Here is a 56482-nt window from a genome sequence, read left to right as displayed (position 1 = left end):
GAACGCCTCGTCGGCGAACAGCAGGATGCAGTTCTGGAGGTGGGAGTTGAACCGCCCCACGAGCTGCGACGGGTTGGCGATGTGCAGGCCGCTCGCCCCCGCGAGCTTGGCGAGCGCCCGGCCGAGCGTGCTCTTGCCCGTGCCCTTCGCTCCCCTGAAGGCGACGGCGACCTCCGCGACCCTCTCGGGGTGCTGGAACATGAAGGCCATCCAGTTCAGCACGTACTCGAACGAGGCGGCGTCGCCGTCGGTGAGCACGTCGCGGATGAGCTCGCGCAGCAGCGACCAGTCGCCTGGCCTCGGCTCGACGGACCAGCCCTTCCACATGTTGAGCCAGCCCTCGTCCGAGTAGCGCGGGTCCTGCGTGGACCAGTCGATGAACTCCTGGCGCCCCTCGCCGTTGGTGGCGTGGTGGCAGGCCATCATCAGCGGCAGCCACTGCGAGTCGTGGTCCTGGAAGTCGCAGGGGTCCAGGTGCTCAAGCGAGGCGGCCAGCATCTCGGGCGTGAGCTCGCCCAGCCCGGCCGCCTCGCCGTGGGCCCGCACGGGGCGGCGCGCCAGACGCAGCAGCGCGTCGGGCACCTGCGGCGCCTCCTCGGGGAACGGCGCGAGGTCGTCCCACTCGTATCGCCGGCCGTTCGGGTGCACGGAGCCGGGCGCGACGACCTGGCGGCCGTGGCTCTTGAACTCCACGCCGGGGTAGGTCTCCAGGCTGTCGAGCAGCTGCACGTCGGCCGGCTTGCGGAACCAGTAGTGGTGCCCGCCCGAGCCGGTGACGACGTGCGGGCACGCCGACAGGTCGAGCATCGCGTCGCGCGCCAGCTCGGCCAGCGGGTCGCGTCCGGCGGCGTTGTCGGGGTCGTCCTTCCCGCCAAAGTTGCGCGGGTCCACGTCGAGCACCATCCACGTCGGCGGCAGGCGCACGCCCACGTTGCGGCCGTCGCGGCGCGCCTGCTCCACCACCTCGCGGCTGTCGTACTCCCTCGACTGCCAGGCGCCGTCGCGCGGGGTCTTACCGCGGTCGCGGCCCCTCGTGTCTTTGGCGTCCCACCTATGGAGCGGGATCAGCGTGAGGCCCGCGCGGATCAGACCATCGACGTCGAATGACGGCGTCGGCGAGCTGCGCCCCACGGCATCATTGATCCCGTGAGCTCTGGCAGGCTCCGTCTCCCGATCAGTTGTAACCTTGCGCCCACGGTCTAGCACGCCGTGGCCGTTTTCTTGTGCGGCCATCGGTCAGCCCTCCGCCTTAGCGGTGCGAGCCGCCAGCATCGCGGCGCCCACCTTCCGCATTCCCTCGCCCATCGGCTGGCTCTTCGCGTACTCGCGCAGGTCGCCCATGCGGTAGCGGATCAGCTTCGGCCCGACGCGGGTGTACTTCGGGCCTCCGCCGTTGCAGCGGTACCACGACAGGGTGTTGTACTTCAGGCGCAGGAACGCGGCCGCCTCCTGGGCGGTCGCCAGCGCGTCGTCGGGGAGCGCGTGCAGCTCCACCATCTCCTGGGGGGAGAGCTTCTTCGGTTCGCAGGGGGTAGTCACAGGCGTGCTCCATCTCCAGGGCTCCCGCGACGGCGGAATGCCGCCGGGGGACTGGGCCTGCTGTGCGTCGCAGAGATGGGCTGCTCAGTTCGTCACGCTGGGCTGACCTCGGCTGTTCTTGCCACCGAAAGCACTTCTGATCGCCATAGCCATTGTCGGCGATCCCCGGGCTGGTCTGGTCGGCAGCCGATTAACCACACTGTACCCAGATGGCTCGCGCGTTAACACCAACATTGCGTCCGGGTTCCCCGGTGAGCCCGTGTCGTCCGGCTCGGTCCGGGCTGCTCGGTATCAGGCCGTGCTGCCCCGTGCACATTATCGGCTGTCTGGGGCGGCCGTATTGCCGTCCGTGCGGCGCCGCGCCTTGAAAACTGAACGGAACTCCCCCATATTTGTCCGATCAACTACCACAGGGGATTGAGGAAATGGGACTTCCTAGGACTTTCGTCGGCTTTAGCAGCACCGATATTCGCTACTACCGCCTGATGCTCGCATGGAAGGAGAACGAGCACATAGACTTCAACTTTACCAACTGTCAGCTTTCCCAAGAGATTAACTCCGAGAACGAGGCTTACATCAAGAGCAAGTGCCGCGAGCGTATCCAGATGGCGAGCACCTTCGCCGTTCTGATCGGACAGGACACGCGCAGTAAGCACAAGTACGTTCGGTGGGAGATGGAGGTTGCTCTTGAGAAGGAGTGCCGCATCATCGGCATCAACCTTGACGGCTCTCGGCAGATGGTTACGGCAACCTGCCCACCAATCATTCGTGATATTGGCGCCGTCTTTGTCCCTTTCTCTCCCAAAATCGTTGCCTATGCCCTTGAGAACTTCAAGATGCACGACAAGGGCAACAGATACTATCCGGACGATGTCTACACGAAGCTTGGTTACAAGTAAGGGGAGGTTACGTGCAAGAGCAGGACTTTCCCGCCCTTTACCGATCGGCAGACGACCTGTCCCTAACATCTCAGCGCCATTTCTTCCGGGCGCTGAGGGTGCACCTGATAACGCTGGTAGTTGCAGCGGTCTTGTCGCTCGTCAGCATTCCGCACTGGTCCGTCGCGGCACTCCAGCTCCTCGCACTGCTTGGTGCCCTCGGCTGCTCGATCTACTTGTTTGCGATGCGCCCGGATCGATTCTGGTACGCGGGACGGGCAGTGGCCGAGTCGATCAAGACCATTACGTGGCGGTATGTCTGCCGGGCTGAGCCTTTCCAACGCGACGATGCGACCGCCCGCAGCGATTTCCGCCAGACTCTCAAGCAGATCGTCGAGCAGAACAAGGAAGTCTGCCAGTCGTTGACCGAGTATCTCGACGAGGCGCAATTCACCTCGGTGATGGAACAGATGCGCGCTCGATCACTGGACGAACGCCGGGCGACCTACGCGAACTGTCGAATCAAGGACCAGCTCACCTGGTACGCGAAGAAGGCGGCCTTCAATCGACGCATGTCCCGCTACTTCTTCTGGGCGCTGATCGCAGTGAACGCCATCGCCGTTGTCTGTGCGGTGTTGCGCATGGTCTACGTGGCGCAACCATTCTGGCCCACGGACGTGTTCGTGGCGATGGCGGCCAGCATCTTGAGTTGGATGCAGGCCAAAAGGTTCTCTGAGCTTGCAGCCTCCTATGCGCTCGCGGCGCACGAGATCGGCCTAATCAGGGAGCAGTCCCTGCTCCCTGAGACGGATGAGAAGTTCTCGCTGTTCGTCGGCGATGCCGAGAATGCTTTCTCGCGGGAACATACCCAGTGGGTGGCACGAAAGGACGTTTAGCTCTTGGGGCGTGCTACAAGCACGCCCCAACCCAAGCGTCAGCAAAGTTGTCCCGCCCCTCAAGGATCACGCTTTTGCCGCCCGACACGAAGCGTCGGAACCCTGTGTACCCGCCGAAGTCGTTCTTTGCGTTGACCCGACCACAGGCGACCACGCCGAAATCCTCGGAGTAGTTGGCGCGCACGTCCCGGAACTGCGCGGTGTCCGGGTCCTTCAGCTCGCCCCTCACCGCGCGCTCGGCAGCCACAATCGTCTCGGCGCCGAACCACTTCTCCTGCTTTGCCTTCTTCTCCGCGGCCGTCATGGGGTGCTCCGGCTCAGAGTCCGCCAGCGCAGGCGCCTCGACTTGGTTAGGCGACGGCCCGGCCACGGCCTTAGGCGCATCAGCAACTGCGGGCTTGCTGCCAGGCACAACTTTCGTTCCGATCCAGGCTAGGCCAACCAAGACGACCAAAAGAACCCATATCCGCTTCATATGCACTCGCTTGCTCATTGATGAATAGTCCATTTTGGACTATTCCAATCCGAACTTTAGCGTGTGATGACCATCAAGTCATCGCACGATGCCTCAATCGACCCACAATTCCGACTACCAGCTTTTGCTAGCCGTCCTAAAGGCGGCTCGTAAGCGCGCGGGAGTGTCACAGGTTGATCTGGCGAGCCGATTGGGCAACACACAGACCTTCGTCTCGAAATGCGAGCGCGGCGAGCGGCGTATCGATGCCGTGGAGCTGGTCGAGTTCGCCGAGGCACTCGGAATTGCGCCTCAGAACCTACTCGCGCAGTACCTGGATCTGCGCGGCAACTCATCTTCAGCGAAGGCGCGCAAAGGCAAGAAGTCACACGGGAACTGAGCATTCGTGCTCAAACCGTGTTCGTGCGCATCCTTGAAAAGCACTTAGGCCGCCCGAAGGCGGCCTAAGTGCTTGATGTACATGGTGCCGGAAACAGGAGTCGAACCTGCGACCTACGCATTACGAATGCGCCGCTCTACCTCACGCAACAACGTCAACCAGGGTAGTTCCGGTAGCGCACAGAAACGACAAGTACCACACCGTCCTGCACCAAAGCTTGCAGAGCACTGGCAACAGCTTTTCGAACGAGTGACCGGACGTATCCCAGCATCACGGCCGAACCTAAAGAGTCGGCCGTAAGTGCGGCCTAAGCCGGGCAGATAAATCGCGGAATGCCGGGCTTGAGATCATCAAGCACACCACATCGACTGATCGAAGACAAAGCGCCGCTTACAGCAAGCTCGCGACAGACACAACTTCCAATTGCCCCCCGAAATATGCGCCAAGCGAACAAACCTTCGTCCAAAGAGCGCATCAACGCAGCCAGTCCATGCAACGAAGCTCTACCACGGCCGCTGAATCGCGAAAGTTGTAGATATGTGGTTCGAGTAGGCAACATCGGTCCTGTCAACCAATGCAGCGAAGAACCCGGAGACACTTTTCAAGATTGCGACGTTAAGCTTTGTCGCACCGTCCTGCCCCTGATTCCATTCGAATACAGGCATGGGAAATCCGTGCGAGAAGCTGTGGCGCACCTTTAAGACCTGATCAACCCGCTCTCGCACGTTAAGTGAAGAGGACAGAACCTCAGATCCGAATTTGATGTTCGCCCAGTTTGGCCAAGGATCGAATTGCGAACACTGAAGAAAAAATCCCCTTACGTTATCCGCGTTAGGCGTATTTAACTTCTTCGCAGCCTCCTTCGCTCGATCTTCCGCGATCGAACGCAGCTGAGCGTATCCCGCATCTTGGTCGCGGCCGACACTATGATACTTCTTCATGACCACGGCTTTTATATAAGCGTCCCAAGCTGCGACATGAGCCGCAAGCGCAGCATGTAAAAGGATGGCCTTGTCCTCCGCCATCGAGGCTTTTACGAGAGATCCAGCGTGCTTTACGATTAGATCAGCACGCCGACGATGTGCGTCGTACTCCACCTTAGAAGCCGAGGGCATTTAGAGCTCCTCAACAAGCGCTTCCAGCGCAGCGTTGTACTTGGCAAGAGGGCTAGGGTTTACCTGAATCCGCTGACCATTGATGACCTTTGGACCAGCCTTCAGCTGATGCATTGGCAGACCACTCAGAGAAGACACAATTGCCGCTGCATGATAGTCAGGGAAGTCGACAAAACGCCCCTTCGCAGAAACGCCAGGATAGGCGAATATTGAACGGTGCTTCAACCTCACTGATTCAACTGTCTTGATGATTGCGGTGTTTGCCGCCTTAGAAGCCTTACTTGGCTTCCCATCAAAAACGATCCCCTTGTTCGATATGAACGTATGGAGCTTTGGCAAGGAGACCCCCTCCTCCTTCGCTCTTTTGAAGAAGCTTAGTCTCGAGAAGTTTGCCAGGTAATCATCCCCCTGCCCATACAGCAGAGCGATAATATTCTCCATTCCACGCCGGGAACTTTCATCCGCAGTGAACGGAACAATAAGGTAGTCGGATGCGGCAATGGCAAGCTGGGTATAGACAGCAAAACTAGGATTGCAATCAATGAAGAAAACTGCGTCACCTAAACTGTTCTCGGCGATCTCATTCTTCAGATCATCGATCCACCCGATAACTTTACGCCACGCATCAAATGGGACGGACAATTGAGATGTTTGCCTTACTGCCTCCCCGAGCACCTCAACCAAGTTATCTCCGCACACCAGCCCTAGGTTCTTCGGAATTTTAGCGTTGTGCTCGTGCGCCTTCACGACGTACTTATGAGCATCCCCGGTCGGTTGAAATGGCGAGTTCAATCTCTGCTCAAGGTAACCGCCTACGCTCCGCCTGTATGCCGGATTAGCGAGGTGTCCCCGCAGCGCCGCACCACCTTTATCCTGCCCTCCGAGAATCATCTCGGAGACATTTGCCTGCGGACACAGGTCAATCACATAGACGTCAGCGCTCGGATTTCTATGCGCGTACTCGCAAGCAGCCAAAAAGCAGAGAAAACTCTTCCCGACCCCACCTTTGTTGTTCCAGAAAGCATACGCAGACATTTCATTCCTTGATATTTTTGAACATAGCCATCAAATACAGGCCAGCGCATCTAGCGCCCCTTCCCCTCAGCGGTCCGTCCAGCAGAAACCGGTGTAATCCTCAGAACCGCAGCATCAAAGTTGAGCCGAGCCCAAGACAGGGCGTGTTCGTGAAGATACCTTCACATCGAATGCTGGGCAACCAATTCAAGGAGCCTTGCAGTACTGATGCAGTTACTCATGGCACCACAGATGGTCAGGCGTCCTTTTGGATCAATGGCTTAGCCAACCCCAACTGGCAACCAGGGTGCCGATAAGTGCCTTGTAAGCCAAGTAGCCGTCACTTTGAGCCGATTCGGGCCCGTGAAGCCCCATGGAAAGCCAGGTTGGACTCACACCTACTTTCAAGGCGGACAGCGGCTTGCGGTGTACGCGCCTCGAGACCGAATCTACGTGTAGTACCTCTCATTGACGTTACGGTTGCAGGCGAGACACTTTCGATATGCACCAAAACGCCCAGGACGCTCCCGCCCCAGTAAGCCACCGCATTCGCAAACCAAAGCGCTGCGCCCTTGATCCCAGCGCCAAAGCCTTAGAGTAGCGACAAGTGCAAGGGTGACCGATACCGCGATAGCCAACGCAGGGAGCCATCGCGCCATCGCATACACCCCTGCAAGCACCGGACTCTCCCGGAGCATTCCCAACGGCAGCATCAGCAGCAACCCCAGCGCCAAGACCCCAAGTGCGGGCGCATACATCCTTACCATCATCCACGTCCAACGATCCATGTAGCCGTCCCGCTGATTGTTTTATGCATCCTTGAGCATATCGGTCGCAGGGGATGAGACTTGAAAGGAACACATTCTTTACCGCCCGTACAAGATCGAACACCACCGTACGCTTCACACATGGCCACCACGTCTTGCGGTTGCAGGCACGAGCTCGTACACCGCCGCCCACACGTTGCACGTTAGGCTTAGGGCACATGGACTTTGATAGCGCTTCGTATGCGCTTTACATCCGCATGCGGGACCTCCAAAGCGCGCTTCCACGACCAAGTCCCCGTGCAACCTCTTGGCCAATTTCGCGGTGGATCAATGACAACTGCGGTTCACAACAATCGACATGATCATCCGGGTAGCCATCGAATCGACCATGTGTCATGTGGATCGTTACAAACACTGCATACATGGGCGAGCAATCTATGCATCACAGTGATTGCCGGGAGGTTGCGCTCATAAGCGGCCTGCAGGATGCTCGCCAGGGCTCACCAGAAGCTCGCTGAGCGCGCCGCAGGACCGGCCAGCGACACCCCTACGCAAACACCGGTGGGATTCAACACAGAGGCTTACAGGTCATCCTCAATGACTCCGAGGCGCGCTCTCCACACAACCCCGGCTATAATTTTCTGCGCGTCCCCGAAGGGGCGCGCATCTGGACCCGAGGTGCGAGGGCCGAAGGCCGAGTACCGATGGGACCAGTCACGGGACATCAACGTTGGCATCCCAATAAATATCTACCTTCTCAAAGAGAAGGTAGTTGCTCTTGATTTATAGCTCTTATGGGGCTGCTGACAAGCAAGCTCGTTCGCGCGCGTAAGATCCTATTGGCGCTCGCTATGCAGCTAGTTTTCGCCGTTGCTCCTCGCGATGCTTGCGCTGGCTGTTCCGGTTCTGCTCACGCCTCCTGTCCGCACGGGGATCGCCTGAGACGCCTGCCGCGTTCAGCGCGCGTGTCACCTTCCGCTTTACGCTCGAGCACTGCACAGCGAATGGGCAGTTGTGACACGGCATATCCCGCACGTCGTGACGATTGCCGATGCACGCCGGAACGTATCCTTCAGGCGCTTCGTTGACCTCAGCAGGCACGGCGACCATCGCCAGCGCATCCCGGACCATGTCTTCTTCAAACATCGCCTTGGCACGCGCCTCTGTCAGCGGTCCACCAGCCCCAAGATACCGCGCCAATCGGGCGGGGCGGTCCTTTGCATGCAGCACATCGGCACTCAATGCCCGCATTGCCGCAGCATGCACGGGATCTTCTCCAGACGGCTCCATAAAGAAGCGCCGATCCCAAGCGGGCGAGAACAACCGTTCACCAGTCTCAGCCCAGGTGGGGTGTCCCCGCATCCATGCGCCGAACAACTTCCCGGAAATCAGCTGGTTTGGCAATGGTGGGCGCTTCGCCTTCCGGCCCACGATCCATCGTTCCATGACGATCTCGCAGAACAGATCGTACGGCATTCCCAGTTCGTCAGCCTTCTGACGGGCCCGCCACAAGCTGGTAATAACCGACCTGTCGTTCAACGCGAGACTTGGCGTACAGGGCTGCTTGCGCGGCGCTTCGGAATGGTCAAAGTGACGCGCCCAAGCAGCACGGTACGCAGCGATATATGCCTCCGTGAACGCCTGCGTGGCCTGCACCGGGGACATGTAGCGGTTCCCGATCCAACGGGTGCGCAGCAACAATGCCTCTTTGGCAAGCAAGCCTTTATCGATGTACGTGCGCTGGAAGACCAGCTCTCCCACCTGTCGCTTCACGGGATCAGCCGACTTCAGCGCGCGTTGATACGAGGCATCCCTGCTCTGCGCCTCCATCATGTTCTTCGCAGACGCCTTCTTTCGGGCTGGGTTAGGCCGTTTTATCTTTGCCTTCCCGCCCGTCGCGCCTGACTTCTTGTTCCTAGCCATTCTCCTTCCCTCCTCGATAAAGACAGTGTTATACCGACCGGGCCGATGAAATCGCCGGTCTTCTTATGTTCACTAGCGCACGGCGCGCCCGGACGTTTCCGCTGCGGGCGCGCAATGGATGACGCGAGTCAGATGAGGGAACGGCCGCCAAGCGGTTGGATGGCGCTATCGCCAAATGTGACAGCCTGAACTTCACCTGGTCCCAGGCCATCCCTAGCCATCACGCTCCTTAGTGCCGTTAGGCGCAGAGGGGCCCCTCCGCACCCAACATGGTCGCCATGGGCCGCTACCGGCTCGGACCTCAGCGACTGACGGCGTCGAGCTCCATCACGTGCAGCTGCACTTCAGCAGAGACAAGCATTGCGGGAGTGATGCGCTTCTTGCCGCAGTGGCGCAGGAAGGTCACAGCACGCTGAACGTAGTCGCGGTAGTTGATACCGGTCATGTCAACCAACTGGCGAGCCTTCCAAATTGCGCGAAACATCGAGGCATCGCATACACGCAGGTCGTAGCGACGGTCAGTGGCACCCGTGTTGAGCTGCAGCCTGCTGGCAAACTCGGCAGTGGCCTCGAATGCAGTCATCTCGCTGTAGGTGGAGGCGCGATGGATTTCGCACACCTTATCCACGACAAGCTGCTCACCGCCCATGATCTTTTCAGAAATTGCGCTCTGCGCGGCGTGCAGCGCGTCCCTGCCCTCACGCTGCGCAGCGAAGAGGCAGATGGAGCGATCAATATTGTTGTGCTTGTGCATGATAGTTCTCCTAGTTGCTAGCGACTGCGGAATTGCCGTCACTGGAAACAAGGTTGCCAAGCAAGTAAGTGGCGGACCCATTGAATTCAACCAGTCCACCATCCTAGGATGTGGCATGAGCCAACTGCCGCATCCTGAGTTCAGGGCACTATTGATACTTGCCAATGGGCTGACTAGCGACCTTGAAGTCCGCCTCAAGGAATACGACCTATCCCTCACTGGATTCCTGGCGCTAGAGGCTATCGAGCGGGCACAAGGTGCCAACGCATATCCGATGACACGCGCGAGCCTCGCTCGAATGATTGGCACCACGCCAGCATCGATGTCTGTACTTGTTGGGCGTCTGATACGCAAAAGGATGGTGTCAGAAACGTCTATTGATGCCCGGGCCAAGAGACTTGCGATTACATCATTCGGGCACTCTAAGCTCGCTGGAGGGAAGGTAGCCTGGGAGGACACCTTTGAAAATCTTAGCGAGGCACTATCGCCTAGCGGCAAAAGCCAGCTTCTGAAGGCCATTGATAAGCTGAACTTGACGCGTGAACACGAGCGCAAAGAGGGGCATCGAGCGGCGTACATGCGCACCCTCTCAAAGCAGTCAACCAAGAATGCAGTTGCAAATAACCATCAACAGTCCAGAGTTGCTGAGTCCCGAAGGAGGGCTGAGCTCGAATGATCACAGCTGTATGGAGTGATCGATTCCGGTACCCCACTACGGCAGCTAGGTAACGCGTCCTTCGCGAACCATCTAGGACTTCGTGCTTTGGATACGGATTATCCACGCACACAATTAGAACCCGTCGTTCGCCAATGCGCACCAATCGCTGCACAACGCTAGCCTGACAGGGTCGCTACACCCCTGCATCGACAGCCCTCGGGCAGCCCCAGATCGGCCGACAGAGCGATCCTAGAGCGTCTATTCTGCGCAGCTAGCCCGGTGGCTGAGACAGTAGCCAGGTGACACCTCAGCTAGCATAAAGAAGGCCCACTGACGTTGCCATCAGCGGGCCTGGTTGCGGCAAATCGAGTTGCTCAGCGAGGGCGAATGCCCAAGCCAAGCAGCACAGCTCCAGCGATTGTAAGTGCTTGACCTACTGCGAGCGCATGCATGTTGGCAATGTTGCCGTAACCGCTTGCTGAGGGGTTGATCAGGAAGTAGAGCCCAATTGCGAGTGCAACTAGTCCCAATGCCACACACGCCACTGTCGAGCCACGCTCTTCCCGGGCGTTCGCGCTCGCACGATTCGATTCAACAATTGCCTTGGGCAGGTCCGCATAGCACTTAGGACACTTCGCGGATGATCTACCCGAGGGGATGGCAGCACGGCAAGCCGGGCATTGATAAAGGTTAGTTGCTGGATCACTGGTTTGCATGTTCTCTCCTCCATGATTGGATGCACTGGGGTTTCCGACATCAGCCACCCGTTGGACTACCCACCTGAGCGCCCTTGACCAGATCACGCAATGCAGCGCGTTGCTCATCGTCCAGGCTGTATTCGGTATCGCAGACCCGGACCTCGATCCTGTTGGCACCGGTGAAGGCCCCTGCTTCTGCCAAGGTCATCTTCTTGCCGAACGAAAGGATTGCGTACTCGTATCGATTGAAGGCGGGCATGTCGCTGGGAAGCGAAACAGCCCTTCCGTCCACGAGCATGTCAAAGCCTGTACCGGCGCAGCGGACGTCATAGGACATGTTGAAGGTGAGGATGGCCGAGACGGTGAAAGAGTCCGACTTCGTTACAGCGCGGTCTCCGTCTACTACGCTGTGCAGGCTCAGAGAAATGCCCCTGCTGGTCTTCGACAGCTCCGATAGCTCCACTTTGGCCTCGTAGGAGGTTCGATCCTTGAAACGGTCGTATGAGCGCTGCTCCTGGGCTACGACTTCTCCCGGGGCAACAGCAGTCAGCATCAACGACATGACGGCAGCAAGCGTAATCCTGTTCTTCATCCCAACGTCCCCGACTGAGCGCTGACGGGCCCGGCCACCCCTTGCGACCGGTCACACCGCGTGCAACGCTATATACCGCAATGGTAATGACTTCTACTGAATAGGTATATGGCCCATGCTCCTGCAAGTTCACACACCGTTACCTCCGCGTGCCCTCGCCCCAAGTCATCACTGCTACGTTTTCCAAGCGGCTCTCCGAAGCTCGAGCGCTGCGAGGGCTGTCCCAGCGCGCGCTGGGGGCGCTGGTGGATAAGGATCAGGACAAGAACCGAGGTGCCGTGCTGATCAACAGGTACGAGCGAGAGCGAAATCAAGCGGATATGACCAAGGCCGCAGAGCTTGCCAGCGCACTTGATATACCCGTCGCATACCTCTTCGCTGAGGACGATGACCTGGCTGCCGCAATCTTGGCCTTCGTGAAGCTCCCGCCCCCAGAGCGGCACAGGGTGCGAGAGGAGCTTGAGCGCTTGGCCGGGCAGCAGCCCGACTGAGAGCTTCACGCCGCCAGCTTGGCAACTGCCGCCGCCAAAGTGTCCGGGGCCAAGTGGGCGTAACGTAGAGTCATAGTTATATCCGCATGCCCCAGTAGCTCTCGCACAGTGTTCAAGTCCACCCCTGCCCGCACCAGCCTCGATGCGAAGTGATGCCGCAGGTCATGGAACCGGAACTGCTCGATGCGGGCGTCAGTGATCAGCCTGCCCCACCCCTTCTTGATGTCGCTCACCTCGAATACCTTGCCCGCGCGTCGCTCGACCGCTTGACCCGCCCAACGCTGCAGGACTTCCATGGCTTCGACGTTAAGAGGGATGTGACGCTGCCTGCCGGACTTGGCGTTCTCCGCCTGGATGGTGAGCATCTTTGCTTCCCAGTTGATGTCGGCCCATGTCATCGACAGCAGCTCACCCCGTCTCATACCGGTGTTCATGGCTGTAAGAACCACCGGGGTCAGGTGATCAACGTACCCGTCCATCGGCAAATCAGGCAGAACCGCCTGCCGATACCGGCGACGAGCAGCATTGGCGTTCGCCCTGCCCTCTACACCAGCAAGATCGCGCGCTGCGAGCGCGGCTCGGAGCATCGCCTCCTCATCAGGGGACAGGAACCGTACGACCTTGCGGCTCGCTGCTGATCGCTGACGCATACCCATGAGGGGGTTAGTCTCGATCAGCTTCCACTCAACCGCCCGCGACAAGGCAGACCGTAGGCAAGCAAAGTCGCGCGCTGCGGTAGCCTTGGTGACGGCATCAGGGCCAGTGACACGCCCGCGCCACCATCGCTCCATTGTGGGCACGTCGATCTCAGTGATTTGACGGCGTAAAAGCCACGGGAACACCGATCGGATGCGGTCCGGGTACTGACGACCACCCTTGAGCTCAGCTATCGCCCAAGGTTCAAAGTGGTCATTGAGCAGTGTTTCAAGCGTGCAACTGGTGGGCTTGGACTTTGCGAGTGTCGGCAATCCGGACTGAACGTACTCAGCGACCGCTTGCCGGGCTTGGTCCCGGGCCTGATCAAGTGACAGATGTTCGACCGAACCCAAGGTACGACGCTTACCGTGCGCCCAGGTCACGATCCAAGCCTTGTGCCCTGTTGGCTGCACACGCAGGATCAGGCCGCGAACCTGAGCGTCCCTAAGCTCATAGGGGCGATCACGGGCTTCTGCTGTAAGAACGATGCGCTTGGTGAGGGCAGATGACATCGGGCGGAGCGTCCGTAAGTGGCGATAAGGCCAACTTAGGACAGGATGCGAGGCGGTGTTTGGATGCGGATCGTCCGCAGCCTCGCGTCTGCCGAGATACCCACGCAAGGACCTATCGAACTGGCAACTTGACCGCCATCACACTTTCTGACATAAGGCCGATAACTTGGCCGATTCCAACCAGCTCCCGCAGAGCCAAGCGCCTCAGCTTCAGTCGTTGCGATCTACTCCCATTCCGAAATAGGAGAGTCGATTTATGACCATACGAAAGATCCATCCCCCTAAGCCCCCCAAGCCACCGGATCGGCCCCAGAACATCCAGACATTTCGACCATTTGGAAAGACCAAATGGGTACGTGCGCACTGGCGATGGGATTACTCGACCCATCAATGGGAATGGGTACTTGGTCATTGGAGCAAGTAGCCATATCCTCTGGCGCCCGCAGGAAATTCACGCAGAAGACCCTTCATAGAGCACAAGAGTCACAACAAATGGCAAAAGGATATCGCCGACTCAACCTTTTTATGGCAAAGCCACTGGCGAAAGGCACAAAACTGGCCAATCTTCTCACTGCAGCGCCTGTAGATGAATATCCGATAGCGGGCGCCCTAGGCTTGGACGGCACTCTCTTCGTGAAGAAGAGCGATGAGAAGAGACCGACTTGGGGCTCATTTCTTGATGAAATTGGTGGCATAGATGTTCCAGGACTCGCAAATAGATCCAGCTCAGCTGTTTTGCTTCTACGAGTGGATGACGATGTATTCGCATTCACTTTCGGATACGGGCGATACCTCATTGAGCAGTCGTTGTTCGTCCAGGACTTCGGGCTACGCACCGCGCTCAATACGCTAGACGAGAAGTCACTGCGGAGTGTCGATCTTCACACCCTTGAAGATCAGCCCGTCCAAAAGAAGTCCCAGGCTGCTCGAGACTCAGAGGTCAGCGTTTTTGGAATCGATATCTTAAGAGACGTTCTCCGCGCAGTGACAGGTGTGCCCAGAAGGGGCATAGACCTTGTGCAGATCGCTGGAGGAGACGCCGGCTTCTCCTTTGGCATCGAGATGGAACCCTCTGAGCTGCCGGCACTGAACCGCCGCATCAAGAATTACTATGACAGCGACACCTATAAGACGTCGTTTTCCTGGGTCGATAACGTACGCAGGCTCAAAGACGAAACAGAAATTAAGAGACTTGACGAACTATTGATCGCGGCCATGCACGCGCGCAGCGACAGGCTGATGATCACCCTGCCAGAGATAGGAGCATGGGACTCAATCCTGGGATTTAGCTTCACTCGAAACAAGAAGGGCCTACAACCCGTCATTGATCCCGCCGACTATCTCAACAATGTTGATGACCTTCCGAAACTAAGCATAGAGGCAGTCAAGCGGGACCGTCTCTTTGTCCACGACGTCGACGGCAACGTCACTGAACACTCAGTGTATCGATGCGTCTACTTTGAAATCACGGAAGGTGACAAGACAAAGATCATCTTCGACGGTAAGTGGTATGAAATCGATGCGACATTCATCGGTCGAATCACCGAGATGTTGACTCACATCCCCCTTTGTCAGCTTCCATTCCCGGCAGTAGAGACTTGGGAAGACAATGGCAAGCCTAAGATTGAAGCAGAGGGCGATTACAACATCCGATCAGCTGCGGCAAATGGCTACTATTTGCTGGACAAAAAACTCGTTAAGACGGACCGCACGACAACTGCCATTGAGCTGTGCGACCTCCTATCTCCAACCAAGCACCTTATCCACGTTAAACATCGGAAGGGAGGCTCTGCGGGACTTAGCCACCTCTTTGCACAGGGAGGCGTAGCTGCAGAGATCATGCTTGGCGACAAGGGATTTCGCAAGAAGGCTCGGACAGTGCTGCGAAACGTGAATCCGGCGGCAAGAGATCTGATTCCCTTGAATTCCCTCAAATCCGCAGACTATGAGATCGTCTTCTTGGTTCTTGGCGAAGCGAGCGCAACACTCAAGCAGAACCTACCGTTTTTCAGCAAGGTGAACCTTACAAAGACATTTGAGAGCCTCAACCAACGTGGCTTCCGAGTTTCAATTGCGGGCGCTCCAACGATCCCGCGAGCAGTGCCATGACGATCTTCGCCAGAAAGAAGTCAATTTCTGCCAGCAGCTCCCATTTGTTCCCGGGACCAGCCTCTGCCATCGGGCCTCGCAAAGAGCATCTTCGTTGCTCTTGTAAGTCGCCATGAAGCCGGAGCATCCCAAGTGAACGGAGAAGCTGGAGCGGAAGCGAACCATTCGTAGAGGGCAGCACGGATGCCCACCAATGAGCAGCTCGCAGCGAATCCCTTTCCCATCAACGACCTCCAACGCACCCAAACAAAAAGCCCCGGCCAAGGCCGGGGCTTTTCATTACAACTGGTGCCGGAAATAGGAATCGAACCTACGACCTACGCATTACGAATGCGCCGCTCTACCAACTGAGCTATTCCGGCTGAGCTGGCAATTCTAAGGCCGGGCGTCCGGGCGGTCAATTGCCCGGACGCCCCTGGGCTCAGAAGCGGTAGCCCAGGCCCAGCATCACGCCGTTCTGGTCCTGGCCGTCCCGGCGCTCGCCGACGTAGTCGATCATGATCGACAGGCGCTCGCTGGCGCGGCTGATGACGCCGACGTTCCAGCTCAGGACCTGCTCGCCCACCGACTGGCTGGTCGAACCGAAGACCAGGTCCGGCGCGGCCGCGAAGCCGGTGCTGAACTGGGCCTGGGTGTCGCCCAGCTCCTTCTGCCACAGCACGCGGGCGTGCGGGGTGATGCGCTCGCCCTTGCGGCCCTCGAAGGTCTTGAACAGCTGCAGGCCGGCACCCACGCGGATGCTCTCCAGGCTGTCGCTGCGGCCGGCCAGGGCGCCGGCGCCCTGCCCTTCGTTGAAGCGGACGTTGGACAGGCGAGCGTAGTCGACTACAGGCAGAAGCGGCTGGACCACCAGGCCGCGGGCCGTGGTGAACGAGAAACCGTGCTCCAGGCGGGCCGACAGCGCGTCGCTGTCGTACTTGGCGCGCAGGGGCGCTTCCAGGCCTTCGATACCCACGATGCTGCGGTGCGTGTCGTGACGCAGGTCGGTGTAGCGCAGCGAGGCCGACAGGTAGCCGCGCGAATACGCGGCATCCAGGTAGCCGCCCACGTCCAGCGCGCGCACGTCACCGCTGAAGCCGGTGCCGTCGCGACCCTTGGTGGACATCTCCGCTGCGGCGACGCTGACGCCCAGGGTGACCTTGTCATCGGCCAGGCGCGTGTCGGCGCCGAGCACGATGCCGCCGGTGGTGTGGGTCAGGCCGGCCACGCCGCCATTGGCATCGATGCGCCCCTGGCTGCCGAACCCGCGGCCCCACATGCCAACGCTGCGACGGTCGCCAGCGGTGCCGGCGCTGCCGGTGTCGCCGGCCGGCTGCACCAGGTGCATTGCCAGCTGGTTGAACAGGCTGCCATTGCCCATGCCCGGCTGCGCGGAGGCGGCCTGTGCGGCCTGCGCGGCCAGGCCGTCGGCGTCGCCGCCGCTGCTGCGCATGTCGAACTGGTGCTGCTGCACGACGTTGCCGATGCTGCCCACCAGGGCGGTGTCGGCCAGGCGCAGGGTGGCGTGGCTGTCGCCGCGCAGGCCGCCGGCCTGCTGTGCGATCACGTCGCGGTCGGAGAACTGCAGCGAGGCCAGCAGCGGCTTGAGGCCGGCGGCGTTGCCGGTGGCGGCACTGGCGAGCGCGCGGCCCAGGCCGTCGCCGGAGGTGGCGTTGGCGAACAGGCCGAGCTGGTCGAAGCCCGGGTTGGCGGTCAGCGACAGGCCGTTGGCGCTCTGCACGACGTTGAAGCTCAGCAGCGAGTTGTGGCGCGGGCGGAACACCTCGCCCTCGGCGATGCTGGCGGTGTAGCCGGTGTCGCCCAGGCGCACCACATCCTGGAAGCCGTCCTGGTAGATGGGGCCGGTGACCAGGTCGCGACGGTAGCTGCCGTCGTAGTAGCCGCGCGCGACGTTCAGTTCCAGGTGCGCACCGGGCGAGATCACCAGGGCGCCGTCGATCTGCTCGTCGTCGAAGAAGGTGCCGACGCGCAGGCGGCCGTTGGCGGCGCCGCCGTTCTCGGTGACGTCGAACAGGACCTTGCCGCCCGGCATGATGTTGACGTAGCCGTGGGTGACCAGATCGCCGCCGCGCGGCATCAGGGTGCCGTACACGCGCAGACGGTTGAAGCCGTCTTCGCGCCACGACGGGCCGCTGCCCTCGGCCAGTGCGTTGAGGTCCATTGCCGGCGAGGCGATGTCGCCATGACCGACCAGCATGCTGGTCTGCATGACGCGCACTTCAGCCGCGCGCAGAGCGCCGCCTTCCAGGGCGATGGTGCCGTTGTCGACCAGCATGAAGTCCGCGCCGGTGGTGGCGGCGGTGCGCCACACGGCACCGTTGGTGACGCGGATGACGCCCATCGAATCGTCGAGGGTGGATGCGGCGAGATCATTCAGGCGCAGCTTGGACAGCAGCAGGGCCTGGATGCCGGGGTCGCTGAGATAGTCCTGCACCGAGTCCGGACCGATGCCGTTGGGCCCGCGGCTGGACGCGTTGTAGATGGACTGCGCCAGATTGATGTAGGTGGACTGCCAGTCGGTGTTCCAGCGCGCGAAATCGTCATCGACGAACGTCTGCAGCTGGCGGCCGGTGCGCAGGTAGCCGGCGTTGATGTCGCCGGAGACGTTGGCGGTCACGTTGAGCGTGTCGCCCGGGGCGCGGTATTCGGCCGAGGTCATGATGTTGTTGTTGAACATGTCCTCGCCGGCGAAGGTCACGCGCTTGGCGCCGGACCCGTCCGGATCGAAGCTCACCGAGTTGCCGCGGGTGCGCGCCGGATCGGAGAACACCAGCAGGCCGTTGGGCTGCACCACTTCGTACATCGCCTTGCGCAGCAGGCCGGCATCCATGCCACCACCGTAGTTGCCGGTGTAGATCTCGGTCATGCGCGCCGACGGCGTGTAGATCACCTTGCCGCCACTGCTGGCGGCGTGGATCTGCACCGAATCAACGGTCGGCAGGTCGCCGGCCATGTAACGTTCGACGCCACCGGACTGCATGATGGAGCACGAGGAAATGCAGTGGCCGGACACGATGGTGTTCAGGCCGGCCGTGCGGATCACGCCCTGCAGCCACTCACCGGCAATCAGCGCGCCGCCGTTGGAGGTGCGCAGCACCACTTCACGGATCGGACGCCCTTCGGCCTGCGCCTTGGCCAGCAGCGCCGGCAGCGAGACCACGTCGGCGTAGGTCACGCCGCCGCTGAGGAAGATCCGATCGCCCTGTACGTGGTAGCTCATCGCGGCGGCTTCACCCGCCGCGCCCATCGCCGCCACGCCCAGCAGGCCGGCCAACGCCACACTCAACACCGATTGCTTCATGCTTTCTCTCCAGAAAAGGTCCTACCCCGCATCGCGCGGGACCTGTGCAGAACGTGGCGTAACGACGATCTCCCCCAGTCGGGCATCGACATAAAAATGAACGCATTCATTTTCAAAGGGTGGCACTTTCGGCCTTTCACATCCTGTCAACGTCGCGTAATACTCGGGATGCCCGTGATCGTTGCCGTTCGAGGTTCCGTTCTGTCCGCTCCGTCCCCCCTGCTGCGCTACGACCCGGAACCGCTGCCGCGGCCCGAGCCGTTCGCCGCGTTCGTGCGGGACGAGCGCGCGCCGCTGTGCGCCTTCCTGCGCGCGCGGGGGGCCAGTGCGGACGACGCCGAGGACATCGCCCAGGACTGCATGGAACGGCTGATCCGCTACCAGTCGCATGGCAGCGAAGAACTGCGCCTGCTGCTGTACCGGATTGCGCGCAACCGGCTGGCCGACCGCGGGCGGTCACCACACGCGCGCACGCACCTGCCACTGGCCGACGGCGATGGCGCGGCCGAACCGCTCTGCACCGCTCCGGGACCGCTGCGCCAGGCCGAGTCCGGGCAGATGCTGTCCCTGTTGCGGCAGGCGCTGTTCAAGCTGCCCGAGCGCTGCCGCGAGGTGTACCTGCTCAACCGGATCAGCGGCATGAGCTATGCGCAGATCGCCCGCCACCGGGGCATTACCGCCAAGACGGTGGAAAAACACATTGCCCGCGCCCTGCAGGGACTGCGCCAGGAACTGGGCCCCGACACCTTCGGCCAGGACGGAGACACCTGATGCGGGCTGCCACGCACCGCCGCGACGAACCGGCATTCAACCAGGCCGCCCATTGGGTGGCACGACTGGAGGCGCCGGATTGCAGCCGTGCCGAACGCGATGCGTTCGAACACTGGCTGGCCGAAGACCCGGGGCATGTGCGCGCCTGGGTGCAGGCCGAAACGCTGCATCAACAGATGGGCCAGCTGGCCAATGATCCGTGGGTGCGTGCCGGCACGGCGCGGAGTGCGCGCCCGCGCCGTGCGCGATGGCTGCCTGCCGTGGCGATTGCCGCCAGCCTGTGCCTGGCCGTTGGCCTAGTCTGGGCATGGGTGACGGATGGGCAGCCCACGCCGCAGCACTATGCCAACGCAACGCATCTGCCGCAGCAGCGCACGCTGGCCGATGGCAGCCGGGTCACGCTGGATGCCGGCGCGGCGATGACCACCCGGTTCGGGCTGCGGCAGCGCCACATCGCGCTGGACCGCGGTCGCATCCAGCTGCAGGTGGCTCCATCGCGCAGGCCGCTGCGGGTGCAGGCGGGCAACAGCACCATTGAGGACATCGGCACCACCTTCCAGGTGGAACGCTGGCAGGACAACCGCATCGACGTGGCGCTGCTGGACGGCGCGGTGGAGGTGCGCAGCGACGGCACGCAGGGCGGACACCTGATGCTGTCGCAGCCGGGCCAGCAGCTGCAGGTGCAGGCATCGGGGCAGATCACGCCCGGCCCCACGCTGCCCCAGGGCACGGCCGATGCCTGGCTGGATGGCCGGCTGGTCTTCGACGCGACGCCGCTGCAGACCGTGGTGGAACGCATGAACCGCTACCACGCCACGCCGATGGTGATCGCCGATCCGGCGATCGCGGCGCTGGCGGTCAGCGGTACGTTCCGTGCGGAGGATCGTGCGGGCCTGCTCGCCGCGCTGGAACAGGGCTGGTCGATCACCGGACAACAGCGCGCCGACGGCGCGCTGGAACTGCGCCGCCGGCACTGACGTCGATGGCCGTACGGGGGGGGCAACGACGGTGGCGGTGGCTGCGATGGCGCGTGTTCGTCGTGGCGATGTCGTGCGCGCTGTCGTGGACACTGATCCCACCGGTGGGCGCGCGCGAACGCGCCGATGTCGGCTACCACATTCCGCGCGGCCCGCTCGCGCCGGCCCTGCAGCAGTGGGCGCGGCAGAGCCAGCGGGTGCTGCTGTTCGATGCCGCCGAGCTGGCCGGCCTGACCACCCCCGGGCTGGACGCCACGCTGGAGGACGATGCGGCGTTGGCCCGCCTGGTCACCGGGTTGCCGGTCCACGTGCTGCAGACGACCCAGGGCGTGTTCGTGGTGCGCCGCGTTGCCGTCGCACCGGCACCGGTGCCCGCGCGACGGCGCCCTGCCCCAGCCCCGTCACCGGTGCTGGGTGCGCAGGTCGAGATGGCGCCGGTGCATGTCACCGGCAGCCGCTTGCCGCGCAGTTCGGTGCAGGCCTCGCTGCCGGTGGTGGTGATCGAGCGCGATGAGATGCTGCGCAGCGGCTACGGCTCGCTGTTCGATCTGCTGCGGCACCTGCCCGGCATGAACGGCCATCCGCCGCTGGCAACCTCGCGCGGGGGCGATTCGCTGTACCTGCCGGTGGGCGCGGCGGCGACCACCAGCCTGCATGGGATGGGGCCGCGTGCGACGCTGTTCCTGGTCAACGGCCGACGTCTGCCGCGCTACCCGATGGTGTCACTGGAACAGGGCGCGCTGACCGACCTGGGCGGCATCCCGCTGAGCTTCGTCGAGCGCATCGAACTGGTGCGCGGCGGAGCGTCGGCCATCTACGGCGCCGACGCGATGTCCGGGGTGGTCAACATCATCCTGCGCGAGCAGGCCGACGGTCCCGAAGCGATGCTGCAGTCGGGCGTGAGCAGCCGTGGCGATGGCGACCAGCAGCGCGTGCAGCTGGCCACCGGCGCCACCCGCGCCAACGGCGACCGCTGGTTTGCCGGCATTGATCTGCAGCGGGTACAGCCGTTGGCCGGCGACAGCCGCGCGTGGCATGTGGAACAGGAGCGCTACCCGATCGGCCTGTTGACCGACAGCGGCCTGTACCTGCCGGCAACGCGCTGTGCGGCGCCGTTGCAGCGCGATGCGGACGGCTGCTGGTTCGACAGTTCGCGTGGCCGCTCGCTGCAGCCGGCGGCCACCACCGTGGCCGCGTACGGACGCTACCGGCATGCGTTCGGCGACGGCCACTACGCGTTTGCCGAAGTGCGCGGCAGCGAGGACCGGCAGTGCTTCGAACTCGGGCCGACCGCGGCCGCGCTGCGCATCGGCGAAGGACTGCTGTTCAACTATGTGTTCCAGGAAGGCGGCAGCGTGCGCCCACGTGTGGAGGCCACTACAGCCGACGTCACCGTGGGCGTGGGCCGCGACCAGGCGGGCCGCAACTGGGACGCCGGGATCAGTCGCCAGCACAGCGCCGTGTCGCTCCACACGGCCGGCACGGTGCGCACCCAGCGCCTGTACGAGGCGGCCCAGCAGGGCTTCCTGCCCGGCTTCAACGCGCTGACCGCGCCGCTGGCCGAGCATCTGTTCCCGGCCATCCGCAACCGCGGCCGCACCGACCAGTGGCAGGCGTGGGCGGGACTGCAGCGCGATCTGGCGCAATGGCCCGGCGGCCCGGTGCAACTGGCCACCGGCCTGGACCTGCGCCACGAGGCCTGGAGCGCGCACCCGGACGCGTTGATCGGCGACGGCGAGCTGGCACTGGGACTGCCGGTGGAGCACCGGCGACTGTCGCGCCTGTCCAACGCCGCCTACGCCGAACTGGGCTTGCCATTCACCGATACCCTGCGCCTGGACGTGGCGGCCCGGCTGGACCGCGATGGCGATGACACCGCGTTCTCGCCGCGTGCCGGGCTGCGCTGGACGCCGTCCGAGCAATGGTCGCTGCTGTGGTCCAGTGGCCGTGGCTACCGCGCGCCCAGCCTGTTCGAGCGCCGGCGCCCGCCCGGCTACTTCGGCCAGGTGGTGCTGCCCACCTCCAACGCCCTGCCCCGGTGTGCGATCACCGCCGCGCAGGGCTGCGTGGTGGACGTGGGCGTGGTGGAGAACAGCGCCCTCGATCCGGAAACCACACGCAGCCATTCGCTGGGGGTGGTGTGGTCGCCACGCGAGGACCTGTCGCTGTCGCTGACCGGCAATGTGGTCGACCTGCGCAACGAGATCCTGGACCTGCACCCGGCCGATGCGTTCTGGAACCGCGCCACCTGGGTGCTGGATGACGCCGGCCGGCTGCAGGCGCTGCGACTGTCGTTCGACAACATCGGCCGCACGGTGTCGCGCAACTGGGTGTTGCGCGGCGACTACCGGTTCGGCCGGTCGGCCGAGGGGCCGTGGCGGGTATCGCTGGATGCGCTGCGCCAGCAGACGCTGCGCCGCCACCGCGCGCACGGCGAGACGGTCGACCTGCGCGGACATGCCACGCCCACGCTGTCGGCGGTGCTTACCACGCAGTGGCAGAGCGACCGCTGGGACCTCGCGCTGCGCGCCAATTACGTGGGCCGCACCCGCGCGTGGCTGCCGGGTGACGCCTGCCCGGCCACGCAGCGCGAGCAGGGCCGTTGCCACAACCCCGACCAGCTGCGCTGGAACCTGCACGTGGGCCGCCAGCTGGGGCCGCGCGTGCTGCTGGCGCTGGATGTGCACAACCTGTGGGACGCGCCGCCGGTCAACTACCTGAGCGGCAACGGCGGGCTGGCGCCGGGGCTGGATGATCCGCTGGGCCGCTACTTCATGATGACGCTGCAGGTGCGCTGAGCGCTGTAACGGACTTTCCCTACCCGCTGCTGAGGCATTCCCTGATTGAATGCGCGAGCCTGTCGTAAAAGGCTCATGCCTTACGTCCGGGGTACCGACCGATCAACCAGGGGATATCCGCTATGGCAGCACGCTATGACCTGAAACGCTCAGGGGATCAGTTCCACTTCACGCTGAAGGCCGGCAACGGCGAAACGCTGCTGTCCAGCGAGCGCTACACCAGCAGACAGAACGCACTGAACGGGATCGAATCGGTGCGCGAGAATGCGCCGCTGGACACGCGTTACACGCGCAGGAACGCCAACAACGGGGCGCCGATGTTCAACCTGAAGGCGGCCAACAGCCAGATCATCGGCACCAGCGAAACGTATTCGTCGGTGACCGCGCGCGAGGCCGGCATCCAGTCGGTGAAGATGAGCGCGCCCGGTGCGACGGTGAACGATCTCACCTGAGCGGGACGGCCCGTCGCCGACGGGCCACCTCATGCGGTGCCGCTAGGCCGAACGCGGCACCGAGCGCGCGATGCAGTACTGCGCGGCGTAGTACGTGGCCAGGATGCACAGCGCCGCGAGCGGCAGGCCACCGCCGAAGCGATCCCAGGCCAGGACCGAATCGCTGACCACGAACAGCGCGGCGCCCCACGCCGCCCAGCGTGCGCTGCGCCCCTCCTCACCGGTGGGGCGTGGCCACGCTCCGGCCCGCGCGAGCGCCAGCGTCGCCATCAGCGCCAGCACGGCCACATACACCCCCACCGGCACACGCAGATCAGCAGGCAGCAGCGGCCACAGGCCGTTCAGGTTGACGCCGGCGAACAGCGCCAGCAGACCCGCGGCGGCCCACAGGCTGCGTCCGCTGCGCCACCCGGCGCGGAAGGCGACGATGTAGCACACGTGCGCCAGCAGGAACGCGAGCAACCCCGGGACGAACGCATCCACCGGCAGCATCAACGCGATGTCGCCGATGCAGGACAGCAGCATGCCGGCCAGCACCGCCCGGCGATAGCCACTGCCGGCCAGCGGTGTCGCACGCCAGACGATGGACGCGATCAGCAGCGTGGTCAGCGGCTTGGCCAGCCAGTGCAGCCAGCGTGCATCGCCCTCCAGTCCGGCCCCGATGATCGCCGCGACCGCCGCGATCAGGATCAGCACATCGCGCAGGCGCGGGCTCATCGCGGCTTCCACAGCTCGGCAAGGCGGTCGGGCCTGCCGCCAATGCGCTCCAGCGACGGATACTTCAGGCCATCGTGGTAGTCCAGCACAACGCTGTCGATGCGGTCCACGCGCTTGACCAGCAACGAGAGCGGCGCCTTGCCGGTGCGTGCGGCGGTGATCGCATCCTTGAGCGCCTGGCCGTTGAACACGCGGCCATCCAGGCCCAGCACGGTCATGCCCGGGGCCAGGCCCGCGTTGAACGCGGGGCTGTCCCACAGCACGTCGCTGATGTAGCCGGCGTCGCTGATCGACACGCCGATCGAGTACAGCAGGTTGTTGGTCCTGGCCCGGGATTCCTGCGCCTTGAATGCGTCGTTGGGCGTGTCGGTGTAGACCAGCCTCCAGCCGGCCGCCTCCAGCCCGCCGGTGAGCGGGCCGTGGCCATCCAGACGCTCGCGCAGGAAGGTGGCCCAGTCGAAGGGCGCCACGCCGTTCAAGGTGGTCACCACGTCATCGAAGGTGTACGGATGGACGTTCCAGTCGCCGTCGTTCATGCCGAAGAACGCCTTGGCGAAATCATCCAGTCCGCGTCGGTTGCCGGTAAGCGCGCGCAGCTTGCCCTCCACGTCCAGCCACATCATCTGGCCGCCGGAGTAGTAATCCTCGCTCAACTGGTAGTTGCGGAAGGCCAGTGCGCGGCGCTGGGCGATGGTGGGATCGTTGGTGGTGTCCTGCAGGGTGCGCCAGCCCAGCCCGGGGCGGCCGCGATCGTAGGTGGCGGCGACATTGGCCAGCACGTCGCGGGTCTGCTGCACGCTCCACAGCCCCGAGCGCGCGGCCAGTACCTGGCCCCAGAACTGGGTCTGTCCTTCGTAGAGCCAGAGCAGGCTGTCGCCCATCGGCACGTTGAAGTTCGGCGTGGTCAGGTCCGCGCCACGGCGGTACTTGCCGTTCCAGGAGTGGTTGAACTCGTGCGGCAGCAGGTCGCGTCCCAGCCAGGTCTTGTCCCACTCGGTGAAGTAACCCGGTTCGCCGCTGTTCTCGCTGGAGCGCTGATGCTCCAGGCCGATGCCGCCGAGCTTGTCGGTGAGCGCGAGGAGGAACTCGTAACGGTCGAAATGACGCGCGCCGTAGAGCTTGTACATCTGCTGCACCAGCGCGCGGTGCGCCTGCAGCTGCTCGGGCTTGGCGACCAGCGATGTGGCCTGGTCGGCAAATACGTTCAGGTGCACCGGTACCTTGGCGCCGGGGTCAAGGTCGAAGCGCTGGAAGTGGCGGCCGGCGAACAGCGGCGAATCGACCAGGTGGTCGTAGCTGATCGGCTTGAACACCACCGTGTCGCCGTCGCGGCGCTCGGTGTCCAACGCGGTGGCGTAGGACCAGCCCGGCGGCAGCGTGACCGTGGCCTGGGCCTGGATGTTGCGGGTGACCACGCCGGCCGGATACAGCGAGTTGGCATTCCACTGCAGGTTGAGCATGTCCGGGGTCATCACCACCCTGCCCTGGGTCCCCCCCTGCGAGGACAGGAACTTGAACTCGGCGACCACCTCGGTGGCGCCCTGCGGCACGTCCACGCGGAAGGCATACACATCGTAGGGGTCGCGCGTCCACGCCAGTGGCGTGCCGTTGGCGGTGACCACCAGGCCAGCGAGCTTGTCGATCGGACCGCTCGGCGAATGGCTGCCGGGCAGCCACTGCGGATACAGCAGGGTCAGCGGACCCGGCCTGGCCGGCACGGTGGCCTTGACCTTGAAGATGCGCCGGCCGATGTCACGTGCGTCCACGTCGATGCGCAGCAGGCCGGGGAAGGCAACGTCCTGCGGCGGCGGCGTCTGCGCATGTACGCCCGAGGCGGACAGGACCAGCAGCACGGAGAGGACGGCGGCACGCAGTTTCATCAGGCTCGGCTTCCAGCATACGAAAGACCCGATGCTAGACCTGCACGTCAGCGAACCACATGGCCAAAGGTCATGCCCCTGGCCGCCGCACCGATCAGGAGATCAGGCGCAGCCGCAGCTCCTTCGGCAGCGCGAACACCATCGACTCGGGCTCGCCATCGAGCTCGCCAATACTGCTGGCGCCCAGTGCCTTGAGCCGCTCGATCACGCCATCGACCAGCACCTGGGGCGCCGACGCGCCGGCGGTGAGACCGATGTGCTGCTTGCCGACAACCCACGCCGGGTCGATCTCCTCGGCGCCGTCGATCAGGTAGGACTCCACGCCCTCGCGCCGGGCCAGCTCGCTGAGCCGGTTGGAGTTGGAGCTGTTGGGCGAGCCCACCACCAGCACCAGGTCGCAGCGCTTGGCCAGGTCGCGGACGGCGTCCTGGCGGTTCTGGGTGGCGTAGCAGATGTCGTCATTCTTCGGCCCCTGCATCGCCGGGAAACGGGCGCGCAGTGCGTCGATGATGCTGCGGGTGTCATCCACCGACAGGGTGGTCTGGGTGGTGTAGGCGAAGTTCTCCGGCTGATCCAGCACCAGCGTATCCACGTCCTGGACGTCTTCGACCAGGTAGATCCGACCGTTGCCGCGTTCGCGGTCCCACTGCCCCATCGTGCCTTCCACTTCCGGGTGGCCGGCATGGCCGATCAGCACCACGTCGCGGCCGGCGCGGCAGTGCCGCGCCACTTCCAGGTGCACCTTGGTGACCAGCGGGCAGGTTGCGTCGAACACCTTCAGGCCGCGACGGTCCGCTTCCAGGCGCACGGCCTGGGACACCCCGTGGGCACTGAAGATCACCGTATTGTTGTCCGGCACTTCGTCGAGTTCCTCGACGAAGATCGCGCCGCGGCTTTTGAGGTCGTCGACCACGAAACGGTTGTGCACGACCTCATGGCGCACGTAGATCGGCGCCCCCAGGGTCTCGATCGCGCGCTTGACGATCTCGATCGCACGATCGACACCGGCACAGAACCCACGCGGATTGGCAAGCAACACATCCATCGGTCAGATACTCCGGCCGGCGCGAGCCGGTTATTGCTGAATACAGGGAGGGATTATCCCGCTTTTTTGCTGGCCTTGCCTTCGAACAGCCCGAACACGGCAATGCCCACGGCACCGGCCACGATCGCCGCATCGGCGATGTTGAACGACGGCCAGGCATAACTGCCGATGTACCACTGGATGAAGTCCACCACGTGCCCGTGTACCTGGCGGTCGATGACGTTGCCGATGGCACCGCCGATGACCAGGGCGAAGGGCAGCGCCCGACGCCAGTTGGCGCGGGGGGTTTCCCACAGCCACTTGGCCATCAGGGCGCTGATGGCAACAGCCAGCGCGGTGAAGAACCACAGCTGCCAGCCACCGGCATCGCTCAGGAAACTGAACGCCGCACCGGTGTTGTAGGTGCGGTACCAGTTCCAGACGCCGTCGATGACCGGCACCGGCTGGAACTCGGGCAGGCTGGACAGCACCCAGGCCTTGCTCCACTGGTCCAGGCCGATGACCACCACCGACAGCAGCAGCCACACCAGGGCGTTGGGACGCGGACGGGCGGCGCTCATCAGAACCACCGCCGGTCTTCGCCGGCACCGTCGATGTTGGTCGCGCAGCGACCGCACAGCTCGGGATGGGCGGCCACACTGCCGACATCGGCACGGTAGTGCCAACAACGCACGCACTTCTGCTTGGTGGTCGGCTGGGCGCTGACGAACACCTCGTCAGTGGTTGCCGGACGCACCTGCACATCGCCACTGATCAGCAGGAAGCGCAGTTCCTCGGCCAGCGGCTGCCAGCGCGCGGCGGTTTCCGCATCTGCGGCCACGGTGATCTCCGCTTCCAGCGCGGCACCGATCGCGCCATTGGCGCGCATCGGCTCCAGCACCTTGGCGACCTGCTCGCGCAGGGCCAACAGCTGATCGAAATCGGCGGCGCCCAGCGCGGCATCGGCCGGCAGCGGAGCCAGGCCTTCGTACCAGGTGGCGAACAGGACGTTGTCCTTGCGCTCGCCCGGCAGGTAGCCCCACAGCTCGTCGGCGGTGAAGCTCAGGATCGGCGCGATCCAGCGCGTGAACGCTTCGGCGATGTGATACATCGCGCTCTGCGCCGAACGGCGGCCGCGCGAGTCGGTCGGCATCGTGTACAGGCGATCCTTGGTCACATCCAGGTACAACGAGCCCAGGTCCACGCTGCAGAAGTTCAGCAGCAGCTGCACGATCTCGGCCATGTTGTAGCTGGTGTAGGCGGCCTTGATCTTCTCCTGCACCTCGAAGGCGCGATGCACGATCCAGCGGTCCAGCGCGACCATGTCGGCCGGGGCCACCAGGTGCTGCGCCGGGTCGAAGCCGTCCAGGTTGCCGAGCAGGAAGCGCGCGGTGTTACGCAGGCGCCGGTAGGCATCGGCGTTGCGCTTGAGGATTTCCTGCGACAGCGACATTTCATTGCTGTAGTCGGCCGAGGCGATCCACAGGCGCAGGATGTCCGCGCCCAGGGTCTTCATGATGTCCTGCGGCTCGATGCCGTTGCCCAGCGACTTGGACATCTTGCGGCCGTGCTCGTCCACGGTGAAGCCGTGGGTGAGGCACTGCTTGTACGGGGCATGCCTGTCGATCGCCACGCCGGTGAGCAGCGAGGACTGGAACCAGCCGCGGTGCTGGTCCGAGCCTTCCAGGTACAGGTCGGCCGGCTTGCCGAAGCCGCGCGCCAGCAGCACGCCTTCATGGGTGACGCCGGAGTCGAACCACACATCCAGGATGTCGGTGACCTTCTCGTAGTGCGGCGCGTCCTCGCCCAGCAGCTCGGCGCTGTCCAGCGAGTACCACACGTCGATGCCCTCGACCTGCACGCGGTCGGCGACCTGCTGCATCAGTTCGACGGTGCGCGGATGCGGCTCGCCGGTTTCACGGTGGGTGAACAGCGCGATCGGCACGCCCCAGGTGCGCTGGCGGCTGATGCACCAGTCCGGACGGCCATCGACCATGCTGCCGATGCGCGCCTTGCCCCAGCTCGGGAACCAGCCCACGTTGTCGATGGCGGCCATCGCGTCGCGACGCAGGTTGGCCTTGTCCATCGAGATGAACCACTGCGGGGTGGCGCGGAACACCACCGGCGTCTTGTGGCGCCAGCAGTGCGGGTAGCTGTGCTGGATCTCGACGAAGGCCAGCAGCGCGCCGCTGTCGCGCAGCACGTCCACGATCAGCGGCTGTGCCTTCCACAGGTGCACGCCCGCCAGCACCACATCGCCGGCCGGCGGCGTGGAGGGCAGGTACACGCCGCGACCGTCGACCGGATTGATCTGGCCGGCGTTGTACGCGTCCATCAGCCCGTACTGCTGGCTGACCACGAAGTCTTCCTGGCCGTGGCCCGGGGCGGTATGCACCGCGCCGGTACCGTCTTCGTCGGAGACGTGCGCGCCGTTGAGAAGCGGGATGTCGCGCTGGGGGTAGAACGGATGGGCCAGCAGCAGGTTTTCCAGCGCGGCACCGGCGGCGTGGCCGTGCGCCACCACCTCCTGCACGCCGTAGCGGCGCAGCGCGCGCTCGGCGAGGGCGGCGGCGATCACCAGCCAGCGGCGCTTGCCGGCATGCGCCGGGCCTTCGACCAGCGCGTACTGGATATCGGCACCCAGCGACACCGCCAGCGAAGCCGGCAGCGTCCACGGCGTGGTCGTCCAGATCGGCACGGCCACCTCGACATCGGCCGGCAGGCTGACGCCGAAGCGTGTGGCCAGCTGCGCCGGGTCGCGCGCCACGTAGGCGACGTCGATCGCCGGCGAGGTCTTGTCCTGGTACTCGATCTCGGCCTCGGCCAGCGCCGAGCCGCAGTCGAAGCACCAGTGCACCGGCTTGGCGCCGCGCACGATGTGGCCGTTGGCGAATACCTTGGACAGCGCGCGGATCTCGTTGGCCTCGAAGTCGAAACTCAGCGTCTTGTACGGGTTGTCCCAGTCGCCGATCACGCCCAGGCGCTTGAAGTCGCGGCGCTGCAGTTCGATCTGCTCTTCGGCGAACTCGCGGCACTTCTGGCGGAACTGTACGGCGTCGAGCTTGGTGCCGACCTTGCCCCACTTCTTCTCGACCGCGATCTCGATCGGCAGGCCGTGGCAGTCCCAGCCCGGCACGTAGGGCGCATCGAAGCCGGCCAGGTAGCGCGACTTGACGATGATGTCCTTGAGGATCTTGTTGACCGCATGGCCCAGGTGGATCTGGCCATTGGCATAGGGCGGGCCGTCGTGCAGCACGAACAGCGGGCGACCCTGCGCGTTCTCGCGCAGGCGGGCGTACAGGCCCTCGTCTTCCCAGCGCGACAGAATGCCCGGCTCGCGCTTGGGCAGGTCGCCGCGCATCGGGAATTCGGTTGCCGGCAGATGAAGGGTGGCTTTGTAGTCCTGGCTCACGCAGTGGCTCGCAATCTGTGTTCGGAAAGGATGTGGCGCGCCTGTTCGGCGTCACGGTGCATCTGGTCGGTCAGCGCCGCCAGGTCATGGAACTTTTCTTCATCGCGCAGCTTGGCCACGAACTCCACTTCGATGTGGCGCCCGTAGAGGTCGCCCTGGAAGTCGAACAGGTGCGCTTCCAGCAGCGGCTCCACCCCGTCCACCGTGGGCCGGGTTCCGAAGCTGGACACCGAGGGCCACGGCTGGTCGAACACGCCATGCACCCAGGTGGCATAGATGCCCGACAGCGCCGGCGTCTTCGGGAAGCGCAGGTTGGCAGTCGGGAAACCGAGGGTACGGCCCAACTGGCGGCCGCGCACCACCCGGCCACCGATCGCATAGGGGCGGCCCAGCAGGTCGGCGGCGTGGCTGAAATCGCCGGCACGCAGCAGCTGGCGGATGCGGGTGCTGGAAATGCGCTCGCCGCGCAGGTCCACCGGTTCGATCTCGCCGGCACTGAAGCCACGGTCGGCACCCATCGCCTGCAGCAGGGCCAGGTCGCCCCTGCGGCGGTTGCCGAAGCAGAACTCCGGTCCGATCCAGACCTCGCGCGCGCTCAGCCGCTGCACCAGCAACTGCTCCACGAACGCCTCGGCCGGCATCGCGGCCATGCGCGCATCGAAGCGCAGCAGGCCGATTCCGTCCACGCCCAGTTCGCGCAGCATCGCCACCTTGTCGCGGGCCAGGGTCAGCCGCGGCGGCGGCTCGCCCTGGGCGAAGTACTCGCGCGGCAACGGCTCGAACGCAACCGCCACGGCGGCCACGCCCATCGCGCGCGCACGCGCTACCGCGTGGCGCACCAGCGCACGATGGCCCAGGTGCAGGCCGTCGAATGCACCGATGCAGACCACGCTTCCGTGCGGGAACAACGGCCCGCCCTCAACGCTTCTAAACAGCCTGCTCATCAACTTGGAATGCGGCCCACCGGGGCCGATGCTTTGCAAGGGATAGCCATGAAGTATAGCCGGGTGCCCGCCGGATCAATGCTCGCGCAGGTGACGCGGGCGGAAGCCCATCGCCACCAGGGCCAGCAGATAGGTCAGACCACCGCCGCCGACCAGCGCGGCCAGGTTGCCGATGCGGTGCCACTTGTCCATCCCGGTGAAGTCGGACATCAGCTGCAGCAGGCCCAGCAGCACCGCCACCATCGCCGCGCAGGCCAGGCCCAGCTTCGTCACATAGCCCACCCAGCCCGGCCGCGGCTGGTACACCCGGGTCTTGCCCAGCCAGTACCAGAGCAGGCCAAGGTTCAGGTAACTGGACAGCGCGCTGGCGATGCCCAGGGCCAGGTGCAGGCCGGGCTGCTTGCCCAGCGCCACCCAGACCCCCTGCGCCTTCAGCGCCTCCGGCACCATTACCTGGTACAGCACCGCCAGCAGCGCGAAATTGAAGACCATGTTGGCCACCAGGGCGACCAGGCCGGCACGCACCGGGGTGCTCGTGTCCTGCCGGGCGTAGAACGCCGGCAGCACCACTTTGAGCAGGGCGAACGCCGGCAGGGCCAGGCTCAGTCCGTACACCGACAATGCGGTCATCCGGGTGTCGAACGGGGTGAACTGGCCGTGCTGGAACAGCGTGGCGATCAGCGGTTCGGCCAGCAGCAGCAGGCCAAGCATGGCTGGCACCGCGATCAGCAGCGTGGTGCGCAGGCCCCAGTCCAGGGCATTGGAGAAGCCTACCTTGTCGGTACTGACGTGATGGCGGGCCAGCGCGGGCAGGATCACCGTGCCCAGCGCCACCCCGAACACGCCCAGCGGCAGTTCCAGGAAGCGGTCGGCCAGCGACAGCCAGGACTGCGAACCGTCGGTGAGCTTGGCGGCGATCACGGTGTCCAGCAGCAGGTTGATCTGGGCCACGGAGGAGCCGAACAGGGTCGGCACCATCAGGGTCAGCACCTTGCGCACGCCGGGATGGGTCCAGCCCCAGCGCGGCAGCGTGAGCAGGTTGATGCCCTTCAACGAGGGCAACTGGAACAGCAGTTGCAGCAGACCCGCCGCCAGCACGGCCCAACCCAGGGCCAGAATCTGCTTTTCGGGGGTGCCACCCAGCCGCGGGGCCAGCCACAGCGCGCCGGCGATCATGCACAGGTTGAGGATGACCGGGGTCAGCGCCGGCATCGCGAAGCGCTGGAAGCTGTTCAGCGCCCCGCCGGCCAGGGCCGTCAGCGAGACGAACAGCAGGAACGGGAAGGTCAGCCGGAACAGGTCCACCAGCAGCCCGTGCTTGGCCGGATCGGTCTCGACGCCGCTGGAGAACAGTGTGGCCAGCTGCGGGGCGAAGATCAGCGCCAGCGCAGTCACCAGCAGCAGCACCCCGCCCAGGGTACCGGCCACCCGCGACATCAGCTCGCGCAGCTCGGCATGCGGACGGGTTTCCTTCACCTCCGTGAACACCGGCACGAAGGCGGTGGCGAACGAGCCCTCCGCGAACAGCCGGCGCAGGAAATTGGGCACCCGGAAGGCGACCCAGAAGGCGTCGGTCACCGCATTGGTGCCGAACGTGGTGGTCACGGCCAGGTCGCGTACCAACCCCAGTACGCGCGAAATCATGGTCATGCTGCTGAACGACAGCAGGCCCCGCAACATCTTCGGTGAACTCACCCGTGTTCCCTCTTGACAATTGACTTGACGTACATTTTTCGAGCCATCATACTTTCCAGCTTGCTGTTCCCATTACACCGATTTTTCAGGAAACCACCACTGTGGCCAATATCAAGTCCGCCAAGAAGCGCGCCAAGCAGACCGTCGTGCGCAACGCGCGCAATACGGCTCAGCGTTCGATGCTGCGCACCGCTGTCAAGAAGGTGATCAAGGCTCTGGATGCCAATGACGCCGCCGGCGCCGAGGCAGCCTTTGCCGTCGCCCAGCCGATCCTCGACCGTTTCAGCTCGCGTGGTCTGATCCACAAGAACAAGGCCGCTCGCCACAAGAGCCGCCTGACCGCGCGCATCAAGGCCCTCAAGGCCGCCTGATACGGCGAAGTGACTGCCGGAAGCCCTGCTTTCGGCGGTACAGAAAAGCCCGGCCCTGGCCGGGTTTTTTGTTGGGCGGCATCCACGTGCGGCGTGCGCGCCGCGGACCGCACAGCGCCCGGCAGTGCGGCGCGGGATACCGGCGGCACCACAGAAAAACCCGGCCGAAGCCGGGTTGTTCAGGGGCGCGCGGATGCGCTCAGTACGCATCGCGCGCTTGCGCCTCGTCTTCCTTCTGGCGGTCGAAGAAGGCCATGATGTTGGTCATGATCGGCCAGGTGCCTTCACGACCCAGTGCCGAGACCAGGTACCACGGCTGGGTCCAGCCCAGCTCGGCGATGATCTTCTCGGCGGCGGCCTTGGCCTCGTCCTCGAACATCAGGTCGGCCTTGTTGAGCACCAGCCAGCGCGGCTTCTGCAGCAGCTCCGGATCGTGCTTCTCCAGCTCACGCTCGATCGCGCGCACCTGCTCGATCGGCGACACGCCCTCCACGCCGCCTTCCATCGGGGAGATGTCCACGAGGTGCAGCAGCAGGCGGGTGCGCTGCAGGTGGCGCAGGAACTGCGCACCCAGGCCAGCGCCATCGGCCGCCCCTTCGATCAGGCCGGGAATGTCGGCGATCACGAAGCTGCGGTAATTCTCGACCCGGACCACGCCCAGATTCGGATACAGGGTCGTGAACGGATAGTCCGCCACCTTCGGGGTCGCCGCGGACACCGCACGGATCAGGGTGCTCTTGCCGGCGTTCGGGAAGCCGAGCAGGCCAACGTCGGCCAGCAGCTTCAGCTCCAGCTTGAGCAGACGCTCCTCGCCCTCCTCGCCCGGCAGCGCCTGGCGCGGCGAACGGTTGGTGGAGCTCTTGAAGTGCATGTTGCCCAGGCCGCCCTTGCCCCCCTTGGCCACCAGCAGGCGATCGCCATGCCCGGTCAGATCGCCGATCACTTCGTCGGTGCTGACGTTGATGACCACGGTGCCGACCGGCACGGTGATGACCAGGTCTTCGCCGCCCTTGCCGTAGGCCTGGCGGCCCATCCCGTTCTCGCCGCGCTGCGCCTTGAAGATGCGCTCGTGGCGGAAGTCCACCAGGGTGTTGAGGTTTTCGTCGGCGCGGATCCACACGCTGCCGCCGTTGCCGCCATCACCGCCGTCCGGGCCGCCCAGCGGAATGAACTTCTCGCGACGGAAACCGACGCAGCCGTTGCCGCCATTGCCGGCGGTGACCTGGATTTCTGCTTCGTCTACAAGTTTCATGATTCTGGATGCCAACTGGAGGCGGCGGGCAGCGGATGCGCCCGGCCGCAGAGTCTAACGTCCCCGGTACGATCCAGGGACGGCGGCGGGAAGGATCCCGCCCGGTATGCGTTCAACAAAAACAAAAACCCCGCCGAAGCGGGGCTTTCGTCAGCGGCCCCACGCCGAGGCGTGGGCGCCTGCGTGTCGCGAAGATCAGGCTTCGGCGACGACGCTGACGGTACGACGCTTCTTCGGGCCCTTCACCGAGAACTCCACCTTGCCGTCGATCAGCGCGAACAGGGTGTGGTCACGGCCCAGGCCAACGCCGGAACCCGGGTGGAACTGGGTGCCGCGCTGACGCACGATGATGTTGCCGGCATCGATGGCCTGGCCACCGAAGATCTTGACGCCGAGGTACTTCGGGTTGGAGTCGCGACCGTTGCGCGATGAGCCTACGCCCTTTTTATGTGCCATGACTGCTTCTCCTTATTACTTGCTGCCACCGGCGATGCCGGTGATCTCGATTTCGGTGTAGTACTGACGGTGACCCTGGCGCTTCATGTGGTGCTTACGGCGACGGAACTTGATGATCCGGACCTTGTCGGCACGACCCTGGGACACGACCTTGGCGGTGACCGAAGCGCCGCTCAGTGCGTCGCCCAGCTTGATGCCATCGCTGTCGCCCAGCATCAGGATGTTGTCGAACTTGATCTCGTTGCCAACGTCGACATCGAGCTTTTCAACGCGGAGCGTTTCGCCCTGCGCCACGCGGTATTGCTTACCGCCGGTTACCAGTACTGCGTACATGACCAGACTTCCTCTGTAGTTATTGTGGTCTATGGACTGCCGCCATCGAGGGCGGACAGAAGCGGAATTTTAATGACTCACCCCGGCCCGGGTCAACCCACCCCCGGGTCTGGGGCGCAATCGCCTGAACCCCGTTCAGGTTGAGGCCCGGCTGGTCTCAGGGAATGAGACACGGGGCTGGCAATGTCGCCGATTGCCCCCAAATCCCAAGCTCGGTAGGCTGACCGATTGCCGTCTCCGCTTGCCCCACCCGCTTGCCGACCCCCGGGTCGAAGCCCCACAACGGATCCCCCATGGCGATGGATTTCATCCGCATCCGCGGCGCGCGGACGCACAATCTCAAGAACATCGATCTCGACCTGCCTCGCGACAAGCTCATCGTCATCACCGGCCTGTCCGGCTCGGGCAAGTCCTCGCTGGCGTTCGACACGATCTACGCCGAAGGCCAACGCCGCTACGTGGAGTCGCTGTCGGCCTATGCCCGGCAGTTCCTGAGCGTGATGGAGAAGCCGGACCTGGACCACATCGAGGGTCTGTCCCCGGCGATCTCGATCGAGCAGAAGTCGACGTCGCACAACCCACGTTCGACCGTCGGCACGATCACCGAGATCTACGACTACCTGCGTCTGCTGTACGCCCGTGTCGGCAGCCCGCGCTGCCCCGACCACGGCTACCCGCTGGAAGCGCAGACGGTCAGCCAGATGGTCGATCACGTTCTGACCCTGGACCAGGAACAGCGCTACATGCTGCTGGCCCCGGTGATCCGCGAACGCAAGGGCGAGCATGCCCAGGTGTTCGACCAGCTGCGCGCGCAGGGGTTCGTGCGCGTGCGCGTGGACGGCGTGCTGCATGAAATCGATGCGGTGCCGCCGCTGGCGCTGCGCCAGAAGCACACCATCGAAGCGGTGATCGACCGCTTCCGCCCGCGCGAGGACATCAAGCAGCGCCTGGCCGAGAGCTTTGAAACCGCGCTCAAGCTCGGCGACGGCATGGTCTCGGTGCAGTCGCTGGATGTCGAAGACGCGCCGGCCCATCTGTTCTCGTCCAAGTACAGCTGCCCGGTCTGCGATTACTCGCTGCCGGAGCTGGAACCGCGCCTGTTCTCGTTCAACTCGCCGGTGGGCGCCTGCCCCGGCTGCGACGGCCTGGGCATGGCCGAGTTCTTCGATCCCTCGCGCGTGGTGGTGCACCCGGAGCTGTCGCTGTCGGCCGGCGCCGTGCGCGGCTGGGACCGCCGCAATGCCTATTACTTCCAGCTGATCGCCTCGCTGGCCAAGCACTACAGGTTCGACGTGGACGCGCCGTGGCAGAGCCTGCCCGAGGATGTGCGCCAGGCCGTGCTGTACGGCAGCGGCGAGGAGACCATCACCTTCACCTACTTCACCGAGGCCGGCGGGCGCACCCAGCGCAAGCACCGCTTCGAGGGCATCATTCCCAATCTCGAGCGCCGCTACAAGGAAACCGAATCGGCGGCGGTGCGCGAGGAACTGGCCAAGTACATCAGCGAACGCGACTGCCCCGAGTGCCACGGCGCGCGCCTGAACAAGGCCGCCCGCCATGTGTTCGTGGCCGACCGTGCGCTGCCGGAACTGGTGGTGCTGCCGATCGACGAGGCGCTGAAGTTCTTCAGCGGCATGAGCCTGCCGGGCTGGCGTGGCGAGATCGCCGGCAAGATCGTCAAGGAGATCGGCGAGCGGCTGGGCTTCCTGGTCGATGTGGGCCTGGATTACCTCACCCTGGAGCGCAAGGCCGACACTCTGTCCGGTGGCGAAGCCCAGCGCATCCGGCTGGCCAGCCAGATCGGTGCAGGCCTGGTCGGCGTGATGTACGTGCTCGACGAGCCGTCCATCGGCCTGCACCAGCGCGACAACGAACGCCTGCTCGGCACCCTCACCCGCCTGCGCGACCTGGGCAACACGGTGATCGTGGTCGAGCATGACGAAGACGCCATCCGCCTGGCCGATTACGTGCTGGACATCGGCCCGGGCGCGGGCGTGCACGGCGGCGAGATCGTCGGTCAGGGCACGCTGCAGGACATCCTGGATGCACCGCGCTCGCTCACCGGCCAGTACCTGTCGGGCAAGCGCGCCATCGAGATTCCGGCGCGCCGGCACAAGCCCAACCCGAAGATGACGCTGCACCTGCGCGGTGCCAGCGGCAACAATCTCAAGGGCGTGGACCTGGACATTCCGTCGGGTCTGCTGACCTGCATTACCGGCGTGTCCGGCTCGGGCAAGTCGACGCTGATCAACGACACCCTGTTCTCGCTGGCCGCCAACGAGATCAACGGTGCCTCACACCCGATCGCGCCGTACAAGGAGGTCGACGGGCTGGACCTGTTCGACAAGGTGGTGGACATCGACCAGTCGCCGATCGGCCGCACGCCGCGCTCGAACCCGGCCACCTACACCGGTCTGTTCACCCCGCTGCGCGAGCTGTACGCGCAGGTGCCTGAAGCGCGTGCGCGCGGCTATTCGCCGGGGCGCTTCAGCTTCAACGTCCGCGGCGGCCGCTGCGAAGCCTGCCAGGGCGATGGCCTGATCAAGGTGGAAATGCACTTCCTGCCGGACGTGTACGTGCCCTGCGATGTGTGCCACGGCAAACGCTACAACCGCGAAACGCTGGAGATCCTGTACAAGGGCTACAACATCAACGACGTGCTGCAGATGACCGTCGAAGATGCGCTGAAGCTGTTCGAGCCGGTGCCGTCCATCGCACGCAAGCTGGAAACGCTGGTCGATGTGGGCCTGAGCTACATCAAGCTGGGCCAGAGCGCGACCACCCTCTCCGGCGGTGAAGCGCAGCGCGTGAAGCTGTCCAAGGAACTCTCGCGGCGCGATACCGGCCGCACCCTGTACATCCTCGACGAGCCGACCACCGGCCTGCACTTCCACGACATCGAAGCGCTGCTCGGCGTGCTGCACAAGCTGCGCGACGAGGGCAACACGGTGGTGGTGATCGAGCACAACCTGGATGTGATCAAGACCGCCGACTGGATCGTCGATCTGGGTCCGGAGGGCGGCCACCGCGGTGGCACCATCCTGGTCACCGGCACGCCGGAAGACGTGGCCGCGCACCCGGCTTCGTACACCGGCCAGTTCCTGGCCAAGATGCTGCCCTCGATCACTGCGCGCCCGGAGCGCCCGGCCGCCGTGGCCAACAAGCCTGACGCCCGCCCTCCCCGCAAGGTCAAGCCGGAAAAGCCGGCCAGGAAGGCAGCCGCTGCCAAGAGTACCGGCAAGGCCAGCAAGACCGGCACCACCCGCAAGAAGAAGGACGCCTGATGAGCACCGACCACACCATTCTTGCCCGCGTACCGATCAGCGTGCGCTGGCGCGACATGGACAGCATGGGCCACGTCAACAACGCCAAGTACATCTCCTATCTGGAGGAGGCGCGCGTGCGCTGGATGCTGGGCGTGGACGGCGTATCGATGACCGACCGCATCGCCCCCGTGGTGGCGGCCACCAACGTCAATTACCGCCTGCCGATCGTGTGGCCCAACGACATTGTGGTGGAACTGTTCGTGGAGCGGCTGGGCAACAGCAGCATCACCATCGGACATCGCATCGTGGACCAGCAGGACGACACCCGCCTGTATTCGGATGGCAACGTGGTGGTGGTGTGGATGGACACTCAGACCGGCAAAAGCGCGCCCCTGCCGGATGCGATCCGCAACGCCTCGTAGCGCCGGGTTCCACCCGGCTGCGGTTGATCCGCGTATCCGGCCCCCATCAGTGCCGCGCGTTGTCAGGGCGTCGCTTTGCGCACCTGCAGGGTGGCGTCCACCTTGCGGCCGTCTTCCAGGCTCAGCCGCAGCGGGACCTGCCCGCCTTCCTTCAGGGCGATGGCAGGCTGCATCAGCATCAGGTGCAGGCCACCGGGTTTCAGGTCCACCGTGGCGCCCGGTGCGATCGGCATCCGCTCGACCTCGCGCATCCGGCTGACGCCATTGACCAGGGTGGTTTCATGCAGCGACACATCGCCGAATGCCCGGCTGCCCGCGCCGACCACCACCACGGCATTCGGGCAGTCATTGCGGATCCGCCCGTAGCCGGCCGCCATCGGCATCGCGCCCGGCGGCAGGCGCACCCAGCCCTCACGCACGGTCACGCACGCAGGTTCGGCCGCCGCGGCCGATGCTGCGAACGCACACAGGCCCAACAATACGCACACGAATGGTTTGGTTATCATCGCCTCAGTTCCCTGTCCGCAACGAGATCGCAGCATGACGACGCTTATCGAGGTGATCAACCACGGCCCCATCCGCGAGCTGCGGCTGGCACGCCCGCCGGTGAACGCACTGGACACCGAGCTGTGCCGTCACCTGATCCATGCGGTCAACCAGGCCATGACCGACGATGTGCACGGCATCGTGCTGTCCGGCAGCGAGCGCATCTTCAGCGCCGGCATGGATGTGCCGCACCTGCTCGGCCACGGTGAGGACAGGCACAAGCTGCTGGACAGCTGGCAGGCGTTTTTCGGCGCGGTGCGCACCCTGGCCGAATGCCGCGTACCGGTGGTGGCGGCACTGACCGGGCATGCGCCGGCCGGCGGTTGCGTGCTGGCCCTGTGCTGCGACTACCGGGTGCTGGCGCGCAGCGCGGACCCGGCCCAGCCGACGGTGATCGGACTGAACGAGGTGCAGGTCGGCCTGGTGGCGCCGGAAGGCATCCAGCGCCTGATGCGTCGCGTGGTGGGCCATCACCGCGCCACCCAGTTGCTGATCGGCGGGGAGATGGTGCCGGCCGAGCGCGCGCTGGCCATCGGCTTGGTGGACGAACTGGCCGACGCGCCGCAGGTGGTGCCGCGCGCGGTGGCCTGGCTGCAGCGCCTGCTGAAGCTGCCGCGCCAGCCGATGCTGCTCACCCGCGCCATCGCACGCACCGATCTGCATGAAGCGCTGCATCCTGACCTGATCCAGCTGGACCGCTTCGTGGAGGCCTGGTACGCCCCGGACGCCCAGCAGGCACTCCAGACCCTGGTCGCCCGGCTGGGCAAGGCCTGACCAGCACGCGGGGGCCGTCATGCCGGCCAGCGGCCGGCGCTGCCCTATAATTCGGGTTCGCCCCCCTCTGCTGGTTGCCTCCCTTGTCCGACACGCACGAACCCGTCGTTTCCGAGCTGATCGACCTGCTCACGCTCGAACGCCTGGAAGACAACCTGTTCCGCGGCCAGAGCCGCGACATCGGCACCAAGTATGTGTTCGGTGGGCAGGTACTGGGCCAGGCGCTGTCGGCCGCGCAGGCCACGGTGGACAACGGCCGCCACGTGCATTCACTGCACGCCTATTTCCTGCGTGCCGGCAACATCGACCACCCCATCGTCTACGACGTGGACCGCACCCGCGATGGCGGCAGCTTCTCGGTGCGCCGGGTCACCGCGATCCAGCACGGCAAGGTCATTTTCTTCTGCGCGGCCTCGTTCCAGCAGGCCGAGAGCGGTGCCGAGCATCAGCACAAGATGCCGGAAGTGCCGCAACCTGAAGACATCGAACCCAACCGCCCGCTGCCGCCGGAGGTGCTCGAACGCCTGCCGATCAAGGTCCAGCGCTGGCTGTCGCGCGGCGGCCCGTTCGAGTTCCGCCACGTGTACCCGCGCGACGAACTCAACCCGCCCAAGCGGCCGCCCTACCACCAGGTGTGGCTGCGGTTGAACGAAACCGTGGGCGATGCCCCCGAGCTGCATCAGGCCCTGCTGGCCTATGCCTCGGACTTCCACCTGCTCGGCACGGCCACGTTCCCGCACGGCATCAGCTATTACCAGCCACACGTGCAGATGGCCTCGCTTGACCACGCCATCTGGTTCCACCGCCCGTTCCGCGCCGACGACTGGCTGCTGTATTCGCTGGACAGCCCCAGCGCGCAGGATTCGCGCGGCCTGGCCCGTGGCCAGTTCTTCACCCGCGACGGTGTACTGGTCGCCAGCACCGCGCAGGAAGGGCTGATCCGCGTGGTCACCGACAGTGCCGCGGCCGCCGCCGTCCCGGCCAAGGACTAATTCGATATGCGTCAGATTTTCAGCAGCCAGCGCGTGGAAACCGTGGAAGGCGTGGCCCAGCTGCTGCGCGATGCGGGCATCGACGTGCGCATCACCAACGGGCGCTCGTACCACAGCAAGCGCGGCAGCCAGTTCAGCTACCTGGACACCAGCAAGGCGTCCACCCACCCGACCCTGTGGGTGGTGCATGCCGACGATCAGCCGCGCGCGCGTGAGATCCTGCGCGACGCACGCCTGCTGGAAACCACCCGGCGCGACCACCCCACCGCCGAGTTCGCCTTCCGCGACCAGGTAGGCGAGGTGGCGCCGCGCCGCAACTGGGCCTGGCGCATTCGCATCGGCCTGCTGCTGGTCATCGCAGCAGTGGCGATGGTGGTGATGATGCGCCACCGTGGCGCGCCCACGGCGGAGCCCGTGCAGACCCGGCAGGCGCCACCGCAGGCACCGGCCACCCAACCGGCACAGGAAGAGGAAGACGTCCGCGTGCGGATCACGCCGGCACAGCAACCGTAAGCCGCGTCCGGCGGTCACATTCCCTGCCCTGCCCCGTCATGATGTCACTATCCCCAGGGACCGATGCCATGACGCCACACCCGTTGACCGCCACACTGGAGCGCGAACTGCCCGCCGCTGCGGGCGGCTGTCAGCAGTCCTACGGCCGTATCGTGCTGGCCTGCCAGAACACGGTGACCGCGATCGCCCTGGCGATCACCCGCGACGTGCAGGCCAGCGAGGACATCGCGCAGGAGGCCTTCATCAAGGCCTGGCAGCAGCTCAACCAGCTGCACAGCCACGCCAGCTTCCTGCCGTGGCTGCGCCAGATCACCCGCAACCTGGCCCGCGACTGGCTGCGCGCCAACCGCGGCCGGCCACTGTCGGGCGAGGCGGCCGAGATGGCGATCAGCATGGCCGCCGATCCCCGTCCCAGCGCGCCGGAGTACCTGCAACGGGTGGAAGAAGAAGTGGCCGCCGAGGAAATCATTTCAGCGCTGCCCGAAGACAGCCGCGAAACGCTGCTGCTGTATTACCGCGAGGGCCAGCGTTCCCAGCAGGTGGCCGACCTGCTCGGGTTGAGCGATGCCGCCGTGCGCAAACGGCTGTCGCGGGCGCGGGCCACGGTACGCGAGGAGATGCTGCGCCGCTTCGGCGACTTTGCCCGCAGTTCGGCGCCCAGCGCGGCGTTCGCCACCACGGTGGTGTCGATGGCGCTGGTCGCTGCGCCCGGCACGGCCAGTGCGGCGATCCTGATCGGCACCGGCATCGGTACCGGCAAGCTCGGGTTGGGGGGTGCCAGCCTGTCCGGCGGCGCGGCGATGGGCTCGCTGGGCGCCGCCGCCAGCCAGAGCCACCTGTTTGGCAGTGGCTTCGACTGGGGCGCGGCGGTGGGCGGCATGGTGGGCGGCGTGGTCGGCAGCTACCTCGGCGGGCGCTACCTGATGCGCTATGCGGAAACCAATGCCGAGCGCGCGGCCGTGCGCGGGTTCGTGCACTACAGCACCTTCACCGCCATGCTGATGTGCATGGCGGTTTTCGTTCTGACCGCGCTGCAGGCCACGTGGTATTGGCCGCTGGTCGCGCTGGTGATCGGGCTGGCCGTCGTCAACTACCAGTGCCTGGTGCCGCTGCAGCGGATCATGGCGCCGATGATCGCCCGCGATGCCGCCCGCCACGGACGCAGCGGGCCAACGTGGACCTACCAGTGGATGTACGGCGGCAAGGCGATGATGGCGGTGAACCTGCTGATGCTCGTGGTGATCGCCGGGGTGATCGCCCGGGGCGTCCGGCTGGGGCATGCCTGAGGCCGGACAGCACATCGCCGGTCGATGACCGGCGGTGTGGGGTGCCGGGCCGGGGCCCGGCGGTGCGTTGCGATGGGCGGACGCTGCGTCAGCGGGCCTTCGGTGCCGGCGGAGCGTCACCCCGGTGACCGCCGCGCGGACCACCGAACGGGCCCTTGGCGGCGTCGAACTCGGCCTTGCTGATCTGGCCGTCCTTGTTGGTGTCGGCGGCAGCGAACCACGCATCGCGGTGCTGCTTCATGCGCAGCTCGCGGTCGGCTTTGTCCAGGTAGCCATCCTTGTTGACGTCCGTCTGGTCGAAGCGCGCGGCCAGGCGCGGATCAGCCTTGGCCTCCTCGCGGCTGATGCGGCCGTCCTTGTTGGTATCCAGCCTGGCCAGCATGTCGCCGCGGCCACCCGGGCCACGGCCGTGCCGCTTGCCATGCCAGCGCGGCAGTTCTTCGCGCGAGAGCTTGCCATCCTTGTTGGCGTCCAGGGTGTCGAACTTGGCGGCAAGACGCGGCGCCTTGGCCGCCTCGGTGCGGTCGATGAAACCATCGCCGTTGGTGTCCAGCGTGGCGCGGGCCGGCGCACCGGTCGGGGTCGGGGCATCGGCGGCCACCGCCAGACCGGTCGCACCGGTGGTCATCAGCAGGGCCATCAGCAGAAGGGGGTTGCGATTGCGCATGGGTCACTCCGGTTCGTAGGGAAATCCGTGTGCGGTGCGTGGGCACCCACACCGGTAACAACGCGCGGGCGCCGTCGGGGTTGACCGTCCCGGCGGCCGTGTTCATTTGGCAGACAGTCGCGCCGCCTGCGACGGCCGGGCGCTATGCTGGGCGCATGGCAATACACGGCGACCGCGACGACGAGCTGCGACTGTTCCAGACCGGCGACCACCCCTGTGGCTACTGGCCGGACCGGGCCGCGCGCGACCTGGTGCTCGACCCCCACGACGCACGCCTGGGGTCCCTGTACCCGATGGCGCTGAGCTGGGGCTTCCGCCGCTCGGGCGATCTGGTCTACCGCCCGCACTGCGCGCAGTGCCATGCCTGCGTGGCGGTGCGTGTCCCGGTGGCGCGCTTCGCGCCGGACCGCAGCCAGCGCCGCTGCCTGGCACGCAACGCCGACCTTGAGGTGCGGATCGTGGCAGCCGAACAGACCGACGAGCAGTTCGCGCTGTACCACCGCTACCTGACCCATCGCCACGCCCAGGGCGGCATGGACGAACACGGCCCGCACGAGTTCGACCAGTTCCTGATCGGGCAATGGTCGCAGGGCCGCTTCCTGGAGGTGCGCGGGCCGGGCCAGCCGGGGCACCGCGGCGACCTGCTCGGCGTGGCCGTCACCGACGTCACCGCGCAGGGGCTGTCGGCGGTGTACACCTTCTTCGATCCGGACCAGGCCGCGCGCGGCCTGGGCACCTTCGCGATCCTGCAGCAGATCGCCTGGGCCCGTCGCGAACAGTTGCCACACCTGTACCTGGGCTACTGGATCCGCGACCACCGCAAGATGGACTACAAGCGCCGCTTCCGCCCGCTGGAGGCCTACGACGGCCGCCGCTGGCACGATTTCGACGACGACCGGGACGGGCGCTGACGCACCGCTGACATCGCGTCGGGTGCAGAATATGCGCATGAAAGCCCATCCCCTGATCCTTGCCCTGGCCCTGCTGTGCAGCGCCTGCGCCCAGAGCCCCGTCAAGACCGCCGCCATGCCGGACACGTCCTCCGCGCCCCTGCGGATTGCCACCTATAACACCTCGCTGTACAGCGACGAGACCGGCGGGCTGATCGCCGAGCTGGAAGGCGACAGCGAGCACGCACGCAAGATCGCCGCAGTGCTGCAGCAGGTCCGCCCGGACCTGGTGCTGCTCAACGAGTTCGACTACGACGACGCCCACCGCGCCGCCGACCTGTTCCAGCAGCGCTACCTGGGCACCGCCCAGCCCGGCGGCGGCGAGCCGCTGCACTACGCCTACCGCTACCTCGCCCCGGTCAACACCGGCGTACAGAGCGGGCTGGACCTGGACAACAACGGTGAGATCGGCGGCGACGGCCGCGCCCGCGGCAACGATGCCTGGGGCTACGGCCTGCACCCGGGCCAGTACGGCATGCTGGTGCTGTCGCGCTACCCGATCGATGCGGACAAGGTCCGCAGCTTCCAGTTGCTGAAGTGGAGCACGATGCCGGGCGCGCTGCGGCCGATCGATCCGCGGACGGGCACCTCCTTCTACAACGACCACGTGTGGTCGCAGCTGCGCCTGTCCTCCAAATCGCATTGGGACGTGCCGGTGACCACGCCGAACGGCGTGGTCCACGCGCTGGTCTCGCACCCCACACCGCCGGTGTTCGATGGCCCGGAAAAGCGCAACGCCGCGCGCAACCACGATGAGCTGCGCCTGTGGCAGGAGTACCTGTCGGCCAGCCACAAGCCCTGGCTGTGCGACGACCGCGGCCAGTGCGGCGGCCTGGCGCAGGACGCGCGCTTCGTGATCCTGGGCGACCTCAACAACGACCCGGTCGATGGCGATGGCCGCCACGAGGCGATTGTCGAGCTGATCGAGAACGCACGCGTGCTGCGCTATCCGACCCCGCGCAGTGCAGGCGCCGAACAGACCAGCCTGGCCTATGCGGCCAAGGGCATCGTACGCAAGGGTGCGCCGTTCCATGCCACCGGCGATTTCGGGCCGAAGTCGGGCACGATGCGCCTGGATTACGTGCTGCCCTCGGTCGGTTTCAGCTACGTGGGCAGCGGCGTGTTCTGGCCCGCCAACGAACACCCGGAGGCGAAAATCGCCGATGGCAGCGACCACCACCTGGTGTGGGTGGACGTGCGCTGAGGGACGTACCTACCGCTTCATTGCGCCCCGGTCAGGGGCGCAGTTCAATCCCGATGGCGTCGGCCGCCTCACGCGCGATGCGGCGTGCGTCGTCGATATCGGCGCCGCGCGCCAGGGTGACGCCGACGCGGCGGTGACCATGCACGCTGGGCTTGCCGAACAGGCGCAGCGCCGTGTCGGGATGGACCAGTGCGGCATCCACATTGCTGAAGAAGGGCACGCCTTCGCCGTGCGCCAGCATCGCGCAGGAGGCGGACGGACCGCTCTGGCGGATCAGCGGGATCGGCAGGCCGAGAATCGCCCGGGCGTGCAGCGCGAACTCGCTCAGTTCCTGCGAGGCCAGCGTGACCAGGCCGGTGTCATGCGGGCGCGGCGAGACTTCGCTGAACCACACCTCGTCGCCCTTCACGAACAGCTCCACGCCGAACAGGCCCCAGCCGCCGAGATCGTCGGTGATGGCCTGCGAGATTTCCTCGGCACGCGCCAGCGCGCGCGGCGACATCGGCTGCGGCTGCCAGCTTTCGCGGTAGTCGCCGTCCTTCTGCCAGTGGCCGATCGGCGCACAGAACGAGGTGCCGCCGGCATGGCGCACCGTCAGCAGGGTGATTTCGTAGTCGAAATCGATGAAGCCTTCGACGATGCAGCGCCCCGCGCCGGCGCGGCCGCCGGTCTGCGCGTATTCCCAGGCCGGCGCGATGTCGGCCTCGCTGCGCAGGGTGCTCTGGCCCTTGCCCGACGACGACATCACCGGTTTGACCACGCACGGCAGGCCGATCGCCGCCACGGCGGCGCGGTACTCGGCCTCGGTATCGACGAACCGGTACGGCGAGGTCGGCAGCCCCAGGGTTTCGGCGGCCAGGCGACGGATGCCTTCGCGGTCCATCGTCAGGCGCGCGGCGCGCGCGGTGGGCACCACGCGCTGGCCGGTCTCCTGCTCGAGCTGCACCAGCGTTTCGGTGTGGATGGCCTCGATCTCCGGGACGATCAGGTGCGGCTGTTCCTGGGCAATCAGCGCGCGCAGCGCCATCGCATCGAGCATGTCGATCACATGCGCGCGATGCGCCACCTGCATCGCCGGGGCATCGGCATAGCGGTCGGCGGCGATCACCTCCACCCCCAGCCGCTGCAGCTCGATGGCGACCTCCTTGCCCAGTTCGCCCGAGCCCAGCAGCAGGACGCGGGTGGCGGAAGGAGACAGCGGCGTGCCGAGCGTGGTCATGGCGTTTTCCGGGCATCAGGGGCGGGTGGGCATTCTAGAGCGTGGCGGCCGGCGACGGGATGATCCCGGGACAGGAGGCACTTGCATGTTGATATCATTTTGATATCTTTGATTCCCAACCCTCCCAAGGACGATCCCCGTGAAAGAGAAAACCATCCGTTCGATGTCCGGCCTGGTGCTGCTCGCCCTGGTGCTGCTGGCGTCTCTGCTGGGCGGCGCCCTGTTTGTGGGCGGTGTCATCGAGCAGAAGCAGGCCGGCGGCGCGCTGGCGGTGCTGTCGATCCTCGCGGGGCTGGGCATCGGTGCCCTGGCGCTGTTGGTGCTGGCCGGCGTATACACCGTGCAGCCCAACCAGGCCGTGGTGCTGAGCCTGTTCGGCAAGTATGTCGGCACGGTCAAGGACAACGGTCTGCGCTGGAACAACCCCTTCTTCAGCAAGAGAAAGGTCAGCCAGCGCGTGCGCAACTTCGAAAGCGGCAAACTGAAGGTCAATGAACTGGATGGCAGCCCGATCGAGATCGCCGCAGTGATCGTCTGGCAGGTGGTGGACGCCTCCGAGGCGGTCTACAACGTGGACGACTACGAGAGCTTCGTGCACATCCAGTCCGAATCGGCCCTGCGCGCGATGGCCACCAGCTACCCGTACGACCAGCATGAAGACGGCCAGCTCTCCCTGCGCAGTCACGCCGCCGAGATCTCCCAGCACCTCAAGGACGAACTGGCCGAGCGCCTGGCCGATGCCGGCGTACAGGTGCTCGACGCGCGCATCAGCCACCTGGCCTACGCCGCCGAAATCGCCCAGGCGATGCTGCAGCGCCAGCAGGCCAACGCCGTGATCGCCGCACGTACGCGGATCGTGGCCGGTGCGGTGGGCATGGTCGAAATGGCCTTGGCCGAGCTGCAGAAAAACGGCGTCGTGCAGCTGGACGAAGAGCGCAAGGCGCACATGGTCAGCAACCTGCTGACGGTGCTGTGCTCGGACCGTGGCACCCAGCCGATCGTCAACGCCGGCTCGTTGTACTGACGTCATGGCCGAGAAGAAAGCCTATCCGCTGCGCATCAACGCCGACGTGCTGGCGGCCGCGCAGCGCTGGGCCGATGACGAGCTGCGCAGCCTCAACGCACAGATCGAGTACGTGCTGCGCGACGCACTGCGCAAGGCCGGACGCCTTCCCAAACCGGATGCCAACAAGGAGAACAGTGAATGAGCAAGCGTTGGAAGTACCTGACCGTGGAAGTGAAGCCCAGCTGGTCGGGGAAGATGGACACCGAGGAAGTGCAGACGCAACTGAACCGGCATGGGCAGCTTGGCTGGGAGCTGGTCAACATCGTCATGGCCGCACCGATGACCGCAGCGGTCCTGGTCTTCAAACAGGAGGCCTGAGATGCACACGACGCTCCGTCGCGGCGCCGCTCTGATGTTCGCCAGCCTGGCGCTGGCGGCTGCGGCCGCGCCGCCGGAACAGACCGCCACTGCCGTGCTGGACCGACTGCAGGCCGGCGATGCGCAGGCGGCCGAGGCGCTGTTCACGCCGGAACTGGCCCAGGCCGCGCCCGCCGCCACGCTGCAGGCGCTGTGGCAGTCCTTCGGCGAACCGCGCGGCCGCGGCGCGGCGCGGGTGACCGCCCACCAGGGCATGCAGGTTGTCGTGCAGCCCCTGCAGTTCGCCACCGGCACGGTCGATGCGCAGGTGGCCGTGGATGCGGCCGGCCGTGTCGCCGGGCTGATCTTCCGGCCCGCCGCCACGCCTGCGACGCCCGCCCCGGACGTGCCTGCCGGCGCCGGTTATCGCGAGCAGCCGCTGGAGATTCCCACCACCAGAGGCAGCCTTCCCGGCACGCTGGCCATGCCCGCCGGCACGGGGCCGTTCCGCGCGGTGGTGCTGGTGCATGGCTCCGGTCCACAAGACCGCGATGAAACCATCGGCGCCAACCGGCCCTTCCTGGACGTGGCGCGCGGGTTGGCGGCGCAGGGCATCGCGGTCCTGCGTTACGACAAGCGTACCCACGCCCGTCCGCAGGATTTCAGCGGTACCGACTACACCGTGGACGATGAAACCACCGACGATGCGGTGGCCGCCATTGCGGCGCTGGCCGCTACCGCCGGTATCGATCCGCGGCATCTTTATGTGATGGGCCACAGCCAGGGCGGCATGCTGGCCCCGCGCATCGCCAGCCACTCGGGCAAGGTCGCCGGGGTAGTGCTCTGGTCCGCGCCGGCGCGCTCGCTGCTCACCCTGCTGCCCGAACAGAACCGCTACCTGCTGGGCCTGGACGGCCAGATCAGTGCCGATGAGCAGGCCTTCCTGGACAAGCTCGATGCGCAGATCGCCGCCGCGCGCGGCACGACACCGACTGCCGCCGCCGACCTGCCGCTGGGCCAGCCGGCACGGTACTGGCAGTCGTTCGAGGCGATCGATCCGGTTGCCGACGCGCGCGCCCTGGCGCAGCCGATCCTGCTGCTGCAGGGCGGGCGCGACTTCCAGGTGGTCGATACCGACTGGCAGCTGTGGAGGCGCGGGCTGGCACGGCAACGTGCGGTCACCTTCCGCGACTACCCGGCACTGAATCACCTCGGCATCGCCGGTGAAGGTCCGGGATCGCCGAAGGAATACACCCGGCCCGGCCACGTGGCCGCGCCGCTGATTGATGATGTGGCGCGATGGATCGGAGCACAGCCGTGAGCGCGGCACTCCCTGCCGCCCGCACCTTCGCGGTGGCACCTGCACCGGTGTGGCGGCTGCTCTGGCTGTGGGTGCCGCTGCTCGGCTGCGCGGCGCTGATCGTGGTCGGCACGCTGCAGTCCGACCAGCGCACCACGCACGAACTGGCGTTGACCGTGCCGTTCCTGGCGCTTCTGCTGGCGGTGCTGACCTGGGCCTTTTTCCGCCGCCGCATCACCCTGCATGGCAGCACGCTGGACGTCACGGCCGCGTTCTACCGCAGGCAGGTGCCGGTGCAGGCGATGATGCTGGCCAAGGCGCGGGTGGTGGACCTGGCCGGACATGACGCGCTCCGCCCGCGGATGATGCTCAACGGCTACGGCGTGCCCGGCTTCAACGCCGGGCACTACCGGCTGCGCGACGGCAACCGTGCGTACTGCCTGCTCACCGACGCCAGCCGCGTGCTGCACATCCCCCTGCACGACGGCAGCGTGCTCCTGCTCAGCCCCGAGCAGCCCCGCGCCCTGCTGGCGGCACTGCAGGCGCTGGCCGGGCCTGCGGCCACGCACTAAGCTGGGCACATGCGCCGATCCCCTGCCCTGCTGATCAATACCGCCGAGATCGAACTGTGGCCCGGCGGACTGCTGCGCGCACGCGGCAATGCCGATGCGCGTGCCCTGGCGACTGCCCACACGGTATTGCGGCGCAAGCGTGATGGTCGCTACCTGGCGGCGGTATCCACGCACGGCGTACTGCCGCTGGTGCCGCGGCTGATGCGCGAACCCGGCATCGACGCGGCGCTGGATGCGCTCGAACACCGCCTCACCGGTCGCGAGCGTGCGCACGATCTGGACGGGGTATTGCCGCTGCACGGCTTGGAGCTGCGCCTGGCGCAGCTCGGGGTCGATGCGCAGGCCTACGAGCACACGACCGGGCTGGCGCTGGAAGCCGAACCGGCACGACTGCAGTTCGCCGGCCGCGACCGCTACCGTCGCCCGTTGTGGCTGCACCATCGCGCGGCACTCAGCTGGCAGCGCATGCGCGCCCAGGCCGCCGCCGACGGGATCGTGCTGGAGGCCATCTCCGGCTATCGCAGCCACGATTACCAGCTCGGCATTTTCGAGCGCAAACGCGCGCGTGGGCTGGCGGTGGCCGATATCCTCACCGTCAACGCGGCACCGGGCTACAGCGAGCATCACGGTGGACGTGCGCTGGACATCGGCAGTCCGGGCGAACCCCCGGCGGAAGCGAGCTTCGAGGCCACCCCCGCCTTTGCCTGGCTGACGGCGCACGCGGCCGACGCCGGCTTCCGGTTGAGCTACCCACGCGACAATCCGCACGGCATCGTCTACGAACCCTGGCACTGGTGCTGGCACCCGGCGGGCGACTAACCTTCGCATTCGAACAAGGGAGCGGGATCATGGACGACATCAGCCCGTATCAGGTGGGCACGACGACGCGGCCAGCCGCACCGCGCCGGGCGTGGGATCACGCACCGCGCCCGCTCACCTCACCGATCCGGCAGATGGCCGCACTGGGCGCGATCCTGGCCGTGCTGGCAGTGGGGATGGCCGTGTACCACCTGGGTGATGCGGTCCAGATCAGCATCGAGACATCGGATGGGCGCATCGGCATGTCGCTGGCCGCAGCCGTGTTCCTGGTCGATGCGTGCATCCAGATCGCGCTGTCCTGGGGCGTGCTGCGCGCCAGCCGCGTGGCCGCCTGCCTGCTGATGGCCTACTACCTCGCGGGCAAGGTCCTGCTGCTTGTCGTTGGCGACGGCCCGACGGTGCCGGGCCTGGCCTGGATGGTGGTGGTCTGCGGGGTGATGCTGCGCGGCACGATCGCCACGTTCCGCTACCACGGCCACCTGAAGCAGGAGCAACGCCATCCGCCCCGCCGGCTCAGCGACGACCCGGCCTTCGCGCCGAGGACGCCGGCCCTGGAGTGACCCGCCGCGCTCAGTCCTGCGAACGGTTGGTGGGCGCCTTCGGCGCGTCGGTGAAATCGGCGATCCGCCACAGGTACAGGCTGGCGTAGGTCCGGAACGGGCCCCACGCGGCGCCGCGCGCCTGCAGCTCCTTCGGCGTCGGCATCAGCGCGGCCTTGTCCACGCGCTGGGCACCCTTGCGCACGCCGAGGTCGTCGACCGGCAGGATGTCCGGCCGGCCCAGGCGGAACATCAGCATCATTTCCACGGTCCAGCGGCCGATGCCACGGATCGGCACCAGCGCGGCAATGATCGCATCGTGGTCCATCACCGACATCCGGCGCAGGTCGGGAATCTCGCCGGCCGCCTCGCGCCGCGCCAGGTCACGCAGCGCCAGCGCTTTGTTGCCCGACACCCCGCACGCGCGCAGGCCCGGATCATCGATGCGCGCCAGGGTATCGGCGTGCAGGCGCGGGCTGCCGATCGCCGCTTCCACCCGGCCCACGATGGTGGACGCCGCCTTGCCGCTGAGCTGCTGGAACAGGATCGCCCGCGCCAGCGCATCGACCGGGTCGAACGAGCGGCCCCACCCCGGGGGCGGCTCGATCGGACCGAGCCGTTTCATCCAGGTGCCGAGGCGACGGTCACGCCGGCTCAGCCAGGCGTATGCCTCCTCCACATCGAAGCCGCGGCGGAAGCGCGGCACCTCAACGCCTCAGGGCATTGAAGGCGTACACCACCCACCCCAGCATCAGCGCGCTGCCGCCGACCGGCGCCAGGCCGGTGCGGAACTGCCAGACCGCTCCGGCGACCAGGCTGCCCGAGAAAAGCAGCGTGCCCAGCAGCAGCACTGACAGGGCCAGCTTGCCGACCCGGTTCTGCTGGGTGGCCCCCAGCGCGGCCAGCGCCACGCCGTGCCCGAAGGCGAACAGCGCGGCGGTGTTGACGTGCGACTGCGCCAGCGGCTCGGCGATGCCATGCGACGCATAGGCCGACAGACCCACCGCCGCGGCGGCCAGCAGGCCGCCCAGGCAGGCCAGCAGTGAGGGTCTGCGCGCGCGTCGTTCGAGGTTGAGCATCCTTCCATCCTTCCAGACAAGGCTCCGACAACGGAGCGGCAAAAAAAAACGCGCCGCAGGAAGCGGCGCGTTTTCGTCGTGCGTTACATCACGGCAACCGTCGGTTTACTTGACGGCCCAGTAGATGTCGTACGTACCTTCCGGGGTGAAGGACTTGTCCACACCACCGTTCCAGGATTCGTACGGACGGTCGATCACTTCGTTGCCGGCAGTGACAGCCCAGGCACGCAGAGCGTTGCGCGCCACGTCCAGACCCGCCATGTGGCCGGTATAGGCCGCGTGGGCCGAACGGTGCGGCGCGACATGCACGTACTTGACCGGTGCGTCACCGTCGATCTTCACCGTCAGGGCCTCGGCCGAGGCCGCTTCAGCACCCTTCTTCTTGACCGGCTGGGCCACGTCGAAGGCGTACTTCTCCTGACCGAAGTCGGTGGTGATGATGCGCAGCGGACCGGCGGCTTCGAGGTTGTTGGCCTCCATCACGCGCTTGATCCATTCCTGGTTGTCGCGGATCGACTTGGTGATGGTTTCCTGACCGCGGTCGACGTTGCCGGCGTTGACGACCAGCAGGTCTTCGACCGCGACATCGACGATGGCCAGATCGGTCAGCGGGGCTTCGGCAGTGCGGTAGTCAACGTTCGGCACGGTGGCCAGCATGTTGGCCATGCGGCTCAGACCCAGCTTCAGGTCGTCACCGATGTGGCGGCTGACGTACAGACCGGCGTAACGACCGAACAGGTCGAAGCCGTACTTGACGCTGTAGTCCTGCGTGATCTTGACGTTGCGGCCACCCTTGCCGGTCGGCTCGAGGGTGAAGCTGGTGGTCTTGTCGTGGCCCTTGCTCGGGTCCTCGATCGCGATCGCCACGTGCTTGTTCTGCTCGGACTCGGTGATCACCCAGCTGCCCTGGCCCAGGGAGCTTTCCTTGGAGGCGTAGTCCAGGCGGGCACCCACGCCGGCGGCCGGGCCGGAGTGCTTCAGCTCAACGGCGGGATCGCGCAGCAGCAGCGGGTTCCAGTCCTTGAAGCGGCGCAGGCTGTTGACCGTGTCGAACACGATCGTCATCTTGCGGTTGGTCTCGATGCTTTCGGAAATATGGCGCTCGCCCGGCAGACATACGCCAATGATGACGAACAGGCCAGCCACGATCCCCAAGGCGATCAGGAACTCGATAATACGGGTCATTCAGGAGTCTCCGGGGCCGATCCCACGGCCGGGTTGATTGAAGCGAAGCGCCAATCCTAGCAGGCTTCGCGGGTGTTGTTGATCAGGATTGGCGCACCGGTTTCCATGCCGGCAGCGGTTTTGCATAGACAAGGAGCGGAAAGATAGCGCATCGCGGGTGCCAGCACGTAGGGGATGGGCGATATTTCTTTGCCGGATTCGGCGAAAACCCCTCGCCAGCCGCCCGCATCCCTTGTGCCGCAAGCCTTTCGGCCATCGGTGAATGTTTTTGCCGTGGGCCTCAGACCAGTTGGAGTTCGAAGGCCTTCAATACGGCCCGGGTGCGGTCGCGCACGCCCAGCTTGGACAGGATGTTGGACACGTGGTTCTTGATGGTGCCCTCGGCCACGCCCAGCGAATTGGCGATCTCCTTGTTGGAGAACCCGCTGGCCATCAGCCGCAGGATCTCGGTTTCGCGGTCCGTCAACGGATCGGGCCGGTCCAGGCTGACGAATTCGTTGCGCATGTGCTCCAGCCCGGACAGCAGGCGCTGGGTCACGGCCGGCTGGACCAGCGAGCCGCCGTCGGCCACGGTCCGGATCGCCCCGACCAGCTGTTCCAGGGTGACGTCCTTGAGCAGGTAGCCCTTGGCGCCGGCCTTCAACCCGGCCAGCACCAGCTGGTCGTCGTCGAACGTGGTCAGGATGATGGTGGGCGGCAACTGGTTCAATCGCGACAGCATCTGCAGTGCTTCCAGCCCGGACATCACCGGCATGCGCATGTCCATGAGCACCACGTCGGGCCGTACCTGCGGAACCACGTCCACCGCCTGGCGCCCGTCGGCGGCCTCGGCGACCACCTCGATGCCATCGTCGAGTGCCAGCAGCGAGCGGATCCCCTGCCGCACCAGGGTTTGGTCGTCGACCAGGCAGACGCGAATCATCAACGCACTCCTTCCAGGATGGCACCCAGCATCAGCACTGGCACGCCGGGGACCGAGGCGCACAGGCGGAAGCCCTGTCCCCGGCGGGTTTCGATCTGCAGCTCTCCGCCGCATTGTTGCAGGCGTTCGCGCATCCCGCGCAAACCATTGCCAACCACGATGCCGTCGGCCCCCACCCCGTCATCATGCGCCTGCAGCACCACCATGCCCGGCGCCTCGCGGCGCACGCGGATCCAGAGATTGCGGGCGTGCGCGTGGCGCACGGCGTTGGTGATGATCTCCTGGGTGCAGCGCAGCAGGACGTGCGCGCGCTCGGGGTCTTCCACGCTCAGCGGCTCTTCGATGTCCAGGTGGATGTCCAGCGACGGCACCTGTTCGGTCAGCGGGCGCAGGGCGGCGGCCAGGTCGATGGCGCCGCTGTCGCGCAGCTGGCTGACCGCCTCGCGCACGTCGGTGAGCAGCAGTTTGGCCAGGGTGTGGGCCTGGTGCACATGTTCCTGGGCCTGGCCTTCGGTGATGTGGCCGGCCACTTCCAGGTTCAGGCTGAGCGCGGTGAGGTGGTGGCCGAGCAGGTCGTGCAGCTCGCGCGAGATGCGGGTGCGCTCGTTGACGCGCGCGCTCTCGGCCAGCAGCACGCGGGTGGCGCGCAGTTCGGTGTTGAGCCGGCGCTGCTCCTCGCGGGCGTCGGTCTGTTGCCGGGCGACCAGGCTGGTCACGAAGATGAACATGGAGAAGCCGCCGTACAGCAGCGACTGCATTATCGCCTCGAACAGCGAGAACGGCAGGAACAGGTAGTAGACCGGTGCGACGGCCAGCTGGCTCAGCAGCAGCCAGATCACGCCCACCCGTGCCGGCAGCATCCACGGGATCACCCCGGCGGCCACCATCATCAGAATGCTGCCCAGGCCCGAACCGCTGAGGAAGCTCACCCCGAGGGCCGACACGGTCAGCAGAACCAGGATCGCGCGGTCGTACCAGGCCGAGT

At 65.5% G+C, this 56482-nt stretch carries 53 protein-coding genes and 1 tRNA gene (2 of these 54 only partly in view); 25 read left to right on the top strand and 29 right to left on the bottom strand.

Annotated elements, in window-relative coordinates:
* Together ACPEH8_RS10230 and ACPEH8_RS10225 are read right to left on the bottom strand one after the other, a co-directional pair.
* Nucleotides 1-1233, bottom strand: the 5' portion of a protein-coding gene (locus ACPEH8_RS10230; protein ID WP_423666653.1) for a bifunctional DNA primase/polymerase. Its footprint begins 561 nt before the window's first position; the window shows 1233 of its 1794 coding nt (coding positions 1-1233); its start codon is at nucleotides 1231-1233; the stop codon falls past the left edge of the window.
* Nucleotides 1234-1236: 3 nt separating this feature from the next.
* The gene (locus ACPEH8_RS10225) at nucleotides 1237-1539 is read right to left on the bottom strand and encodes a helix-turn-helix domain-containing protein (RefSeq protein ID WP_423666651.1); all 303 of its coding nucleotides are present in this window, start codon (nucleotides 1537-1539) and stop codon (nucleotides 1237-1239) included.
* Nucleotides 1540-1931: 392 nt separating this feature from the next.
* On the opposite strand from ACPEH8_RS10225, the gene ACPEH8_RS10220 reads away from it, so the two are divergent.
* Both ACPEH8_RS10220 and ACPEH8_RS10215 read left to right on the top strand, forming a co-directional pair.
* Nucleotides 1932-2438, top strand: coding sequence for a TIR domain-containing protein (locus ACPEH8_RS10220; RefSeq protein WP_423666649.1), 507 nt, complete (start codon nucleotides 1932-1934; stop codon nucleotides 2436-2438).
* A gap of 11 nt (nucleotides 2439-2449) precedes the next feature.
* Nucleotides 2450-3313: a DUF4231 domain-containing protein gene (locus ACPEH8_RS10215; protein WP_423666647.1), complete on the top strand. Its 864-nt coding sequence runs from the start codon at nucleotides 2450-2452 to the stop codon at nucleotides 3311-3313.
* A 13-nt stretch (nucleotides 3314-3326) separates the two neighbouring features.
* On the opposite strand, the gene ACPEH8_RS10210 is transcribed toward ACPEH8_RS10215, so the two are convergent.
* Entirely contained in the window at nucleotides 3327-3806 is a 480-nt protein-coding gene (locus tag ACPEH8_RS10210; RefSeq protein WP_423666645.1) for a hypothetical protein, read from the bottom strand.
* A 70-nt stretch (nucleotides 3807-3876) separates the two neighbouring features.
* Between ACPEH8_RS10210 and ACPEH8_RS10205 the strand changes: the two genes are divergently transcribed.
* On the top strand, nucleotides 3877-4167 hold the full coding sequence (locus tag ACPEH8_RS10205) for a helix-turn-helix domain-containing protein (RefSeq protein ID WP_423666643.1): 291 nt from the start codon (nucleotides 3877-3879) through the stop codon (nucleotides 4165-4167).
* A gap of 503 nt (nucleotides 4168-4670) precedes the next feature.
* Here the strand turns inward: ACPEH8_RS10205 and ACPEH8_RS10200 are convergent.
* The 4 genes from ACPEH8_RS10200 to ACPEH8_RS10185 form a co-directional block, all read right to left on the bottom strand.
* Complete coding sequence (locus ACPEH8_RS10200) at nucleotides 4671-5282, bottom strand: hypothetical protein (RefSeq protein ID WP_423666641.1); 612 nt, start codon at nucleotides 5280-5282, stop codon at nucleotides 4671-4673.
* Complete coding sequence (locus ACPEH8_RS10195; protein WP_423666639.1) at nucleotides 5283-6317, bottom strand: ParA family protein; 1035 nt, start codon at nucleotides 6315-6317, stop codon at nucleotides 5283-5285.
* 1595 nt (nucleotides 6318-7912) lie between these two features.
* Complete coding sequence (locus ACPEH8_RS10190) at nucleotides 7913-8986, bottom strand: hypothetical protein (RefSeq protein ID WP_423666637.1); 1074 nt, start codon at nucleotides 8984-8986, stop codon at nucleotides 7913-7915.
* 301 nt (nucleotides 8987-9287) lie between these two features.
* On the bottom strand, nucleotides 9288-9740 hold the full coding sequence (locus ACPEH8_RS10185) for a hypothetical protein (protein ID WP_423666635.1): 453 nt from the start codon (nucleotides 9738-9740) through the stop codon (nucleotides 9288-9290).
* 115 nt (nucleotides 9741-9855) lie between these two features.
* Here ACPEH8_RS10185 and ACPEH8_RS10180 point away from each other — a divergent pair, with 115 nt between their 5' ends.
* On the top strand, nucleotides 9856-10416 hold the full coding sequence (locus ACPEH8_RS10180; protein ID WP_423666633.1) for a MarR family winged helix-turn-helix transcriptional regulator: 561 nt from the start codon (nucleotides 9856-9858) through the stop codon (nucleotides 10414-10416).
* A 738-nt stretch (nucleotides 10417-11154) separates the two neighbouring features.
* On the opposite strand, the gene ACPEH8_RS10175 is transcribed toward ACPEH8_RS10180, so the two are convergent.
* Together ACPEH8_RS10175 and ACPEH8_RS10170 are read right to left on the bottom strand one after the other, a co-directional pair.
* Complete coding sequence (locus ACPEH8_RS10175) at nucleotides 11155-11688, bottom strand: hypothetical protein (RefSeq protein ID WP_180855548.1); 534 nt, start codon at nucleotides 11686-11688, stop codon at nucleotides 11155-11157.
* A gap of 496 nt (nucleotides 11689-12184) precedes the next feature.
* The gene (locus ACPEH8_RS10170) at nucleotides 12185-13387 is read right to left on the bottom strand and encodes a tyrosine-type recombinase/integrase (RefSeq protein WP_423666631.1); all 1203 of its coding nucleotides are present in this window, start codon (nucleotides 13385-13387) and stop codon (nucleotides 12185-12187) included.
* A 525-nt stretch (nucleotides 13388-13912) separates the two neighbouring features.
* Here ACPEH8_RS10170 and ACPEH8_RS10165 point away from each other — a divergent pair.
* Nucleotides 13913-15496 carry a TIGR04141 family sporadically distributed protein gene (locus ACPEH8_RS10165; protein WP_423666629.1) on the top strand — a complete coding sequence of 528 codons (1584 nt, stop codon included), beginning with the start codon at nucleotides 13913-13915 and terminating at the stop codon, nucleotides 15494-15496.
* A 286-nt stretch (nucleotides 15497-15782) separates the two neighbouring features.
* On the opposite strand, the gene ACPEH8_RS10160 is transcribed toward ACPEH8_RS10165, so the two are convergent.
* A tRNA-Thr gene (locus ACPEH8_RS10160) sits at nucleotides 15783-15858 on the bottom strand.
* A 59-nt stretch (nucleotides 15859-15917) separates the two neighbouring features.
* Nucleotides 15918-18797, bottom strand: a complete 2880-nt coding sequence (locus ACPEH8_RS10155) for an autotransporter domain-containing protein (RefSeq protein WP_423666627.1) — start codon at nucleotides 18795-18797, stop codon at nucleotides 15918-15920.
* A 168-nt stretch (nucleotides 18798-18965) separates the two neighbouring features.
* Here ACPEH8_RS10155 and ACPEH8_RS10150 point away from each other — a divergent pair, with 168 nt between their 5' ends.
* The 4 genes from ACPEH8_RS10150 to ACPEH8_RS10135 all read left to right on the top strand — a co-directional run bounded on the left by ACPEH8_RS10150 (nucleotide 18966) and on the right by ACPEH8_RS10135 (nucleotide 23795).
* The gene (locus ACPEH8_RS10150) at nucleotides 18966-19568 is read left to right on the top strand and encodes a sigma-70 family RNA polymerase sigma factor (RefSeq protein ID WP_017356264.1); all 603 of its coding nucleotides are present in this window, start codon (nucleotides 18966-18968) and stop codon (nucleotides 19566-19568) included.
* Entirely contained in the window at nucleotides 19568-20545 is a 978-nt protein-coding gene (locus ACPEH8_RS10145; RefSeq protein WP_153164482.1) for a FecR family protein, read from the top strand. The genes ACPEH8_RS10150 and ACPEH8_RS10145 overlap by 1 nt, the downstream gene beginning before the upstream one ends.
* Before the next feature lie 68 nt (nucleotides 20546-20613).
* On the top strand, nucleotides 20614-23343 hold the full coding sequence (locus tag ACPEH8_RS10140) for a TonB-dependent receptor plug domain-containing protein (protein ID WP_423666677.1): 2730 nt from the start codon (nucleotides 20614-20616) through the stop codon (nucleotides 23341-23343).
* 122 nt (nucleotides 23344-23465) lie between these two features.
* Nucleotides 23466-23795 carry a YegP family protein gene (locus tag ACPEH8_RS10135; protein ID WP_017354914.1) on the top strand — a complete coding sequence of 110 codons (330 nt, stop codon included), beginning with the start codon at nucleotides 23466-23468 and terminating at the stop codon, nucleotides 23793-23795.
* Nucleotides 23796-23837: 42 nt separating this feature from the next.
* Here ACPEH8_RS10135 and ACPEH8_RS10130 read toward each other — a convergent pair whose 3' ends face one another.
* The 7 genes from ACPEH8_RS10130 to murJ form a co-directional block, all read right to left on the bottom strand.
* The gene (locus ACPEH8_RS10130) at nucleotides 23838-24512 is read right to left on the bottom strand and encodes a lysoplasmalogenase (RefSeq protein WP_313241994.1); all 675 of its coding nucleotides are present in this window, start codon (nucleotides 24510-24512) and stop codon (nucleotides 23838-23840) included.
* Nucleotides 24509-26392 carry a M61 family metallopeptidase gene (locus ACPEH8_RS10125; RefSeq protein WP_287255357.1) on the bottom strand — a complete coding sequence of 628 codons (1884 nt, stop codon included), beginning with the start codon at nucleotides 26390-26392 and terminating at the stop codon, nucleotides 24509-24511. The genes ACPEH8_RS10130 and ACPEH8_RS10125 overlap by 4 nt, the downstream gene beginning before the upstream one ends.
* Before the next feature lie 94 nt (nucleotides 26393-26486).
* Complete coding sequence (gene ispH, locus ACPEH8_RS10120; RefSeq protein ID WP_017354917.1) at nucleotides 26487-27437, bottom strand: 4-hydroxy-3-methylbut-2-enyl diphosphate reductase; 951 nt, start codon at nucleotides 27435-27437, stop codon at nucleotides 26487-26489.
* Between the two features lie 53 nt (nucleotides 27438-27490).
* Complete coding sequence (gene lspA, locus ACPEH8_RS10115) at nucleotides 27491-27997, bottom strand: signal peptidase II (protein WP_017354918.1); 507 nt, start codon at nucleotides 27995-27997, stop codon at nucleotides 27491-27493.
* Complete coding sequence (gene ileS, locus ACPEH8_RS10110; RefSeq protein ID WP_287255368.1) at nucleotides 27997-30828, bottom strand: isoleucine--tRNA ligase; 2832 nt, start codon at nucleotides 30826-30828, stop codon at nucleotides 27997-27999. Before ileS ends, lspA begins: the two co-directional genes overlap by 1 nt.
* Nucleotides 30825-31772, bottom strand: a complete 948-nt coding sequence (locus tag ACPEH8_RS10105; RefSeq protein WP_017354920.1) for a bifunctional riboflavin kinase/FAD synthetase — start codon at nucleotides 31770-31772, stop codon at nucleotides 30825-30827. Before ACPEH8_RS10105 ends, ileS begins: the two co-directional genes overlap by 4 nt.
* A gap of 75 nt (nucleotides 31773-31847) precedes the next feature.
* Nucleotides 31848-33452, bottom strand: coding sequence for a murein biosynthesis integral membrane protein MurJ (gene murJ, locus ACPEH8_RS10100; protein ID WP_136006214.1), 1605 nt, complete (start codon nucleotides 33450-33452; stop codon nucleotides 31848-31850).
* 116 nt (nucleotides 33453-33568) lie between these two features.
* Here murJ and rpsT point away from each other — a divergent pair, with 116 nt between their 5' ends.
* Nucleotides 33569-33838, top strand: a complete 270-nt coding sequence (gene rpsT, locus ACPEH8_RS10095) for a 30S ribosomal protein S20 (RefSeq protein ID WP_017354922.1) — start codon at nucleotides 33569-33571, stop codon at nucleotides 33836-33838.
* A 199-nt stretch (nucleotides 33839-34037) separates the two neighbouring features.
* Here the strand turns inward: rpsT and obgE are convergent, their stop codons facing one another.
* From obgE to rplU, 3 genes are all read right to left on the bottom strand, one after another.
* The gene (obgE, locus tag ACPEH8_RS10090) at nucleotides 34038-35090 is read right to left on the bottom strand and encodes a GTPase ObgE (protein ID WP_017354923.1); all 1053 of its coding nucleotides are present in this window, start codon (nucleotides 35088-35090) and stop codon (nucleotides 34038-34040) included.
* Nucleotides 35091-35285: 195 nt separating this feature from the next.
* Nucleotides 35286-35546, bottom strand: a complete 261-nt coding sequence (gene rpmA, locus ACPEH8_RS10085) for a 50S ribosomal protein L27 (RefSeq protein ID WP_017354924.1) — start codon at nucleotides 35544-35546, stop codon at nucleotides 35286-35288.
* Between the two features lie 15 nt (nucleotides 35547-35561).
* Complete coding sequence (rplU, locus tag ACPEH8_RS10080) at nucleotides 35562-35879, bottom strand: 50S ribosomal protein L21 (protein ID WP_017354925.1); 318 nt, start codon at nucleotides 35877-35879, stop codon at nucleotides 35562-35564.
* A gap of 293 nt (nucleotides 35880-36172) precedes the next feature.
* Here rplU and uvrA point away from each other — a divergent pair, with 293 nt between their 5' ends.
* Together uvrA and ACPEH8_RS10070 are read left to right on the top strand one after the other, a co-directional pair.
* Nucleotides 36173-39163 (top strand): excinuclease ABC subunit UvrA, encoded by a 2991-nt coding sequence (gene uvrA, locus ACPEH8_RS10075; protein WP_153164486.1) that lies wholly within the window; start codon nucleotides 36173-36175, stop codon nucleotides 39161-39163.
* Nucleotides 39163-39567: an acyl-CoA thioesterase gene (locus ACPEH8_RS10070; protein WP_017354927.1), complete on the top strand. Its 405-nt coding sequence runs from the start codon at nucleotides 39163-39165 to the stop codon at nucleotides 39565-39567. The genes uvrA and ACPEH8_RS10070 overlap by 1 nt, the downstream gene beginning before the upstream one ends.
* A 62-nt stretch (nucleotides 39568-39629) precedes the next feature.
* Here ACPEH8_RS10070 and ACPEH8_RS10065 read toward each other — a convergent pair whose 3' ends face one another.
* Nucleotides 39630-40073: a copper chaperone PCu(A)C gene (locus tag ACPEH8_RS10065; protein WP_423666625.1), complete on the bottom strand. Its 444-nt coding sequence runs from the start codon at nucleotides 40071-40073 to the stop codon at nucleotides 39630-39632.
* Between the two features lie 34 nt (nucleotides 40074-40107).
* Here ACPEH8_RS10065 and ACPEH8_RS10060 point away from each other — a divergent pair, with 34 nt between their 5' ends.
* From ACPEH8_RS10060 to ACPEH8_RS10045, 4 genes are all read left to right on the top strand, one after another.
* Nucleotides 40108-40887 carry an enoyl-CoA hydratase/isomerase family protein gene (locus ACPEH8_RS10060; protein WP_017354929.1) on the top strand — a complete coding sequence of 260 codons (780 nt, stop codon included), beginning with the start codon at nucleotides 40108-40110 and terminating at the stop codon, nucleotides 40885-40887.
* Between the two features lie 83 nt (nucleotides 40888-40970).
* A complete protein-coding gene (gene tesB, locus ACPEH8_RS10055; RefSeq protein ID WP_026070594.1) occupies nucleotides 40971-41879 on the top strand; it encodes an acyl-CoA thioesterase II in 909 nt (302 codons plus the stop codon).
* Nucleotides 41880-41885: 6 nt separating this feature from the next.
* Nucleotides 41886-42392 (top strand): putative signal transducing protein, encoded by a 507-nt coding sequence (locus ACPEH8_RS10050; protein ID WP_017354931.1) that lies wholly within the window; start codon nucleotides 41886-41888, stop codon nucleotides 42390-42392.
* A 68-nt stretch (nucleotides 42393-42460) separates the two neighbouring features.
* Nucleotides 42461-43678, top strand: a complete 1218-nt coding sequence (locus tag ACPEH8_RS10045; RefSeq protein ID WP_313217326.1) for an RNA polymerase sigma factor — start codon at nucleotides 42461-42463, stop codon at nucleotides 43676-43678.
* 88 nt (nucleotides 43679-43766) lie between these two features.
* Here ACPEH8_RS10045 and ACPEH8_RS10040 read toward each other — a convergent pair whose 3' ends face one another.
* Nucleotides 43767-44345 carry an EF-hand domain-containing protein gene (locus tag ACPEH8_RS10040; protein ID WP_313217325.1) on the bottom strand — a complete coding sequence of 193 codons (579 nt, stop codon included), beginning with the start codon at nucleotides 44343-44345 and terminating at the stop codon, nucleotides 43767-43769.
* 155 nt (nucleotides 44346-44500) lie between these two features.
* Here ACPEH8_RS10040 and ACPEH8_RS10035 point away from each other — a divergent pair, with 155 nt between their 5' ends.
* Nucleotides 44501-45256, top strand: coding sequence for an arginyltransferase (locus ACPEH8_RS10035; RefSeq protein WP_017354934.1), 756 nt, complete (start codon nucleotides 44501-44503; stop codon nucleotides 45254-45256).
* Between the two features lie 37 nt (nucleotides 45257-45293).
* Nucleotides 45294-46499: an endonuclease/exonuclease/phosphatase family protein gene (locus ACPEH8_RS10030; RefSeq protein WP_423666623.1), complete on the top strand. Its 1206-nt coding sequence runs from the start codon at nucleotides 45294-45296 to the stop codon at nucleotides 46497-46499.
* A gap of 31 nt (nucleotides 46500-46530) precedes the next feature.
* Here the strand turns inward: ACPEH8_RS10030 and purT are convergent, their stop codons facing one another.
* The gene (purT, locus tag ACPEH8_RS10025) at nucleotides 46531-47718 is read right to left on the bottom strand and encodes a formate-dependent phosphoribosylglycinamide formyltransferase (protein ID WP_136006179.1); all 1188 of its coding nucleotides are present in this window, start codon (nucleotides 47716-47718) and stop codon (nucleotides 46531-46533) included.
* Between the two features lie 139 nt (nucleotides 47719-47857).
* On the opposite strand from purT, the gene ACPEH8_RS10020 reads away from it, so the two are divergent.
* Genes ACPEH8_RS10020 through ACPEH8_RS09990 form a run of 7 tightly spaced genes read left to right on the top strand, consistent with a single transcriptional unit; the run spans nucleotide 47858 to nucleotide 52332 of the window.
* Nucleotides 47858-48742 carry an SPFH domain-containing protein gene (locus ACPEH8_RS10020; RefSeq protein ID WP_136006176.1) on the top strand — a complete coding sequence of 295 codons (885 nt, stop codon included), beginning with the start codon at nucleotides 47858-47860 and terminating at the stop codon, nucleotides 48740-48742.
* Nucleotides 48743-48746: 4 nt separating this feature from the next.
* Entirely contained in the window at nucleotides 48747-48926 is a 180-nt protein-coding gene (locus ACPEH8_RS10015; RefSeq protein WP_017354938.1) for a hypothetical protein, read from the top strand.
* Nucleotides 48923-49102, top strand: a complete 180-nt coding sequence (locus ACPEH8_RS10010) for a DUF4177 domain-containing protein (protein ID WP_017354939.1) — start codon at nucleotides 48923-48925, stop codon at nucleotides 49100-49102. Before ACPEH8_RS10015 ends, ACPEH8_RS10010 begins: the two co-directional genes overlap by 4 nt.
* Before the next feature lies 1 nt (nucleotide 49103).
* The gene (locus tag ACPEH8_RS10005; RefSeq protein WP_313161197.1) at nucleotides 49104-50402 is read left to right on the top strand and encodes an alpha/beta hydrolase; all 1299 of its coding nucleotides are present in this window, start codon (nucleotides 49104-49106) and stop codon (nucleotides 50400-50402) included.
* Nucleotides 50399-50953, top strand: a complete 555-nt coding sequence (locus tag ACPEH8_RS10000; RefSeq protein ID WP_313161196.1) for a PH domain-containing protein — start codon at nucleotides 50399-50401, stop codon at nucleotides 50951-50953. Before ACPEH8_RS10005 ends, ACPEH8_RS10000 begins: the two co-directional genes overlap by 4 nt.
* 9 nt (nucleotides 50954-50962) lie before the next feature.
* Nucleotides 50963-51772, top strand: a complete 810-nt coding sequence (locus ACPEH8_RS09995; protein WP_166472738.1) for a M15 family metallopeptidase — start codon at nucleotides 50963-50965, stop codon at nucleotides 51770-51772.
* 29 nt (nucleotides 51773-51801) lie between these two features.
* Nucleotides 51802-52332, top strand: a complete 531-nt coding sequence (locus ACPEH8_RS09990; RefSeq protein ID WP_153164493.1) for a hypothetical protein — start codon at nucleotides 51802-51804, stop codon at nucleotides 52330-52332.
* Nucleotides 52333-52342: 10 nt separating this feature from the next.
* On the opposite strand, the gene ACPEH8_RS09985 is transcribed toward ACPEH8_RS09990, so the two are convergent.
* The 5 genes from ACPEH8_RS09985 to ACPEH8_RS09965 form a co-directional block, all read right to left on the bottom strand.
* Complete coding sequence (locus ACPEH8_RS09985; RefSeq protein WP_136006166.1) at nucleotides 52343-53017, bottom strand: DNA-3-methyladenine glycosylase family protein; 675 nt, start codon at nucleotides 53015-53017, stop codon at nucleotides 52343-52345.
* A gap of 1 nt (nucleotide 53018) precedes the next feature.
* Complete coding sequence (locus ACPEH8_RS09980; protein ID WP_017356776.1) at nucleotides 53019-53390, bottom strand: DUF423 domain-containing protein; 372 nt, start codon at nucleotides 53388-53390, stop codon at nucleotides 53019-53021.
* Between the two features lie 105 nt (nucleotides 53391-53495).
* Nucleotides 53496-54575 (bottom strand): SRPBCC family protein, encoded by a 1080-nt coding sequence (locus ACPEH8_RS09975; RefSeq protein WP_423666621.1) that lies wholly within the window; start codon nucleotides 54573-54575, stop codon nucleotides 53496-53498.
* Between the two features lie 280 nt (nucleotides 54576-54855).
* Nucleotides 54856-55497, bottom strand: coding sequence for a response regulator (locus tag ACPEH8_RS09970; protein WP_017356778.1), 642 nt, complete (start codon nucleotides 55495-55497; stop codon nucleotides 54856-54858).
* Nucleotides 55497-56482 carry the 3' portion of a sensor histidine kinase gene (locus tag ACPEH8_RS09965; RefSeq protein ID WP_017356779.1) on the bottom strand. 211 nt of this gene lie beyond the right edge of the window, so only the last 986 of its 1197 coding nucleotides appear in the window; the start codon falls outside the window, past its right edge; its stop codon occupies nucleotides 55497-55499. The genes ACPEH8_RS09970 and ACPEH8_RS09965 overlap by 1 nt, the downstream gene beginning before the upstream one ends.

The organism is Stenotrophomonas sp. NPDC077461 (assembly GCF_049545475.1).
Taxonomy (GTDB): domain Bacteria; phylum Pseudomonadota; class Gammaproteobacteria; order Xanthomonadales; family Xanthomonadaceae; genus Stenotrophomonas; species Stenotrophomonas nematodicola.
This window is presented reverse-complemented; position numbering and strand designations above follow the sequence as displayed.

Bases quoted from the DNA above. Each gene is read 5' to 3' on its own strand.
- ACPEH8_RS10125 (WP_287255357.1), bottom strand. From the start codon at position 26,392: ATGAAACTGCGTGCCGCCGTCCTCTCCGTGCTGCTGGTCCTGTCCGCC.
- ACPEH8_RS10210 (WP_423666645.1), bottom strand. From the start codon at position 3,806: ATGAGCAAGCGAGTGCATATGAAGCGGATATGGGTTCTTTTGGTCGTC.
- ACPEH8_RS10060 (WP_017354929.1), top strand. From the start codon at position 40,108: ATGACGACGCTTATCGAGGTGATCAACCACGGCCCCATCCGCGAGCTG.
- murJ (WP_136006214.1), bottom strand. From the start codon at position 33,452: ATGTTGCGGGGCCTGCTGTCGTTCAGCAGCATGACCATGATTTCGCGC.
- ACPEH8_RS10190 (WP_423666637.1), bottom strand. From the start codon at position 8,986: ATGGCTAGGAACAAGAAGTCAGGCGCGACGGGCGGGAAGGCAAAGATA.
- ACPEH8_RS09995 (WP_166472738.1), top strand. From the start codon at position 50,963: ATGCGCCGATCCCCTGCCCTGCTGATCAATACCGCCGAGATCGAACTG.
- ACPEH8_RS10015 (WP_017354938.1), top strand. From the start codon at position 48,747: ATGGCCGAGAAGAAAGCCTATCCGCTGCGCATCAACGCCGACGTGCTG.
- rplU (WP_017354925.1), bottom strand. From the start codon at position 35,879: ATGTACGCAGTACTGGTAACCGGCGGTAAGCAATACCGCGTGGCGCAG.
- ACPEH8_RS09990 (WP_153164493.1), top strand. From the start codon at position 51,802: ATGGACGACATCAGCCCGTATCAGGTGGGCACGACGACGCGGCCAGCC.
- ACPEH8_RS10185 (WP_423666635.1), bottom strand. From the start codon at position 9,740: ATGCACAAGCACAACAATATTGATCGCTCCATCTGCCTCTTCGCTGCG.
- lspA (WP_017354918.1), bottom strand. From the start codon at position 27,997: ATGAGCGCCGCCCGTCCGCGTCCCAACGCCCTGGTGTGGCTGCTGCTG.
- ACPEH8_RS10195 (WP_423666639.1), bottom strand. From the start codon at position 6,317: ATGTCTGCGTATGCTTTCTGGAACAACAAAGGTGGGGTCGGGAAGAGT.
- ACPEH8_RS09980 (WP_017356776.1), bottom strand. From the start codon at position 53,390: ATGCTCAACCTCGAACGACGCGCGCGCAGACCCTCACTGCTGGCCTGC.
- ACPEH8_RS10205 (WP_423666643.1), top strand. From the start codon at position 3,877: ATGCCTCAATCGACCCACAATTCCGACTACCAGCTTTTGCTAGCCGTC.
- purT (WP_136006179.1), bottom strand. From the start codon at position 47,718: ATGACCACGCTCGGCACGCCGCTGTCTCCTTCCGCCACCCGCGTCCTG.
- ACPEH8_RS10045 (WP_313217326.1), top strand. From the start codon at position 42,461: ATGACGCCACACCCGTTGACCGCCACACTGGAGCGCGAACTGCCCGCC.
- ACPEH8_RS10150 (WP_017356264.1), top strand. From the start codon at position 18,966: ATGCCCGTGATCGTTGCCGTTCGAGGTTCCGTTCTGTCCGCTCCGTCC.
- uvrA (WP_153164486.1), top strand. From the start codon at position 36,173: ATGGCGATGGATTTCATCCGCATCCGCGGCGCGCGGACGCACAATCTC.
- ACPEH8_RS09975 (WP_423666621.1), bottom strand. From the start codon at position 54,575: ATGACCCGTATTATCGAGTTCCTGATCGCCTTGGGGATCGTGGCTGGC.
- obgE (WP_017354923.1), bottom strand. From the start codon at position 35,090: ATGAAACTTGTAGACGAAGCAGAAATCCAGGTCACCGCCGGCAATGGC.
- ACPEH8_RS10140 (WP_423666677.1), top strand. From the start codon at position 20,614: ATGTCGTGCGCGCTGTCGTGGACACTGATCCCACCGGTGGGCGCGCGC.
- ACPEH8_RS10035 (WP_017354934.1), top strand. From the start codon at position 44,501: ATGGCAATACACGGCGACCGCGACGACGAGCTGCGACTGTTCCAGACC.
- ACPEH8_RS10145 (WP_153164482.1), top strand. From the start codon at position 19,568: ATGCGGGCTGCCACGCACCGCCGCGACGAACCGGCATTCAACCAGGCC.
- ACPEH8_RS10105 (WP_017354920.1), bottom strand. From the start codon at position 31,772: ATGAGCAGGCTGTTTAGAAGCGTTGAGGGCGGGCCGTTGTTCCCGCAC.
- ACPEH8_RS10175 (WP_180855548.1), bottom strand. From the start codon at position 11,688: ATGAAGAACAGGATTACGCTTGCTGCCGTCATGTCGTTGATGCTGACT.
- ACPEH8_RS09970 (WP_017356778.1), bottom strand. From the start codon at position 55,497: ATGATTCGCGTCTGCCTGGTCGACGACCAAACCCTGGTGCGGCAGGGG.
- ACPEH8_RS10050 (WP_017354931.1), top strand. From the start codon at position 41,886: ATGCGTCAGATTTTCAGCAGCCAGCGCGTGGAAACCGTGGAAGGCGTG.
- ACPEH8_RS10010 (WP_017354939.1), top strand. From the start codon at position 48,923: ATGAGCAAGCGTTGGAAGTACCTGACCGTGGAAGTGAAGCCCAGCTGG.
- ACPEH8_RS10030 (WP_423666623.1), top strand. From the start codon at position 45,294: ATGAAAGCCCATCCCCTGATCCTTGCCCTGGCCCTGCTGTGCAGCGCC.
- ACPEH8_RS10155 (WP_423666627.1), bottom strand. From the start codon at position 18,797: ATGAAGCAATCGGTGTTGAGTGTGGCGTTGGCCGGCCTGCTGGGCGTG.
- ACPEH8_RS10065 (WP_423666625.1), bottom strand. From the start codon at position 40,073: ATGATAACCAAACCATTCGTGTGCGTATTGTTGGGCCTGTGTGCGTTC.
- ACPEH8_RS10005 (WP_313161197.1), top strand. From the start codon at position 49,104: ATGCACACGACGCTCCGTCGCGGCGCCGCTCTGATGTTCGCCAGCCTG.
- ACPEH8_RS10070 (WP_017354927.1), top strand. From the start codon at position 39,163: ATGAGCACCGACCACACCATTCTTGCCCGCGTACCGATCAGCGTGCGC.
- ACPEH8_RS10180 (WP_423666633.1), top strand. From the start codon at position 9,856: ATGAGCCAACTGCCGCATCCTGAGTTCAGGGCACTATTGATACTTGCC.
- ACPEH8_RS10170 (WP_423666631.1), bottom strand. From the start codon at position 13,387: ATGTCATCTGCCCTCACCAAGCGCATCGTTCTTACAGCAGAAGCCCGT.
- ACPEH8_RS10165 (WP_423666629.1), top strand. From the start codon at position 13,913: ATGGCAAAGCCACTGGCGAAAGGCACAAAACTGGCCAATCTTCTCACT.
- ispH (WP_017354917.1), bottom strand. From the start codon at position 27,437: ATGGATGTGTTGCTTGCCAATCCGCGTGGGTTCTGTGCCGGTGTCGAT.
- ACPEH8_RS10200 (WP_423666641.1), bottom strand. From the start codon at position 5,282: ATGCCCTCGGCTTCTAAGGTGGAGTACGACGCACATCGTCGGCGTGCT.
- ACPEH8_RS10135 (WP_017354914.1), top strand. From the start codon at position 23,466: ATGGCAGCACGCTATGACCTGAAACGCTCAGGGGATCAGTTCCACTTC.
- rpmA (WP_017354924.1), bottom strand. From the start codon at position 35,546: ATGGCACATAAAAAGGGCGTAGGCTCATCGCGCAACGGTCGCGACTCC.
- ACPEH8_RS10130 (WP_313241994.1), bottom strand. From the start codon at position 24,512: ATGAGCCCGCGCCTGCGCGATGTGCTGATCCTGATCGCGGCGGTCGCG.
- ACPEH8_RS10040 (WP_313217325.1), bottom strand. From the start codon at position 44,345: ATGCGCAATCGCAACCCCCTTCTGCTGATGGCCCTGCTGATGACCACC.